Origin of the sequence: Novosphingobium sp., assembly GCF_039595395.1 — a bacterium.
Classification (GTDB): Bacteria; Pseudomonadota; Alphaproteobacteria; order Sphingomonadales; family Sphingomonadaceae; genus Novosphingobium.
Genome location: NZ_JBCNLP010000006.1, coordinates 1,388,766 through 1,446,436, shown reverse-complemented (window position 1 = coordinate 1,446,436; position 57,671 = coordinate 1,388,766). Strand labels below are relative to the sequence as shown.

General features: G+C 65.9%; 33 protein-coding genes and 2 pseudogenes (2 of these 35 cut by a window edge). 12 read left to right on the top strand and 23 right to left on the bottom strand.

The window, feature by feature from the left end:
• On the bottom strand, positions 1-1,174 hold the 5' portion of the coding sequence (locus tag ABDW49_RS25965; RefSeq protein WP_343616536.1) for a beta-N-acetylglucosaminidase domain-containing protein. 728 nt of this gene lie to the left of the window's left edge; 1,174 of the gene's 1,902 nt are visible here — the first part of the coding sequence; it begins with the start codon at positions 1,172-1,174; its stop codon lies beyond the left edge, outside the window.
• 267 nt (positions 1,175-1,441) lie between these two features.
• Between ABDW49_RS25965 and ABDW49_RS25960 the strand changes: the two genes are divergently transcribed.
• The 3 genes from ABDW49_RS25960 (at position 1,442) to ABDW49_RS25950 (ending at position 8,173) form a co-directional block, all read left to right on the top strand.
• Positions 1,442-2,332 (top strand): ROK family protein, encoded by an 891-nt coding sequence (locus ABDW49_RS25960; protein ID WP_343616535.1) that lies wholly within the window; start codon positions 1,442-1,444, stop codon positions 2,330-2,332.
• Positions 2,333-2,529: 197 nt separating this feature from the next.
• Positions 2,530-5,511 (top strand): TonB-dependent receptor, encoded by a 2,982-nt coding sequence (locus ABDW49_RS25955; RefSeq protein WP_343616533.1) that lies wholly within the window; start codon positions 2,530-2,532, stop codon positions 5,509-5,511.
• An 88-nt stretch (positions 5,512-5,599) separates the two neighbouring features.
• Positions 5,600-8,173 carry a glycoside hydrolase family 3 C-terminal domain-containing protein gene (locus tag ABDW49_RS25950; RefSeq protein WP_343616531.1) on the top strand — a complete coding sequence of 858 codons (2,574 nt, stop codon included), beginning with the start codon at positions 5,600-5,602 and terminating at the stop codon, positions 8,171-8,173.
• Positions 8,174-8,260: 87 nt separating this feature from the next.
• Here ABDW49_RS25950 and ABDW49_RS25945 read toward each other — a convergent pair whose 3' ends face one another.
• Positions 8,261-8,560 carry a hypothetical protein gene (locus tag ABDW49_RS25945; protein ID WP_343616530.1) on the bottom strand — a complete coding sequence of 100 codons (300 nt, stop codon included), beginning with the start codon at positions 8,558-8,560 and terminating at the stop codon, positions 8,261-8,263.
• Positions 8,561-8,861: 301 nt separating this feature from the next.
• Positions 8,862-11,318, bottom strand: a complete 2,457-nt coding sequence (locus ABDW49_RS25940; RefSeq protein WP_343616529.1) for a TIM-barrel domain-containing protein — start codon at positions 11,316-11,318, stop codon at positions 8,862-8,864.
• Between the two features lie 103 nt (positions 11,319-11,421).
• Here ABDW49_RS25940 and ABDW49_RS25935 point away from each other — a divergent pair, with 103 nt between their 5' ends.
• On the top strand, positions 11,422-14,862 hold the full coding sequence (locus ABDW49_RS25935) for a LamG-like jellyroll fold domain-containing protein (RefSeq protein WP_343616528.1): 3,441 nt from the start codon (positions 11,422-11,424) through the stop codon (positions 14,860-14,862).
• 131 nt (positions 14,863-14,993) lie between these two features.
• On the opposite strand, the pseudogene ABDW49_RS25930 reads toward ABDW49_RS25935, so the two are convergent.
• The 4 genes and pseudogenes from ABDW49_RS25930 to ABDW49_RS25915 all read right to left on the bottom strand — a co-directional run.
• Positions 14,994-16,076, bottom strand: a pseudogene (locus ABDW49_RS25930) (gluconate:H+ symporter); the annotation flags it as partial.
• A gap of 256 nt (positions 16,077-16,332) precedes the next feature.
• Positions 16,333-16,728, bottom strand: coding sequence for a RidA family protein (locus tag ABDW49_RS25925; protein ID WP_343616526.1), 396 nt, complete (start codon positions 16,726-16,728; stop codon positions 16,333-16,335).
• Positions 16,725-17,690, bottom strand: coding sequence for an amidohydrolase family protein (locus ABDW49_RS25920; RefSeq protein WP_343616524.1), 966 nt, complete (start codon positions 17,688-17,690; stop codon positions 16,725-16,727). Before ABDW49_RS25920 ends, ABDW49_RS25925 begins: the two co-directional genes overlap by 4 nt.
• Positions 17,591-18,187 (bottom strand): amidohydrolase family protein, encoded by a 597-nt coding sequence (locus ABDW49_RS25915; RefSeq protein ID WP_343616522.1) that lies wholly within the window; start codon positions 18,185-18,187, stop codon positions 17,591-17,593. The genes ABDW49_RS25920 and ABDW49_RS25915 overlap by 100 nt, the downstream gene beginning before the upstream one ends.
• Positions 18,188-18,276: 89 nt before the next feature.
• On the opposite strand from ABDW49_RS25915, the gene ABDW49_RS25910 reads away from it, so the two are divergent.
• On the top strand, positions 18,277-19,512 hold the full coding sequence (locus tag ABDW49_RS25910; RefSeq protein ID WP_343616520.1) for an amino acid deaminase: 1,236 nt from the start codon (positions 18,277-18,279) through the stop codon (positions 19,510-19,512).
• Between the two features lie 43 nt (positions 19,513-19,555).
• Here ABDW49_RS25910 and ABDW49_RS25905 read toward each other — a convergent pair.
• Positions 19,556-21,872: pseudogene (locus ABDW49_RS25905) on the bottom strand (GH92 family glycosyl hydrolase).
• On the bottom strand, positions 21,869-23,320 hold the full coding sequence (locus tag ABDW49_RS25900) for a glycoside hydrolase family 125 protein (protein WP_343617402.1): 1,452 nt from the start codon (positions 23,318-23,320) through the stop codon (positions 21,869-21,871). The pseudogene ABDW49_RS25905 and the gene ABDW49_RS25900 overlap by 4 nt, the downstream one beginning before the upstream one ends.
• Positions 23,321-23,562: 242 nt before the next feature.
• On the opposite strand from ABDW49_RS25900, the gene ABDW49_RS25895 reads away from it, so the two are divergent.
• Positions 23,563-24,768: an ROK family transcriptional regulator gene (locus ABDW49_RS25895; RefSeq protein WP_343616518.1), complete on the top strand. Its 1,206-nt coding sequence runs from the start codon at positions 23,563-23,565 to the stop codon at positions 24,766-24,768.
• Between the two features lie 100 nt (positions 24,769-24,868).
• Here ABDW49_RS25895 and ABDW49_RS25890 read toward each other — a convergent pair whose 3' ends face one another.
• The 3 genes from ABDW49_RS25890 to ABDW49_RS25880 all read right to left on the bottom strand — a co-directional run bounded on the left by ABDW49_RS25890 (position 24,869) and on the right by ABDW49_RS25880 (position 29,850).
• Positions 24,869-26,269, bottom strand: a complete 1,401-nt coding sequence (locus ABDW49_RS25890) for a carbohydrate porin (protein WP_343616516.1) — start codon at positions 26,267-26,269, stop codon at positions 24,869-24,871.
• A 109-nt stretch (positions 26,270-26,378) separates the two neighbouring features.
• Positions 26,379-28,808, bottom strand: a complete 2,430-nt coding sequence (locus tag ABDW49_RS25885; protein ID WP_343616514.1) for a glucose/quinate/shikimate family membrane-bound PQQ-dependent dehydrogenase — start codon at positions 28,806-28,808, stop codon at positions 26,379-26,381.
• A 784-nt stretch (positions 28,809-29,592) separates the two neighbouring features.
• Positions 29,593-29,850 (bottom strand): hypothetical protein, encoded by a 258-nt coding sequence (locus tag ABDW49_RS25880; RefSeq protein WP_343616512.1) that lies wholly within the window; start codon positions 29,848-29,850, stop codon positions 29,593-29,595.
• Positions 29,851-30,118: 268 nt separating this feature from the next.
• Between ABDW49_RS25880 and ABDW49_RS25875 the strand changes: the two genes are divergently transcribed.
• Positions 30,119-32,353 carry a tetratricopeptide repeat protein gene (locus tag ABDW49_RS25875; RefSeq protein WP_343616510.1) on the top strand — a complete coding sequence of 745 codons (2,235 nt, stop codon included), beginning with the start codon at positions 30,119-30,121 and terminating at the stop codon, positions 32,351-32,353.
• Positions 32,354-32,465: 112 nt separating this feature from the next.
• Here the strand turns inward: ABDW49_RS25875 and ABDW49_RS25870 are convergent, their stop codons facing one another.
• Positions 32,466-34,520, bottom strand: a complete 2,055-nt coding sequence (locus ABDW49_RS25870; RefSeq protein WP_343616508.1) for a response regulator — start codon at positions 34,518-34,520, stop codon at positions 32,466-32,468.
• A gap of 282 nt (positions 34,521-34,802) precedes the next feature.
• On the opposite strand from ABDW49_RS25870, the gene ABDW49_RS25865 reads away from it, so the two are divergent.
• The gene (locus tag ABDW49_RS25865; protein WP_343616507.1) at positions 34,803-35,900 is read left to right on the top strand and encodes an OmpA family protein; all 1,098 of its coding nucleotides are present in this window, start codon (positions 34,803-34,805) and stop codon (positions 35,898-35,900) included.
• A 149-nt stretch (positions 35,901-36,049) separates the two neighbouring features.
• Complete coding sequence (locus ABDW49_RS25860) at positions 36,050-38,563, top strand: EAL domain-containing protein (protein ID WP_343616505.1); 2,514 nt, start codon at positions 36,050-36,052, stop codon at positions 38,561-38,563.
• On the opposite strand, the gene madM is transcribed toward ABDW49_RS25860, so the two are convergent.
• Genes madM through ABDW49_RS25845 form a run of 3 tightly spaced genes read right to left on the bottom strand, consistent with a single transcriptional unit; the run spans position 38,517 to position 40,378 of the window.
• Entirely contained in the window at positions 38,517-39,293 is a 777-nt protein-coding gene (madM, locus tag ABDW49_RS25855; protein ID WP_343616503.1) for a malonate transporter subunit MadM, read from the bottom strand. The two genes, ABDW49_RS25860 and madM, sit on opposite strands and share 47 nt — an antisense overlap.
• Positions 39,286-39,645 carry a malonate transporter subunit MadL gene (madL, locus tag ABDW49_RS25850; protein WP_343616502.1) on the bottom strand — a complete coding sequence of 120 codons (360 nt, stop codon included), beginning with the start codon at positions 39,643-39,645 and terminating at the stop codon, positions 39,286-39,288. Before madL ends, madM begins: the two co-directional genes overlap by 8 nt.
• 46 nt (positions 39,646-39,691) lie before the next feature.
• Entirely contained in the window at positions 39,692-40,378 is a 687-nt protein-coding gene (locus ABDW49_RS25845; protein WP_343616500.1) for a GntR family transcriptional regulator, read from the bottom strand.
• 127 nt (positions 40,379-40,505) lie between these two features.
• Here ABDW49_RS25845 and ABDW49_RS25840 point away from each other — a divergent pair, with 127 nt between their 5' ends.
• Together ABDW49_RS25840 and ABDW49_RS25835 are read left to right on the top strand one after the other, a co-directional pair.
• Positions 40,506-42,032 (top strand): malonyl-CoA synthase, encoded by a 1,527-nt coding sequence (locus ABDW49_RS25840; protein ID WP_343616498.1) that lies wholly within the window; start codon positions 40,506-40,508, stop codon positions 42,030-42,032.
• Entirely contained in the window at positions 42,032-43,564 is a 1,533-nt protein-coding gene (locus ABDW49_RS25835) for a carboxylesterase family protein (protein ID WP_343616496.1), read from the top strand. The genes ABDW49_RS25840 and ABDW49_RS25835 overlap by 1 nt, the downstream gene beginning before the upstream one ends.
• 99 nt (positions 43,565-43,663) lie before the next feature.
• Here ABDW49_RS25835 and ABDW49_RS25830 read toward each other — a convergent pair whose 3' ends face one another.
• The gene (locus ABDW49_RS25830; protein WP_343616494.1) at positions 43,664-44,980 is read right to left on the bottom strand and encodes a malonyl-CoA decarboxylase; all 1,317 of its coding nucleotides are present in this window, start codon (positions 44,978-44,980) and stop codon (positions 43,664-43,666) included.
• A gap of 459 nt (positions 44,981-45,439) precedes the next feature.
• Between ABDW49_RS25830 and ABDW49_RS25825 the strand changes: the two genes are divergently transcribed.
• Positions 45,440-46,201 (top strand): GntR family transcriptional regulator, encoded by a 762-nt coding sequence (locus ABDW49_RS25825; RefSeq protein WP_343616493.1) that lies wholly within the window; start codon positions 45,440-45,442, stop codon positions 46,199-46,201.
• A 42-nt stretch (positions 46,202-46,243) separates the two neighbouring features.
• Here the strand turns inward: ABDW49_RS25825 and ABDW49_RS25820 are convergent, their stop codons facing one another.
• The 6 genes in view from ABDW49_RS25820 to ABDW49_RS25795 are tightly spaced (at most 17 nt apart) and all read right to left on the bottom strand, a layout consistent with a single transcriptional unit that may run on beyond the window.
• Complete coding sequence (locus ABDW49_RS25820) at positions 46,244-48,178, bottom strand: alpha-L-fucosidase (protein WP_343616492.1); 1,935 nt, start codon at positions 48,176-48,178, stop codon at positions 46,244-46,246.
• Positions 48,175-50,520 (bottom strand): hypothetical protein, encoded by a 2,346-nt coding sequence (locus ABDW49_RS25815; protein WP_343616491.1) that lies wholly within the window; start codon positions 50,518-50,520, stop codon positions 48,175-48,177. Before ABDW49_RS25815 ends, ABDW49_RS25820 begins: the two co-directional genes overlap by 4 nt.
• A 17-nt stretch (positions 50,521-50,537) precedes the next feature.
• On the bottom strand, positions 50,538-52,865 hold the full coding sequence (locus ABDW49_RS25810) for a GH92 family glycosyl hydrolase (protein ID WP_343616490.1): 2,328 nt from the start codon (positions 52,863-52,865) through the stop codon (positions 50,538-50,540).
• Positions 52,862-54,370 carry a glycoside hydrolase family 125 protein gene (locus tag ABDW49_RS25805; protein WP_343616488.1) on the bottom strand — a complete coding sequence of 503 codons (1,509 nt, stop codon included), beginning with the start codon at positions 54,368-54,370 and terminating at the stop codon, positions 52,862-52,864. The genes ABDW49_RS25810 and ABDW49_RS25805 overlap by 4 nt, the downstream gene beginning before the upstream one ends.
• The gene (locus ABDW49_RS25800) at positions 54,367-56,934 is read right to left on the bottom strand and encodes a glycoside hydrolase family 3 C-terminal domain-containing protein (protein ID WP_343616486.1); all 2,568 of its coding nucleotides are present in this window, start codon (positions 56,932-56,934) and stop codon (positions 54,367-54,369) included. Before ABDW49_RS25800 ends, ABDW49_RS25805 begins: the two co-directional genes overlap by 4 nt.
• On the bottom strand, positions 56,931-57,671 hold the final stretch of the coding sequence (locus tag ABDW49_RS25795) for a glycoside hydrolase family 2 protein (protein WP_343616485.1). Its footprint extends 1,872 nt past the window's final position; 741 of the gene's 2,613 nt are visible here — the last part of the coding sequence; its start codon lies off the right edge, out of view — the gene reads right to left on this strand; the stop codon is at positions 56,931-56,933. Before ABDW49_RS25795 ends, ABDW49_RS25800 begins: the two co-directional genes overlap by 4 nt.

Below are 57,671 nucleotides of genomic sequence, written 5' to 3'. Positions count from 1 at the left end.
GCAGCCGCCCGGTCGATTCCGGATAATCGTTGACCGGGTAATTGTCCCAAAGCAGCGTCTTGCGTCCGAAGGCCTTGGCGGCGGCCTTGGCATCGCGGATGGCGATGGCGGGAGGCACCACATCGGTACCGGTCCATTGCACGAAGACGCGCGGATCGACCGCGCGCAGCGCCGCCTTATAGGGCGATTCGGCGGCGTCGTAATATTCGGTCGGCACGATCATCAGCCCAGCCTGCGGATCGCGCGCGGTGAGCCAGCCCATCGTGTCATTGGTCAGGGCGGCCTGGGCGCGCCCTGCCGCCGCCTTGTCGGGCGCGCCGAAAGCGGCCTCGTCGCCGGGGCAGTTCCACTTGGTGTAGTTGATGTCGTCAAAGGCGATGTAGAAAGACCGCACGCCCAGCGCATGGAAAGCATCGATCTTGCGGCGCAGCGCCGCCACGTCTGCGGGCGCGCTGTAGCAGATCGAGGGTCCCGGCGAGATCGCATAGGTGAAGCGCACATGGCGCCGCCGCGCCTCTTCGATGAGCGTCTTCAGTTCCGCCAGCCGCTCTGCCGGATAGGGATCACGCCAGCGGTCGCGGGCATAGGGATCGTCCTTGGGGCTGTAGACATAGGTGTTGGCTTTGAGGCTGCCGAGAAAGTCGACATGCGCCAGCCGGTCGGCGCTGGACCAGGGGGCGCCATAGAAGCCCTCGATCGTGCCGCGCACCGCCATGCGCGGGTGGTCGGCGATGGTCAGCGCGGGCATGGTGCCGCGCGTGGCGATCTGCCGGAAGGTCTGAGCGCCGTAATAGAGGCCGTCCGCATCGGCGCCGGCCAGCACGATCAGCGCCGCGCCGCCCGAGGCCGCGCTCGCCAGCGCATAGCCCTCATGATCGGTGACCGGTGTGCCGCCCGCCTGCGCCAGAGCCTGCGCGACGGTGGTGTCGCTTGCCATGCCGAGGACGATCAGCGTTTCCCTGGCGGTAGAGGGTCGGCGATGCGCGATGCGGATATCCGTGACGCCGATCGCAGCCAGCCCCTCGCGCACCAAGCGGAGCATTTCGGGGTCGCTGTCGCGCTGCATCACGATCGTCGCCTTGGGCCCGATCGGCAGCAGCCCGGCGGTGAGGCGCATGGCGATGGGCTGCGGCATGACCTGGGGCAGAGTGGCGACCGGGAGGCTCTGCGCCATGGCCGATGCGCTTGAAACGGCGAGGGCGAGCGACGCGGCGTAAGGGAAAAGCTTGGGGTCAAGAAGCTTGGGGGGCACGCGTATGGAACTCCTGTGTCGGCACTGGGTGATGTGATGCAGGGATAATGTCGTGATGGCCATAAGCACCAGCGGCAATTAAAAAATAAAATTGATTGAATAAATCGCCCGGCAGCGTAGTTAGAGCTTACCGAGCTTGGCTGTTGTCCCGCGAAGATCGGTTTCATCTCAATGAAACAAAAGAGAAAAATGATGAGGCGTATCGCTGGCGTCGAATTGGGCGGCACCAAATGCATCGTGGTTATGGCCGATGAAACAGGCCAGATCACCGCGCGCGAGACGATCCCCACGCTCGATCCGGTCGGGACGGTGGCGGCCATCGAGGCTGTACTGGATGGCTGGTGGCAGGAGGGCGCTTTCGAGGCGCTGGGCATCGCCTCCTTCGGTCCGCTGGATCTGGATCGTGCCTCGCCCAGCTATGGCAACATCACCTCGACGGCCAAGGCGGGCTGGCGCGATACGCCGCTCGCAAGCAGGCTGGCCGCGCGTTACCCGGTGCCGGTTGCCTTCGACACCGATGTGAATGGCGCCGCCTTTGCCGAGCGTCGCTGGGGCGCGGGGCAGGGGCTGGACGATCTGGCCTATGTCACGGTCGGCACCGGCGTCGGCGTCGGGCTGATCGTCAATGGGCGCACCACGCGCGGCATCGGCCATTGCGAGGCCGGGCATATGCGTGTCGCACGTCTGCCCGGCGCGACATGGAAAGGCCATTGTCCCTTTCATGGCGATTGCGTCGAAGGTCTGGCCGCAGGTCCGGCGATTGCCGCCTGTGCCGGGCGTGATGGCGCAACGCTCTCCGACGAGGATCCGGTGTGGGAGCAGGTGGTCGATGCGCTGGCGCAGATGAGCCAGGCGCTGGTGTCGATTGCCGGGCCGCGCAAGATCCTGTTCGGCGGCGGGGTGATCGCGTCGCGGCCGGTTCTGATCGCGCGAATCGAGGCGCAGCTGCGCGCTCTGATCGGTGATTATCTGACTCTGCCGGCGGAAGATTTTGTGATGGCGCCGGGGCTTGGATCGCTTGCCGGGCCGCTGGGTCCCATCGCTCTGGCGCTCGATCTGCTCGGTGATACCGCTACCTAAGCATCAGTAAAATAGCGTAATTCTGGCAGCCCGGCGGAGCCGCTCCGCCGGGCTGTGGCGCGTTTGCGCATGGCAAAACTTAAATAAAGAAAATTACCGAATTTATCTTGTGAAGCGCGCCGCTTTCGACCTATGAAGCTGAAAATACGCAAAGCCGATGGTCGGGCGAATGACCCGAGACGGCCCAAAGGGGGATCATGATGAGGTTTGTCGCAACGAAAACGATCATGCGTGTGGCGCTGGCGGCGTCCACCATGTTGGCCACGCCCGTGCTGGCGCAGCAGGCCGCACCCGCTCCCGCGCCGGATGCCCCGGTTGCCGCACCGGAAACCGCCGCCGCGCCCGCTCCGGGCCGCGACATCATCGTCACCGGGTCACGCATCACCAGCGGCGGCTTCAGCGCGCCGACCCCGACCCAGGTGCTGGGCGCGGATGCGATCGCCAAGAACGCCCAGCCCAATATCTTCACCACCGTGGCCCAGCTTCCCTCGCTGACCGGCAGCACCGGCGCCACCGTCGGCGCGAACGGCACCTCGACCGGCGTGCAGGGCCTCAGCACCCTGTCGCTGCGCGGCCTTCAGCCGATCCGCACCCTGACGCTGATCGACGGCCAGCGCGTCGTGGGCGCGAATGTCACCGGTGTCGCCGACGTCAGCCTGTTCCCGCAATTGCTGATCCAGCGCGTCGATGTCGTCACCGGCGGCGCCTCGGCCTCCTATGGTTCGGACGCGGTGGGCGGCGTGGTCAACTTCGTGACCAACACCCGCTTCAAGGGCTTCAAGGCCAATGTGCAGGGCGGCATCAGCCAGTATGGCGATGACGGCAATTACACCGTGCAGATGGCGGTCGGCAAATCCTTCCTCGAAGACCGCCTGCATGTCATCGTGAGCGGCGAATACAGCCATGAGGGCGGCATTCCCTCGGCCGGTTTCGGCGTCGGAAACGATCCCAACGGCAGTGGTCCGAACGGCCGCAACTGGCTGGTCGCGCGCAACCTCATCAACCGCGGCATCACCAATGACGGCATGCCGCAGTATCTCGACCGCAACTTCACCCAGAGCTATCAGTCCGCGCTTTACGGCCTGATCACCGCCGGGCCGCTGCAGGGCACCGCCTTCGACAAGAACGGCAATCCCTATCAGTTCCAGTATGGTTCCAACGGCGTGCCCTCGCATGCCGCCAATGGCGCGGTCATCGGCTGCTACAACGGCCTGTGCCAGGGCGGCGACCGTTCGGGCAATGTCACCAACGGCAATGCGCTGATGTCCTCGCTGACGCGTGCCAACGGCTATGGGCGTATCGGTTTCGACATCGACAGCGACAATGAGATCTACACCACCGTCAATGTCGCGCGGGTGACGACGGGCAATGTGCCTAACCCCGGCTCGGCGCAGTTCGGCAATCTGACGCTGCAATGCTCGAACCCCTATGTGCCCGCCGCCATTCAGGCTGCCTGCGCGACCAACGGCATCACCAGCTTCAGCTATGGTGTCGACAATGCGATCTTCCCCAATTTCGTCACCGTCCACACCAAGCGCGACCAGTATCGCTTCGTGGTCGGCGCGAAGGGCAAGTTCTCGGCGCTGGGCACCGACTGGCGCTATGACGGCTATTACGAAAACGGCACCGAGATCACCGACATCAACGTCAGCAACATTCCGCTGATGCCGCGCTACAATGCGGCGATCCAGGCGGTGCGCGGCGCCAATGGCACGATCACCTGCGCCAACCCCGTCGCGGTGGCGAGCGGTTGCCAGCCGCTCAACATCATCGGCGGCGCGACACCCAGCACGGCGGCGCTCAACTATGTCGAGCCGATCAACGGGCCGTTCCAGCACACCCGCCAGCATCAGGATGTCGCCAGCGTCTCGTTCAACGGTGAGCCGCTGCGCCTGCCCGCCGGTCCCCTCTCGGTGGCCTTTGGCGGCGAGTTCCGCCATGAATATTACAAGGTCGATGCCGATCCTTACGGCAATGGCGTCAGCGACGGTTCGTCCTACACCGCTGACTATCCCTCGGACCCGCTGCTCAATCCGCAGGGCGGCAACTGGTATGCCGGCAACTATCACAACGGCCACGGCGGCTACAGCGTTTACGAGGGCTTCCTCGAGCTCAACGCGCCGCTGTTTGACTCGCATCAGATCGGCAAGGCGAACCTTAACCTTGCGGGCCGCATGACGCATTACACCACCTCGGGCACGGTCTATACGTGGAAGATCGGTGGTACCTGGCAGACGCCGCTCGACGGCATCCGTCTGCGCGCCGTTACCTCGCGCGATATCCGCGCGCCCAATCTGAGCGAGCTTTACGCCGCGCCGGTGACCAGCAACCGCACCGGCACGACCAATCCCTTCAACAACACCTCGCTCACCGTGCTGCAGACCACCACGGGCAACCCCAATCTGAAGCCTGAAGTGGCGAGCAACACCGAGGCGGGCATCGTGCTGTCGCATCCGTCGTGGGCGCCGCGCCTGAACCTGTCGTTCGATTACTATCGCATCAAGATCAACAATGCGATTTCCTCGCTCGACGCGCAGACGCAGATCAACCTGTGCTATTCGGGCGTGACCGCCACCTGCGGCACGTTCAATCTGAACGATCCGAACAACGCCTATGTCACGGTGCAGCCCTTCAACCTGTCCTCCATCTACACCGATGGTTTCGACATCGAGGGCAGCTATCAGTTCGACCTGTCGGGCCTGCATCTGCCGGGCAAGCTGGCGCTGCGCGGCCTGGCCACGCATGTCCGCAACTTCATCACCAACACCGGCCTGCCGGGCACCATTCCGATCCAGCTTGCCGGCGTCAATCTGGGCCAGAATGCGGTGCCCAAGTGGAAGCTGCTGCTGGTCGAGGATTACACCACCGACAAGTTCAGCCTCACCCTGCAGCAGCGCTGGTTCAGCGCGGGCGTGCTGGCCAATGAATACATCGTCTGCCAGAGCAATTGCCCGGTTTCGACCGTCAACCACCCGACGATCGACAGCAACTATCTGCCCGGCGCCATGTATGTCGACGTGAGCGCGGCCTATAATGTGACGAAGAATGTGCAGGCCTTCGTGAAGGTCGACAACCTCTTCAACAAGAATGCGGCCACCGTGCCGAGCGATATCACCAACCCCGGCCTGTATGACGTGATCGGCCGGATGTATCGCTTCGGTATTCGCGCCAACTTCTAACCCGCCTCCCCCCCGAGGGCCCTGGTTCCGTGCGAAAATGCCCTTCGCGCGGAGCCAGGGCTTTGTTTTGCCAGTCAAGGACAAGCCGATGCTGCCGCTGCTGCTGATGGTCGCCGATGCCCCCGCCGCCTCGAAAGCGATTGACGAGACGATCGCGACGATGACGCTGGAGGAGAAGGCGGCGCAGCTCGGCAATGCCGCCCCGGCGCTGCCCAAGGCCGATCTGCCCGCCTATGATTACTGGAGCGAGGGGCTGCACGGCTTCGCGCGTGACGGCATCGCCACCGTTTTCCCGCAAGCCATGGCGCTGGCGGCGACATGGGATGTGGATCTGCTGCATCGGGTGGGCGATGTGGTCTCGACCGAGGCGCGGGCGCATTATAACGCCAAAGCGCAAAAGGCCGATCGGCGACGTTTTGGCGGGCTGCATATCTGGTCGCCCAATGTGAACATCTTCCGCGATCCGCGCTGGGGGCGCGCGCAGGAGACCTATGGCGAGGATCCCTATCTGACCGGGCGGCTGGGCATCGCCTTTGTGCAGGGCATTCAGGGCCCCGACCCGGCCCATCCCAAGGCCATCGCCACACCCAAGCATTTCGCGGTCCATTCCGGGCCGGAGGCCGGGCGCAACAGCTTCGATGTCGATGTGTCGCCGCGCGATCTGGCCGAAACCTATTCGCCCGCCTTCCGCGCGACGCTGACCGAGGGCGAGGCGCTTTCGACGATGTGCGCCTACAATTCGCTGAACGGTACGCCTGCCTGCGCTTCCTCTTCCTTGCTGAATGACAAGGCGCGGGGCGATTGGGGCTTCAAGGGCATGATCGTGTCGGATTGCGACGCGGTGGGTTATATCGCCACCTTCCATCACTATCGCCTCGACGCGAAGGGCGCGGCGGCGGCGGCGCTGAAGGCGGGCACCGATCTCGATTGCGGGCCGACCTATGACGCGCTGCCCGAGGCCGTGCGGGAAGGGCTGGTGCCGGAAAGCGCGCTGGATCAGTCGCTGCGGCGGGTGTTCGCCTCGCGCGCGGCGCTGGGGATCGGTTTCGGGCAGCACAGCCCGTGGGACAGGATCAAGCCCTCGCAGAACGACACGCCGGCCAACCGCGCGCTGGCGCAGCAGGCCGCCGAAAAGGCGCTGGTGCTGCTGACCAACAGGAACCGTCTGCCGCTGAAAGCTGGAACGCGGATCGCCGTGATCGGCCCGAATGCGGATTCGCTTGATACTCTGGAGGCCAATTACCATGGCACCGCGGCGGCCCCCGTGACGCCGCTGGAAGGCATTCGCACGCGGTTTGGTGCGGCGCAGGTGCGCTATGCACAGGGCAGCGCTCTGGCTGAAGGTGTGCCGGTTGCCGTGCCGGAGACGGCCTTGTCCGCCAATGGCAAACCGGGCCTGCAAGGCGCCTATTTCGCCAACACCGCCATGAGCGGCTCGCCGCTGCTGACGCGGCAGGACCGCAAGATCGATTTCGACTGGGATCGCGCCCCGCCGGTCAAGGGCCTTGGCGAGCAGGGCTATGGCGTGCGCTGGACGGGGCAGATCACGCCCCCCGCCGCTGGTCGCTATACGCTGCGCATCGATGTGCCGCGCTGCTTCGATTGCGAGGGGCATGACCCCTTCACCCTGTGGATCGACGGCAAGCAGGTCATCACTGACGCGGGCAGTGACGATGGCGTGGAAACGGTTCTCGATTTCGCTGATGCCAGGCCGCGCGATATCCGCATCGACTACATCCACAAGAGCGAGGATGGCGGCATCGGTCTGCGCTGGGTCGCGCCGCTTGCTGCGCAGCAGGCAGAAGCCGTGGCTGCAGCAAAGGAGGCTGATGTCGTGGTCGTCTTCACCGGCCTGTCGCCCACGCTGGAGGGCGAGGCGCTGCGGCTGGAGGTGCCGGGTTTTGTCGGCGGCGACCGTACCGCGATCGAACTGCCCGCGCCGCAGAAGGCTCTGCTGGAAGCGCTGGCGGCGACCGGCAAGCCGCTGGTGGTGGTGCAGATGACCGGCGCCGCCATCGCCGATCCGTGGAGCAAGCAGCATGCCGATGCTGTGGTCGCGGCGTGGTATCCGGGCCAGTCGGGTGGCACGGCAATTGCGCGGATGCTGGCGGGCGATGTCAATCCGGGCGGGCGTCTGCCCGTCACCTTCTATGCCGCGACGCGCGATATGCCTGCCTATATCGACTACAGCATGAAGAACCGGACCTATCGTTTCTTCACGGGCAAGCCGCTGTACCCCTTCGGCCATGGGCTGAGCTACACCAGCTTCGCCTATGCGCAGGGCGATGCCACGGAACTGAGCGTCGCGGCGGGGCAGACGCTGACCGTGACAGTGGATGTGGCCAACAGCGGCCAGCGGGCCGGGGACGAGGTGGTGCAGGCCTATCTCGCGCCGACAGTGCCTCAGCCGGAGGGGCGCACGGTGCCGGTATTGCAGCGCCAGCTTGTGGGCTTTTCGCGCATCAGCCTGAAGCCGGGAGAGACGCGCAAGGTGAGCTTCTCCATCGACCCACGCAGCCTCTCGCTGGTGGAGCTGGATGGCACAAGAGCAGTGATGCCGGGGCGCTATCGCCTGTTTCTGGGCGGCGGCCAGCCCGGCGACGGGGCAGGTGTTTGGCGTGATATCACGATCACCGGCGTGCGGACTGTGCTGCCGAAGTAGGTGTGTGAGGCGCGGTCTTCATGACCTGTCATGAGACCGCGCTCGATTTGAGTGACCATTCTCAGCAGGCTGAGGGGCGAACCGGGATCAGAGCGGCTCGGCAAACTCCTGCAGCCAGCTTTGTTCCAGGTTCCTGTGGTATCGATAGAACGACAGGGCAGCGGCTGGAATGATCAGCAATGAGTACCAGCTGGGTGAGAACTTCACTTCACAAAGAACAGCAATGGCGAAGGAAAGACCGATCGTCCGGCTTGCCCGCTGAAGTGGCGGAAGCGATCGAAACGCGAATTTTTCGATGATCCATGCCAAGGCTCCGATGATGGCATAGTAGCCGGCAAAGGCGATAATCCAGAACACGATGCCGTGGTTCATAAAATTTTGCAGCATGATGTCCCTTCTTGTTCAGCGTGTCTGTCGATTGTCGGAGGTGGCCAAATAGGCAGGTATTTCTATAAGTCAATGTGGTGATATGATAATTAATTTCGGAATATAGTAAAAATTCGACAGATCGGCGTGTATTTCCAAATTACGGTTAACAACAGTTTTCTGCCGCCGCTATATCGCGTCCTGCATTCCAGCGCTGGATGGGCTGCACAAGGCAGGCAATAAGGGGATTGCAAAGGACGCCCCAGCTTGTCGCTTGCGATAAGCACCCGCTTGGCCTCCTTTGCCTCAAACCCTTTGAGACTTAACTCTTCGCCACGGTCACTTCTGTAACGCGCGCGGGATCGGCGATCTCAAAGCCGAGCGTTTCGGCAGCCAGGTCCGGCTTGGCTGCCAATGTGCGCGCCGCTTGCGTCACCTTCGCCCCGCCCCGCCAATCATGCACAATGACCGCGACATGCTGCCACCATGGACGGAAGCTGCCCTCCCGCTTGTCGAACAGGATGTGCAGCCCGGCGCCATCGCGCGTGCAGCGGATGGTCTGGCGCAGGAAGGCGCCGCGCGTGAAGGCGGTGGAATGGCCGTCGTCGAGATAGAGGTCGCCGCTGCAATCCTCGCCGGGATAGATATGCAGTTCCAGCGGACCCTTGGGCACCTCCGACAGGCTCTGCACCAGCGGCTGGCGTGGCAGGATGGTGCCCGCGCGCACATAGACGGGCAGACGATCAAGCCGGGGCGTCTCGGTCAGCAGCAGGGCATCGCCGTCGCGCTTGTCGGCGGAGGGGCGGCCGGTGACGGGCTTGCCGCTCCACAGGTCGAACCAGCCGCCCGCCGGCAGGCAGACGTCATAGGCCTGAGGTGATTCCATCCTGGGCGGCGGGGCGACGAGCAGGCTGCGGCCCACGGTAAAGGCCATGCCCTGATCGCAACTGCGCGCGGTGAGCAAAGCAGGGTAATCGTAGAAGGTCGGGCGCATCAGCGGATCGCCGCTGCGGGCGTTGCGGTCGGCCAGAGCGTAGAAATAGGGCATCAGCCGGTAGCGCTCCTCGACGAAGCGGCGGCGGATGGCGAGGTGGTCGGGCCCGTCGACCCATGGTTCGGCGCGGGGTTTGCCCTTGTCGCTGTGGTCGCGGAAGATGGGGGTGAAGGCGCCGATCTCGAACCAGCGGGTTAGCAGATCGGCGCTCGGGCCGCCGGTGAAGCCGCCGATATCGGCCCCCGCCCAGGCAAAGCCCGAGAGGCCCAGATTGATCAACTGATGCACCGACAGCCGCAGATGATCCCAGGTCGAGCTGTTGTCGCCCGTCCATGTCACGGCATAACGCTGGCCGCCCGCATAGGTGGCGCGGGTCATCACGAAGGCGCGCTCGTCGGGGCGCAGGGTGCGCAGGCCTTCGAAGGTGGCGCGGGTGTTCTGCATGCCGAAGACATTGTGGATCTCGGCATGGGTCGCGTCGCGCGGGGTGAAATCGTCGCTGGCGATATGGTGCACCGTGTCCAGAGGCATGGTCTTGGTCGGCGTGTCGAACACGGCGGGTTCGTTCATATCGTTCCAGAAACCGGCGATGCCATCTGCCGCGAAAGATTTGTAGAGCGTGCCCCACCAGTCGCGCGCGCTCTTGTCGGTGAAGTCGGGGAAGACCGCCGGGCCGGGCCAGACCGGGCCGACAAAACTCGATCCGTCGGGATTGCGGACGAAATGCCTGCCTGCCATGCCGCTGTCATAGGGGGCGTAACCTTCATTCGGCGCGGCGGCGATATGCAGGTCGGTGATGGCGACCAGGCTGATGCCGTCACGCTTGAGGTCACCCGCCAGCCCCGCCAGATCGGGGAAGGTTTTGGGGTTGGTGGTGAAGGGCCGGTTGCGGTCCTGAAAATCGATGTCGAGCCACATGGCATCGGTTGGCACCTTGTCGGTGCGCAGGCGGGTGGCGACCTCTCTCACCTCATCGGCGGTCATATAGCCGAAGCGCGATTGCTGATAGCCCAGCGCCCAGCGCGGCGGCAGCGGCGCGCGACCGGTGAGGTCGGTGTAGCGGCGCACCACCTCGGCGGTGCTGGGCCCGGCGATCAGGTAATAGTCGATCGGGCCGTCCGGCGCGCCCAGCGTGATGGCGTCGGCATCGACATGACCAAAATCGAAAGAGGCGCGATAGGTATTGTCTAGCAGCAGGCCATAGCTGCCGCCCGGCCCGCCCGCGCCGATAAAGAAGGGGATCGACTTGTAGATCGGGTCGCGCGCGCTGGAGAAGGGCACGTCGGTGTTCCAGTCGACATAGGTCTGGCCGCGCCGGTCGAGATCGGCGCCGGTCTTGTCGCCCAGCGCGAAGATGTGTTCGCTGGTCGGAAGTTGCTTGCGCAGGGTGAAACCGGTGCCATGGAGGGTGAGGGGATCGGCGGCGTCCTGCGAGATCACCTTGCCGCGGCGATCCTCGATGGTGAGGCGGCCACCGGTCAGGCGCACGCGCAGCGCGGCGGTGGTGAAGCCGTCAGCAGTGGGCTGAACGGTGACGCTGGCCTTGCGAACAGCGGCGGGCACGGCCCAGCTCGCATCCTCGGGAAAGCGGCCATTCGGCGCGATCCGCACGCGGACAATCTGATCGGTCAGGGCGGTTACGCGCATCAAAGCTGTGCCGATGCGAAACTCCGCGCCGTCCTTGCGCATGCTGGACGCTGTGGCAGGATCGGGCGCGGCCATGGCGGGAAAGGCGGGCAGCATGGCCAGTTGAACGGCCAGCACAAGCTTCAGATGGCGATGCATCGCGTCTCTCCCCGATTAAATAAATAAAATTATCTAAAGAAGTCTTGCGGGCCGATGTCAAGCTGCGGCAAGGTGGAGGCAAGAGCGAAAGAGGGGAAGCGGAATGAATGGGGTCAAGGCCTTTGCGGTATGGCTGATCGCCGGTGTGGCGGCAGGGCCGGTGATGGCACAGCAGATCGATTGGCCATCCTCACGCCTTGCTCATCCCAAGCGGGCCGAGATCGGGCCTTACAATGCTGTTTTCCTTCAGGGATCCGATGGGATCTGGCATCCCGCCCAGGGCTATGGCGCGGATGAGCATCTGCCCGAGGCCGGGCAATGGACGCTGCGGGTCTGGGTCAAGCCCTCGGCCTTGCCCAGGGGGCGGGTGATGGTCGCGGCGATCGGCAAGGATAATGATCTGCGTGGCTTCGCACTGGAGGATGGCAGGCCGGTCTTCACCGCTGCTGGCGTGACCATCCGCAGCGCACGCCCCCTTGCGGCGCAGGGCTGGCATCTGCTGGTGGTCACAGGCGATGGAGAGGCGCTGCGCTTTCTTGTCGATGGCGTGCCCGTTGGGACGGCCTCGGCAAAACTTGCGGCGCCGACCGAGCTGGTCACCCTTGGCGCGCGCCTGCCGGGCGCGCCGGGTTTTGCGGGCCATATCGCCGGTTTCGCTTTCACCCCGAGCCTGCCCGGTGCAGACGACCTTGCCCAGACGCCGCCTGATGAAACGCTGACCCGTTTCGAGGATGCCAGCCCCAGTTGGCCGCTTCAGGTCAAGACGAACTACGGTCTGGCCATCCCGCAGCCTGTGTGGGAGCTGCCGAAAAGCAAGGCGCCATTTCCCGGCGCTGTGGCCCGGCCGCTGCCCGATGCTGCACCGCTGGAAGCCAGGGGAGAGGGGCGCTACGCCGTCAACGGCTGGCGCCTGATCGAGGCGCCGCGTTTGCAGGCCGATGGCGCGACGATTTCGCGCGCGGGTTTCGATGCCGGGGCATGGCATGTTGCCACTGTGCCGGGCACGGTGCTGACCACGCTGGTCGATCGCGGTGTCTATCCCGACCCGACCATCGGCCTCAACAATATGGCGATCCCGGAAAGCCTGTCGCGGCAGGATTACTGGTATCGCAGCGAATTTACTCTGCCTGCGCTGCCCGACAAGCGGCTGACGCTGACTTTCGGCGGCGTGAATTATGCCGCTCAGGTCTGGGTGAATGGAGTGGCCGTGGGGGACGTGAAAGGGGCCTTCATTCGGGGCCGCTTCGATGTCACCTCATTGTTGAAGCCGGGGGCAAACAGCATTGCGGTTCTGGTCGCGCCGCCGCCGCATCCCGGCATCGCGCATGAGCAATCGCTGGCGGGTGGACGCGGCGACAATGGCGGCGCTTTGATGAGCGACGGCCCCACCTTCAGCGCCAGCGAGGGCTGGGACTGGATCCCCGGCGTCCGCGACCGCAACACGGGCCTGTGGCAGGGCGTCGAACTGGCAGCGACAGGCGCGGTGACGCTTGGCGATCCTGCTGTCTCGACCCGCCTGCCGCGTGCCGACAATTCCATCGCCGAAGTGTCGATTGAGGTGCCTGTGGTCAACCATGGCGCGGCTCCGGTCACCACCACGGTCCGCGCCGCCTTCGATGATGTTGCTGTCGCGCGGGTGGTGACAGTGCCCGCTGGCGGCACGGCGACCGTCATCTTCGATCCCAAGGACTGTCCGCAACTTGCCGTCGCGCATCCGCGCCTGTGGTGGCCCAATGGTTACGGCGATCCGGCGTTGCACAGCCTGCATCTGACGGCCTCGGTCGATCAGGCTGCCTCCGATACAAAATCGCTCGATTTCGGCATGCGCAGCGTGACCTATGAACTGGCGTCTCTGGATGGCGAGGGAACGCTGCGCCGCGTGCTGGTGGACAGCGATCTGGCGCGTCATCTGGGCACGCCGGTCATCGACGAGCGCCATGCCGCGCTGCGTAAGGTGCGCGGCGGCTGGGCCAATTCGCTGATGCCGGGGGCGGAGAACTCCCCTGCGGTGAAAACGCTGCCCGACGATCCGCTCGGCACGCAACTGGTGCTGCGCGTCAATGGCGTGCGCATCGCCGCGCGCGGCGGCAATTGGGGCATGGACGATATGATGAAGCGCGTCGCTCCCGAGCGGCTCGCGCCCTATTTCCGCCTGCACCGCGAGGCAGGGATGAACATCATCCGCAACTGGATGGGCCAGAGCACCGAAGAGGCCTTCTACGCCCTGGCCGACAAAAACGGCCTGATGGTGCTCAACGATTTCTGGGAATCGACGCAGGACGGCGACGCCGAGGCTCAGGATGTGCCGCTCTTCGTCGCCAATGCGCGCGATGTGGTGCGGCGCTATCGCACCCATCCTTCCATCGTGCTGTGGTTCGGGCGCAATGAGGGTGTCCCTCAGCCCGCCTTGCAGAATGCGCTGCAGGAGATGGTCTGGCAGGAGGATGGCACGCGGCTCTACAAGGGCAATTCGCGGATCATCAATCTGGCCGGTTCCGGGCCCTATGAGTGGCACAAGCCGGAGGATTATTTCACCTCCTATCCGCGCGGCTTTGCTGTCGAGGTCGGCACTTCCAGCTTCCCGACGCTGGAGGCATGGCAGCGCACGGTTCCCGCCGCTGCCGACCGCTGGCCGATCAGCGATGCCTGGGTCTATCACGACTGGCATCAGGAGCGCGGTGTTTCGATGGCCAGCTTCACGCATGCGCTGGAAGGCGAATTCGGCCCGGCCAAGGATCTGAAAGATTTCGAGCGCAAGGCGCAGATGCTGAACTATGAATCGCATCGCGCCATCTTCGAGGGCTTCAACGCGGGCCTCTGGACCCGCAACAGCGCGCGGATGCTGTGGATGACGCATCCGGCGTGGCCCTCGGCGGACTTCCAGATCTATTCCTCGGATTACGACACGCATGCCGCCTTCTACGGCACCAAAAAGGGCGCCGAGCCGGTCCATATCCAGATGAACCAGCCGGGCCATCAGGTGCTGATGGTCAACACCACGCTGGCCCCGGTGAAGGGCGTGCGGATGGTCGCGCGCGTGACCGATCTTACGGGCGCAACCCTGATGACGCGCGAAGCGAAGGTGAATGTCGGCGCCAACGCCACGGTCGAGGCCTTGACCTTGCCGCTTGAAGCCGCGCTGGCCAAGGGGCCGGTGCTGGTGCGGCTGGAGGCCTTCGGCAGCGATGGCAAGAAGCTCTCGGAGAACTTCTATTGGCAGGCGGCCAAGCCTGAAGACCTGCAGGCGTTGAGCGCGATGCCTCAGGCCATCCTCAAGACCAGCGCGCAAGTCGATGCGCCCTCTGCCGGCGAGCAGGTGGAGACCATCACTCTGGCCAACACCGGGCAGACGCCCGCGCTTCAGGCCAAGCTCACCCTGTTCGACGCCAAGGGCGAGCAGATCCTGCCTGCCTATTTCAGCGACAACTATCTCTCGCTGCTGCCGGGCGAAACGCGCCGGGTTACGGTGCGCTATCCCCAGCAGCGCGGCACGGCGACAGTGCGGCTGCGCGGCTGGAACATTCAGGATAGCGAGATCAAATAAGGGGACGTCCGCGCTGGGGCATGATGCGTGACATATCCGTCACGCATCATGCCCCAGATTTTTGTTGTCTCATCGTTGTTGCAAAAAACCGGTTCCCACTTTTTTGCACGATGCTCTGACCGGCGCGGGCCTCACACCACCAGCGAAAGCCCGAAGGTCAGCAGCAGGCCGACCACCGAGATCAGCGTCTCGCACACGGTCCAGCTCCGGATCGTGTCGGCCACGCTCATGCCGAAATACTCTTTCAACAGCCAGAAGCCGCCGTCGTTCACATGGCTGAGCACCACCGATCCCGCGCCGGTCGCCAGCACCAGCAGTTCGGGCCGCACGCCGGGATTGGCCGCGGCCAGAGGCGCGACAATGCCCGCCGCCGTCGCCATGGAAACCGTGGCCGAGCCGGTGGCAACCCGCATCAGCGCGGCGATCAACCATGCCAGCACCAGAATGGGCACATGCGCCCCGGCCACCGCCTGCACGATGGCGCCGGAAATGCCGCTCTCGGTCAAAATCTTGCCGAAGCCCGCGCCGACGCCAACGACCAGCGTGATCATCGCGGTGGGGGCAAGGCAGTCGTTGGTAAAGGCGCGCATCGCCTCAAGCGACATGCCGCGCGCCAGCCCCAAGGTCCAATAGCTGACCAGCACGGCGGCCAGCAGCGCCACAACCGGCGTGCCGACAAAGCGCAAAGCATTGTCCATTGTGGAACCCGGCACGGCCACCGTGGCGGCGATGCTGCCAGCCATCATCAGCACCACCGGCAGCAGCAAGGTTGCCAGCGTGATGCCGAAGCCGGGCGGCGTGGGCTTATCATGAAGCTCGACAGGATCGAGCGCCGCAGGTTGCAGGGGGGAGAGGCGCGGCACCACCCATTTGGCGTAAATCGGCCCGGCAATCGCGGCGGTCGGTACGCCCACGATCAGCGCGTAAAGCACCGTCAGGCCGACATCGGCATGATAGGCCTGCGTGGCCAACATGGCAGCGGGGTGTGGCGGAACCATCGCATGGACCACCGACAACCCCGCCGCCATGGGCAGGCCGACCCTCATCGGATGCGCGCCCAGCCGTCGCGCTACCGTAAAGACGATCGGCACCAGCAGGACAAAACCGACCTCGAAGAACACCGGCAGGCCGACGATCAGCGCGACGGTCATCATCGCCCAATCGGCGCGGCGCGGCCCGAAAAAGCCGATGACCGTATCGGCGATGCGCTCGGCCCCCCCCGGATTCGACCATCATCTTGCCCAGAATTGTGCCCAGCCCGACGACCAGCGCGATATGCCCGAGGGCTCCGCCGACGCCGGCCTCGAAGATTTTCACGATGCCGGTGGGCGGTATTCCGGCGGCCAGCGCCAGCGCGAGCGAGACCAGCACCAGCGCAATAAACGGGCTGAGCCGGACCCGCACGATCAGCAGGATCAGCGAAGCGATCGCGACAATCGCCTCGGCAAAGAGCAGGCCGCCGCTCTGCATTTACGCGGGCTTCTTATAGGCGACGCAATCGACCTCGACCTTGCAGTCGACGACCATCTGCGAAACCACGCAGGCGCGCGCCGGGGGATTGGCGCCGAAATATTCCTTGAAGACGCGGTTGAACGACATGAAATCGCGCGCATCGTCCAGCCACACACCGCAGCGCACGACATGCTCGGGCCCGTATCCGGCCTCTTCCAGAATGGCGAGCACGTTGCGGATCGCCTGATGCGACTGGGCAAGGATGCCGCCGTCGATCACCTCGCCGTTCACCATCGGCACCTGGCCCGAGACATAGAGCCAGCCATCGGCTTCCACCGCGCGGGCGAAGGGCAGGTGCTGGCCGCCCGTGCCGCTGCCGCCTTCGACGCCGTAGCGCTTGAGATCCTGAGTCATTGCGAAATCCTTTCGTGATGAGCCGGAGTGGTCCGGCGAAGCATATGGCCCGCGCGCGCGCCCGTCAGGCCCTGAGCGTCGAGTGTCGGCGTGCCGTTGACCCAGACGCCCAGAATGCCTGCGGCGGGCCGGGCCGGATCGTCATAGGTGGCGGTGTCGGCGATTTTGGCTGGGTCGAAGAGGACGAGATCTCCGGCGTAACCCTCGCGGATATAGCCGCGATCCGGGAGGCCGAAGCGGTCAGCCGGAAGCCCGGTCATCTTGCGGATGGCGACCTCCAGCGGGAACAGGCCACGCTCACGGGCGTAATGGCCCAGAACGCGTGGGAAGCTGCCCCACAGGCGCGGATGCGGGCGCGGATCGCAGGGCAGCCCGTCCGAGCCGACCATCGTCAGGCGATGGGCGAGGATGGCATCGACATCGCTCTCGGTCATGCAGTGATAGACCGCGCCTGCGGGTTGTAACCGCGTGGCCGCTTCGCGCAGGGGGAGGTTCCAGTCGGCGGCGATGTCGGCGAGCATGCGTCCGGCCTGCGCGGGATCGCCTTCCGACCATGTGATCTTGATCGGCGTTTCGGGCACGACCTGTTTCAAATCCAGCGTCGAGGAACTGGCGGTGTAGGGATAGCAATCGCAGCCGACCGGGTGATCTTCGGCGGCCTTTTCCATCATGGCGAGGATTTCGCCGCTGCGGCCATATTGCGGTGCCCCGGCGCATTTGAGATGCGAGACGATGACGGGGGCCTCCGCGTGCCGTCCGATGGCGAAGGCTTCCTCCAGTGCTTGTGTGATCTCGCCTGCTTCGCTGCGCAGATGGGTGCAGTAGAGGGCGCCGGTGTCGCGCAGGGCTTCGCTCAGCGCCATCACCTCCTGCGTGGAGGCGGCATTGGCATTGCCATAGGCCAGCCCCGTTGAGAGTCCGAAAGCCCCGGCGCCAAGCGCCTCGTCCAGATCGTGGCGCATTGCCGCGCATTCGGCCTGCGTGGCCTCACGGTCGAGGCTGTCGAGATGGCGCGCGCGCAGCACCGTGTGGCCGACCAGCGCGACGACATTGGTGGCAGGCTTTGCTGCATCGACCGCCGCAGCATAGGCCGCAAAATCAGCATGGCGGAACTGGGCGCGTCGCCCAGCAGCACCATCGGATCGGGCAGTTCGCTCGCCGTGCTGAAATCGGCATGGGCGCTGATACCGCAATTGCCAACGACCACGGTGGTGACGCCCTGTGTGATCTTGGCGGCCATCTGCGGCGCGGCGATCACGATCAGATCGTCATGGGTATGCGCGTCGATAAAACCGGGCGCGAGGGCGAGGCCGCCTCCGTCGATGGTGTCTGTTGCAGGATGCGGCGCTGGCGGGCGAATGGCATGGATACGGCCATCGCGCAGCGTGACATCGGCGAGGAAGGGCGACGTGCCGGTGCCATCGTAAACGGTGACGCCTGCGATGATTGTCTCTGTCATTGTTATCCTCACCGGGGCACATTCTTGCTGGCCTTGTCACCGCAGAACAGAATAATGTAAACAAATTTCTTTAAGAGGGAGTCTGTGCCGTGAGCGACCATCGTTTTGAACTCGACAAGGGCGTTGGCCGCGCCGGGCAGGCCCCGTGGAACCTGCTGGCAGGCGACGTGCCATTCCCCGCCGCCGTGCTGAGCGAGAGCCGCATCGCCCATAATCTGGGCTGGATGCGCGCCTTTATCGAGACCTATGGCCTGTCTCTGGCGCCGCATGGCAAGACGACGATGGCGCCCCGCCTGTTCCAGCGCCAGATCGAGAGCGGCGCATGGGGCATCACCGTGGCGACCAGCCAGCAGGCGCAGGTTGCCGCCGCGCATGGCATCCGCCGCATCCTGATCGCGAATCAGATGGTGGGGGATGCGAACATAGCCGCGATCCTCGACCTGTTGGCCAATCCGGAGCAGCGGGTGCTGTGCATCGTGGATTCGCGGGAGGGCGTCGCGATGCTGGGTGCGGCGTGTCGGTCGCGGGGCGTTATGCTCGATGTGCTGATCGAACTCGCGCCGGAACCAGATCAGCCCGGCTATCGCACCGGTGTGCGGGATGAGGCTGGACTGGCGGCGGTGCTCGAAGCGCTGGAAGACTGGCAAGGTGCCCTGCGCCTCGCCGGCGTGGAATTCTATGAAGGCGTGCTGCCCGACGAAACCGAAATTCGCCGTTTTGTGCGCCGCGCGGTTGCGGTGACGGAGCGTCTGCTTGGCGAAGGCCGGTTTGATGAGGCGCCGATCCTCTCCGGCGCGGGGTCGGCGTGGTATGATATCGTGGCGGAAGAAACCGCTGAACTGGCGAAGACGGGCAAGGCGCAGATCGTGCTGCGCCCCGGCTGCTATATCAGCCATGACGATGGCCTCTATCGCATCGCGCAGGAGCAGATCCTCAAGCGCAATCCTGTCGCGCCAACATTTGGTGAAGCGCTTCAGCCTGCGCTGCGGATCTGGGCGGTGGTGCAGTCATTGCCCGATCCCGCGCGCGCGGTGGTGGCCATGGGCAAGCGCGATGTGGCTTTCGATGCGGGCATGCCGCGTCCGGCGACCCTCTTCCGCAAGGCGCGCGATGAAAAGCCCGTCGCCGCGCCTGACCACTGGGAAGTGACCGGCATGATGGACCAGCATGCCTATCTTTCCATCGCGCCGGGCGATGACATTGCGGTGGGCGACATCATCGCCTTCGACATTTCACACCCCTGCCTGACCTTCGACAAATGGCGCAAGTTGCTGGTTGTCGACGATGACTATCGCTGCATCGAGGTGATCGACACCTTCTTCTGACAGGCTGGTCGGGAGCCGCTCCTCGGAACGGCTCCCGATCCCATCAGGCCTTGGGCGCTGAAGGCGGGCGATCCGCCTTGGCCGCGCCAAAGCGCGAGGGCTTGTCGCCCATGGTGAACTCCAGCGTGCCACCCTGCGCCAGATCCTTGTGGGCGATCCAGTTCTTCGTCCACGGCTTGCCGTTCCAGCGCACCGACTGCACGTAAACCCGGTCCGGGCCGTTGCTGATGGCTTTCACCGTCAGCATCTTGCCATCGCCAAGCCGCATCTGCGCGCTGTCGAACAGGGGCGAGCCCAGCACATAGATGCCCGTCGTCGGATCGACCGGATAGAAGCCGAGCGAGGAGAGGATGAACCACGCGCTCATCTGCCCGCAATCGTCATTGCCGATCACGCCATCCGGGTCGTCCTTGTACATCTCGGCACAGAGGCGGCGCACCATCGCCTGCGTCTTCCACGGCGCGCCCACGTAAGCATAGAGATAGGCCGCATGCTGGTCGGGCTCATTGCCATGGGCATATTGGCCGACCAGACCTGCGATGTCTGGCGGGGCATTGTCGGGCAGGGTCGAGGGCGCGTTGAAGAAGGAGTCGATCTTCGCCTCATAGGCCGCCTCGCCGCCGAAATGGGCGATCATACCATAGATGTCGTGCTGGTTGAGGAAGGTCGCCTGCCAGCCATTCGCCTCGGTGTAATCGCGCCAATGCGGCTCGGGCATATGGCCAAGCTGGATCGGATCATAGGGCGCCCACCAGCTGCCATCGGCAAAGCGGGGCCGGGCAAAGCCGATCTTGGGGTCGATCACATTGCGCCAGTTGCCGCTGCGCTTGCGCAGGGCGGCGGCATCGTCATGCGCCCCCGCCGCCTCGGCGATGATGGCCATGGCGTGGTCGTCATAGGCATATTCCTGCGTGCGGCTGACCGATTCCCTGACCTTGTCCGCCGGAATATAGCCCATATGCATGTAGGGCTCGCGGCCCCGCGTGGCGGCGGTGTCGGGCAGGGTCAGGTCGAAGGCATGGCGGCGGATGTTGGGCCAGGCGGCGGCGTAATCGGCCTCGATGCCCTTCACCCTGGCCTCGGCCAGCACCACCACGGCATGGGTGCCGTTCATGCAGCCGGTCTCGACACCCTGAAGCGGCCAGGTCGGCGGGCCAAAAGGGGCTCTGCTGGGTCTGGCGGATCAGGTCATGGACGAAGCGCTTGGCCATATCGGGGCGGATCAGCGTCATCAGCGGATGCAGCGCGCGATAGGTGTCCCACAGCGAATAGGCGCTGTAGGCGCGCTCGCCCGCAGGCAGGGTGTGGACCTGCTGGTCGAGGCCCATAAAGCGGCCATCGACATCGCTGAACAGCGTCGGCCCCATCAGCGTGTGATAGAGCGAACTGGCCAGAATGGTGCGCTGCGCCGCCGTGCCGCCCGAAACACGGACCGCATCGAGTTCCTGCGCCCAGACCCGGCGCGCGGCGGTGCAGGCCTGATCGAAGCCCCAGCCCGGCGCCTCGGCCAGAGCGGCACGGGCACCCGCGACATCGACCGCCGAAATGCCGGTCTTGACCAGGATCGGCGCGCTGCCCGCATCGTTGAAGAACAGCGCGACCTTCAGCCGATGACCCGACACGCCCTGCGCGCCCGCCGCAGCCGGAGCATCATTGTCGCCGAAGAACTCCACGCGGTCTGGCTTGCGGGAAAGCTGCAAGGCAAAATGGATGCGCCGCCCCTCGGCCCAGCGGAAGACCTGACGGCTGCCGGTCAGCGTGCCATCGGCATCGATGGCCAGCGAGGCATCCTCGATGCGGATCAGCTCCTCATGCGTCTCCTGCTTGCAATGGGCGAAGTCGATCAGGATGTGCGCGGGGCCGGCGGGGAAGGTGTAGCGGTGCTGGCCGGTGCGCTCGGTGGCGGTGAGTTCGGCGATCACGCCGCTTTCCAGCTTCACGCGGTAATAGCCCGGCTCGGCATGCTCGTCGCTGTAGCGCTGGCGATAGCCTGCGGACGGATCGGCGGTCGTGCCCGCCACCAGTTTCAGCGGTCCGCGCGTGGGGACCACCAGCACGTCGAGCATATCACCGATGCCCGTGCCCGAGAGATGGGTGTGCGAAAAGCCCATGATCGAGCGGTCGGACTGGTGATAGCCCGAACAGGCGTCCCAACCGGCATTGTTGGTGTCGGGCGAAAGCTGGACCATGCCGAAGGGCAGGGTCGCGCCGGGGAAGGTGTGGCCATGCCCGCCGGTGCCGACGAACAGGTCGGGCGCGGTGGCGGCGGGCGCCTGCGCCGAGGCGGCGAAGGGCAGGGCGGAACCGAGGGGGACGAGGGTGGAGCCGATAAGCAGCTCGCGGCGGGTGGCGCGGATCAAGCGTGGTTCTCCTGTGGGAAGGTTTCGGCAAGCAGAGCGGGGCGGCGGCGTTCAAGGTCGAGGATCAGGTCGCCGAACAGCCCGTTGGCCCAGGCGAACCAAGGCCGCGAGAAGGTGTCGGGATCGTCCTTGTTGAAGCTTTCGTGGATGAAGCCGGTGCCCGCATGGGTGGTTTTCAGCCAGCGCAGGCACTGGCGGATCTCATTGTCATTCTCGGTGGTCATGGCGCGCACGATGATCGACATCGGCCAAATCATGCCGAGGCCCTTGTGCGGCCCCCCGATCCCTTCTGCGGCGCTGCCTGAGAAGAAATAAGGGTTGCGCGGGCTCCATGCGAGCGCGCGGGTGCGCAGATAGAGCGGATCGTCACGCCGCGCCGCGCCCAGCAGGGGCAGGGCCGAGAGGCTCGGCACATTGGCATCGTCCATGAAGAGGCTGTTGCCGAAGCCATCGGTTTCGAAGGCCCAGACCTGATTGCCCGTGCCATCGTCCATCCGCCCATGGGCGGTGAGCGCCGCATCGACCTCATCGGCCAGGGCGGTGCAGGCGGCAGCAGCGGCGGCGTCGGAACGGGCCTCGGTATGGATCTGCGCCAGCATGCGCAGCGCCGCGACGGCAAAGAGGTTCGAGGGGATCAGGAAAGGCAGGGTGCAGGCGTCGTCCGAGGGGCGGAACATCGAGTGGATCAGCCCCACCTTGCGGCTCGGCGCGCCCACACCTTTGAGCATCAGCGTCTCGGTGGCATGGCGGTTGACGCGCTCGAAGCGATAGGGACCGTCGCTGTCCTTGCGCTGCTGCTCGCGCATGGTGGCTACGGCGCGGGCCATGGCCTGCGACCAGATATCGTCGAAGGGGGAGGCATCGCGCGTCGCGGTCCAATAGGCATGGGCCAGCCGCATCGGATAGCACAGCGAATCCAGCTCCCACTTCCGCTCGGCCACGCCCGGCTTCATCTCGGTAAGATCGGTGGCGGCGCCGAAATTGGACATGGCGGTGGGGTCCGCCGTGTAGGCATTGGCATAGGGGTCGATCAGGATGCAGCGCGCCTGACGCCGGATCGCACCCTGAAACAGCCGCCGCAGATCGGCATCATGCGGCGTGAGATGTACATAGGTCTGAAGCTGGGCCGAACTGTCGCGCAGCCACATCGCATCCAGATCGCCGGTGATGACGAAACTGTCGGGCTGGCCATCCACGGTGCCGGTGCGCACGGTGGTGTCGAGCGTGTTGGGATAGCAATTCTCGAACAGCCAGCGCAGTTCGGGATCGGCGATTTTCGCGCTGACCCGCAGGATCTCCTTCTCGACCGCGCGCGACACGAAAGAGCGCGCCGCAGGGGCCGGGCGGCGGGAAATCAGCGGCGCTGCGGCCAGCGCTTTGGGCATGCTCGCGAAAGGCGCAAGGGCGCTCGCCGTCAGCATGGCGCGGCGCGAAAGCGACAGGGTCATTGGGCGTGCGCCGAACGGGGGGGGAAGCGTCACGATCTCTCCATCAAGCTGTTTTTATCTCGTGTGGTGCACGCTACGGCGTGGGGATCGACGGATCAAGGGTAATTAAAAAATTTATTTTAATTAAATTTGCGATTGGCAAGTGCAGGTCGCCTTGGCAATGCTGGAACCGTGGGATATGTGATTGAAACAGAGCGAGCCTTAAGCGGGCATTCGGGCCTTATGCGTCGGGGGGCGGGGCAATGAGCACGGATATATCGCGCGGCGCACGCCTTGCCGTTTCGCTCTCGGGCACCAATCTGGCCCGCGCCAGCGATTACAACCAGCGCGTCGTGCTTCAGGCGATCCGCACCAGCGCCGAAACGACCCGCACCGAGCTGTCGCGCACCACGGGGCTGACGGCGCCGACCATCGCCAACATCACCCGCCGCCTGATCGACGAGGGGCTGGTCAAGGAAATCGGGCGCCTGCAGGGGCCGCGCGGTCAGCCCGCGATCCGGCTCAAGATCGATGCGCTGGGCTGCATCGCCATCGGCCTGAACATCGACCGCGATCATCTGACGCTGGTCGCGCTCGATCTGGCGGGCGAGGTGCGCAGCCGCATCACCCGCGATATGGCCTTCGCTCTGCCCGAGGATGTTGTGGGCTTTGTCCGCGACGGGCTGGAGCCGCTGCTGGCGGAAGCCGGCGTGAAGCGCGACCGGGTGATCGGCGTCGGTGTCGCGCTGCCTGACGATCTGGGCGCGATCACGCTGCCGGGCCGGCCGCATGATTATGACCGCTGGGCCGAACTGTCGCTTCCTGAGCTGCTGAGGCCGGTGCTGCCCTGGCCGGTGCTGATCGACAATGACGCCGCCGCCGCCGCGCTGGGCGAGGCGCAGTCGGGCATTGGCCTGACGCTGTCGAGCTTCTTCTACATCTTCATCAGCTCGGGTCTGGGCGGCGGCCTGCTGATCGACCGCCATTATGTCGAGGGCGCCAACCGCCGCAGCGCCGAGCTGGGCCTGCTGCCCGACCCGACCGGCGCGGGCCCCGATGCGGTGGTGCAGGACATCGTCTCGCTCTCCGCGCTGATGCAATATCTCGCGAAGGCGGGGTTGAGCGTGGCCAGCCCCTCGGCCATCGATGAAAGCGATCCGGCCGTGGCGGCGGTCCTCGACCATTGGGTGGAGGATGCCACCCGCGCGCTGACCGCGCCGCTGGTCAACATCAACTGCCTGATCGATCCGCATGCCATCATCATCGGTGGGCGCCTGCCGGAATCGCTGGCCGATGCTCTGGTCGAGCGGCTGACCGCAAGGCTGGCCGATGTGCGGCTGCCCGCGACGGCGCCCATTCTGCGCGCGACCATGGCTGGCGATGCGGCGGCGATCGGCGCGGCGATCCTGCCGTTTCTCGATCAGTTGCTGCCCTCCGATGCCACGCTGATGCAGGTCGGGCGCAGCTAGGCCGAGGCGCTACCCGATAGGATAGGCACCGCTTCGGTTCTTAGCGACCGCAAGCCTGCGGCCGATGGCCAGCCATGTGCCGCAGGATTACGTGGCAATATCAAAATTGCGAACGGATCTGCGTGCCGATGGCCAGCGCATTGCCGGTCTGGCGATAGCTGAACGCGCCCGGATGGATGACATACTGGATGTCGGGCCGGATGTTGAGCCAGGGGCGCGCCTGAAAGCCATAGCTCGCCTCGATCACCGCCTCGCCGAAGAACAGCCGGTCGCTGCCGTCCGGCGTGCTGGCCAGAGCGGCGGCATGGAGCGCGCGCAGATGCGGGTTGATCGTCGCCTCCACGAAACCGATGGCGATGGTGTCGGCATCGCGACCCGGAAAGGTGCCGGTCTTCAGCAGGCCGAAGGCGGACCAGCGGGTGATGGGCGCGGAATTGGCGGGCTGGGCGGTAAACTCTCCCAGCAGTGACAGGCCGCGCTTGCCGGTGCCCTCCCGCAGGATCATCTGGTCGAACAGCAGATAGACGCCGTAGCGGCCCTTTACCGTCCCGGTCTCGCCCTGCCGCGCGACGCGGGAGGTGTCGTAATAGGCGCCCAGCTTGTAATGGCCCGGCAGCACCTTGCTGCCCGCATGAGTGCCCGGATCATATTCGACCTCGAGCGGGATCAGCGCGCCGATCGTCCCGGCGGCAAAGGGCTTGAAGGCGTTCTGCTCGTCGTTCAGGGCCGGATTGACCTGATAGATTCCGGTGCGCAGGATCACGTCGCGGCGCAGCTTGTAGCGCACGGCGGCGCCCCAGCGGGCGTTGGGGTAATTGTACCAGCCACTGTCGCCCGAGAGCGTCAGCGCATGGGCGCAGAAGGCGGCGTTGACGAAGTTGCAGCCCGGCCCCAGCCCGCCCAGATCATTGCCCATCGCAAAGAAGCCGACACGCAGGTTGAGCCTGCCGCCATCGAAATTCTGCTCGACCGTGGCCTCGGAGAGGCGGGTGTAGAGGCCGCCGTAATTCTCCTGAATGGGCAGGCGGTTGCCGACGAAATCGGATGAGATGCCCGCCCCGCGCCGGTCGTTGAGGGTGACATGGATGATCGCCCCCTTCCAGCCGACCAGCCGGTCCATATCGGCATCGACACCGGCACGGATCTGCTGGGCATAGGCGGTACCGCGCCGCTCGCCGCCATCGACCGCGGCGAAGCTTTCCGAGACATAATCGGCGCGCAGGGTGAAACCGGCCTGCTTGATGCGGTTGCGCAGGCCGCCCCAATCACCGGTCATTTCCGCGCGCAGCGGTGCCGGGCGGGCCGGGGGCGCTGCCGTGACATAGGGCGCCAGCGAGGTGTCCTGATCGGAGGATTGCGCGGCCAGGATCACCGACTCGTCCTGCGTGGCGCTCGCCGGGCTGGCGGCATGCGTCGCATCCTGCGCCATGGCCGCGCCGCAGGGCAGCGTGAGAAAGAGGGAGGAGGCCAGCGCTCGCCGGGCATGGTTGGTCAGGGACATGGGTTCGCTCTTGGTCCGATGCCTGCGGTGCAGGCCCGGTCTGTGTTAAAAATTCAGACGCTGCCGGGGCCGGGGCGTGATCAGCCCCGGCAGCGGATCATCATTGCGGTCAGGGCAGGGCGTAGGCGATCACATAGTCGCCGCGATCGGGCGACTGGCGCGCGCCGCCTGCCGTGATGACCACATATTGCTTGCCGGTTTTGGGTGAGCGGTAGCTCATCGGCCCGCCCTGACTGCCCACGGGCAGGCGGCCCTTCCAGATCTCGCGCCCGGTGTGGGAATCGAAGGCGCGCAGATAGAAATCCTGCGTCCCCGCGATGAACACCAGCCCGCCCTGTGTCGCCAGCGTGCCGCCCAGCGTGGGCAGGCCGATGGGGATCGGCAGGCCCATGCGGATGCCTTTGGGACCGGTGTCCTGCACCGTGCCCACCGGCACCTGCCACTTGATCTTGCGGGTCTTGAGATCCACCGCCGTCAGCGTGCCGAAGGGCGGGGTCTGGCAGGGAATGCCGAAGACCGAGAGGAAGCGGTCCTTGGTCACCGAATAGGGCGTGCCCTTCATCGGCACGCTGCCCATGCCGGTGTTGGTGGCCTCGCCGGCGGCACCGGCCTTGCCCTGCTGCTCCTTGGTCTGGGGGACCATCTTTTCCCACAGGCCCAGGCGCATGTCGTTGATGAAGATCGTCCCGCTGGTGGGATCGGTGGAGAGACCGCCCCAGTTCATGCCGCCCAGCGAGCCGGGGAAGCTGAGCGCCGTATCGGTGCCCGGCGCGGTGTAGAGCCCCTGATAGCGCATGCTTTTGAAGGCGACGCGGCACAGCAACTGGTCGAAGGGGGTGGCGCCCCACATGCTCGCCTCGGTCAGCGGGCCGACTCCGATCTGCGGCATGCCCACCGACAGCGGCTGGGTGAGCGAATAGGGTTCACCCGGAATGTTGGCGGGATGGACCTTGATCTCTTCCACCTTGGTCAGCGGCTTGCCGGTGACGCGGTCGAGAACATAGATCTGCCCGGCCTTGGTGCCGAAGACCAGCGCGGGGATGGTCTTGCCATTCCCCATCGGGAAATCGACGAAGCTGGGCTGCATCGGCAGGTCGAAGTCCCACAGATCGTTGTGGACGGTCTGGAAGTGCCACTTCTCGCGGCCCGTGGTGGCGTCGAGCGCCAGCATCGAGGCGCCATAGGTGTGGTCGAGCTTGGTGCGCGGCACGCCATAGATATCGACCGAGGAGCTGCCCATCGGCATGAAGACGGTGTTCGACGCCGCATCATAGGACATGGCCGACCACACATTGGGCGTCGAGCGGGTGTAGCTCTTGCCCGGCGCGGGCGCGCCATGGTCCTGCGGATTGCCGGGGTCGAAGGCCCAGCGCATCTTGCCGGTGATGACATCGAAGCCACGGATCACGCCGCCGGGCATATCGACCTGCACATTGTCGGCCACGCGCCCGCCGACCACGACCGTCGTCCCCGCCAGCGTCGGCGCGGCGGTGAGCTGATACTGCGGATCGGGCGTGGCACCCATGCCCGCCTTCAGATCGACGCGGCCCTGATTGCCGAAATCACGGCAGAAGGCGCCGGTGTCGGCATCGAGCGCGACGAGCTGCGCGGTGATGGTGTTCATCAGGATGCGGCGCTGGCAGGGCGCATTGGCGGGAACCGAGGCGGGCAGCACCGGCACCGATCCGGGCACCTTGGGCTGCTGGATCGGCGCGTGTGAATCGAAATAGGCCAAACCACGGCAGCGCATCCACACCGAGGTATGAGCATCGATCACCGTCTTCCATTTCTGGCGGCCGGTGTCGGCATCGAGCGCGATGACATTGTTGTGCGGGGTGCAGATGAAGACGCTGTCACCCACCTGCAGCGGGGTGTCCTGATCCTCGGCGCCATTGCCGTCGCTCGGGTCCATGTCGCCGGTGTGATAGGTCCAGGCGACCTGCAGGTTCTTCACATTGTCGCGGGTGATCTGGTTGAGCGCGACGAAGCGGCTACCGCCGCTGGTGTTGCCATAGGCCTCCCAGTTCTTCTGCTGGGCGGCGGGGTCGAGCGGGGGCAGGGGCGAGTCCTCGCCGGTAAAGGCGACGGTCGGGTGCGGCACGAACATGCCCGCGAAACCGGCGGCGGAGGCCAGGCCAACCACGCCAGCGACGATCAGCGCCGGGCGCCATGCGGGCGCGCGGCCCGCGCTGGCGCGCAGCAGTGGCGTGGAGAGGGCGACGATGGTGGCGCCCACGCCCATGGCGAGCAGGCGCGAGATCAGCGGCCAGAAGGCAAAGCCGACCTCCCACAGGGCCCAGAGCACGGTTGCCGCGAAAGTCGCGCCGAACAGCAGGGCGCCGAGCGGGCGGCGGCGGGCGATCAGCGCGCCCGATGCGATCAGCGCAAGGCCTGCGAGCACGAAATAGGGACTGCCGCCGAGCAACAGGAGCTTGCCGCCTGCGACGAGGAAAAAGAGACCGGCAAGAAAAATGACCGCTCCGAGCAGGAGCAGCCAGAGCCTTGCGGCCAGATGATCGTGATTCTTCGCGCTGGACACGCGGCACCTCCTGGGGCTGGAAGGCAAGTGGGCAGGATGGAATTTCTGAACGTGTTTCGTGGCTTACAGCCGGTGCTCTGCCGTTTGGGGGCAGCAGAACCGGCGGGAAACCGCGATTTTATTACAAACTAACTATATCGTACATATTGGCGGCGCAATAGGGAGGCGGGGCCGTGATGTCCATGCTTCTTTCGTCATGCCGGGGCAGGAGGATAGGGGGCTATGGCCGCTGACGGGCGGTCTTCTGGTGCCGGAACGTTTTGATGCGCAGAGAAAAAATCCGGGCCATGACGAACAGTCGCTGACATGCGCCGGCTTTGTGTCGGGCAGTCTGGGACGAAGGTCTTATGCGGTGTCGTCTGATCGCGGGCGGCACGCCTGAGGCGATCGACGAGCCAGCCGATTCGGCCGTGATCGGTCAATCGCAACGAGCAGCCGGGCTTGTCGGGGCAAGCCAGACTCAATGCCGGTTGCCCTTTGCATATCATGAAAAGGCGCGCTGGGGGAAGGTAAACCCGCCTGTCTGCACGGGTTTGCGGTGCTGTTCAGCGTATGGGTGCGCCGAAAGCCTAGGTGGCCGTGTCCGCCGTGTGCCTGATCCGCATCGCCCGCAGGCGCGGCCATCACGCGCGCTGGCTATGGTGCCGCTGTCCGAGGCGCAGAGCTATGCTGCGCCCGGCAAGGTCGTCGCCAGGTCTTGCCGCGCTTGCGGGCGGAGGTTGGCGCTCTATTCCGTGAGGGGAGGCGGAGATCAGCAGGGCTGACCTCCGCCAGATCCCGCGTGTCAGACCTGACCGGCCTGCCAGTCGGCATATTGGCGCGTGCCGGCCAGAGCCTCGATTTCCGCGGCATAGAGCTGCGAGACGCCATCGGCGGCAATGGCATAACGCCAACGCTCGCCCGGTTCCGCCTCCATCACCTTGCCGACCAGGCGGCCAAGCGAGCCCCGGTCGACCGCTCCGGCATGATGCAAGGCTTGCTGAGCAATCTGGCTTTCGGACGCCAGAAGCCTGGCGGGTGCGCTGAAACTGATGTCTGTCATGATGAGCATCCCCTCGTTTTTCGCAAGATCAAGGTGCGTGATGCGAGGGGCAAGCGCAAGATGAAAAACTCTACTGTATCGATAGAAATGCACCGCACGGCTCATTTCCCTGATCGGGCTACCGCCGCCACGGTTGAAATAAGGGAAAATACTGCACCCGCCGTTTGCCAGACATCATTACCAAAATTTTACGATTGGCGTCACTCATCCAGGGCGCGCACTCGATTGAAGAGAGGCCTCTGCACAGCAAAGGGACGGACAGAGCAGAATGAGCCTTCAAGCGACGATGTCCAAGGCGCGCAAGGCCGCTCAGCGCGGCGACACCGCCGAAGCGGAACGGCTTTACGGTTCGGTGCTGGCTCGCTTTCCCGGCAATGTGCGGGCGCGCCAGGGTATCGACCAACTGCGTTCGGTGCCGCAGCAGCCTTCCTTGCCGCAATCCGACGTCGAACGCCTGGTCGCTCTTTACCGCAGCGGAGCGCTGGCCGAAACTGCGGCCCTGGCCAAGGCGCTGAGCGGGCGGCATCCCACATCGGCGCTGTGTCTCAACATGCTGGGCGCGGCGAATATCGGGCTCGGGCAGTTTGAAGAGGCTCGGGCCGCCTATGCCCGCGCGGCCGAACTCGATCCCGGCAATGCCGAGCTTCACAGCAATCACGCCATTGCGCTGGGCGGTCTGGACCGGCTCGACGAGGCTGTCGCTGCTTTTGCGCGCGCGCTCGTCCTTCGTCCGGACTATGTCGAGGCGCATTTCAACCTCGGCAATGCGCTGCGCAAGCAGCAGAAGATCGAGCCGGCGATCGCCAGCTATGAGCGCGCGGTGGCGGTCCGGCCCGATTTTGCCGGGGCCTGGAACAATCTGGGCTCCGCCTATCAGCAGCAGAACCGGGCCACGGATGCGCTAGACGCCTATCGCCGGGCGGTGGCGATCCAGCCCGATTTCGCCGGAGCCTGGAACAATCTGGGATATGCCTATCAACAGCAGCATCGGTCCGAGGATGCGCTGGACGCTTATGGCCGGGCGCTGGCGATCCAGCCGAGCTTTCCCGACGCGCTGCACAATCTCGGCAATCTGATGGTGGACTATCGCAACTGGCCGGGCGCCATCGATGCCTTCCGACTGGCGCTGGAGCTTGACCCGGAGCGCAACGCGGTGCGCGTGCAGCATCTTTTTGCCCGCGCCAACATCTGCGACTTTTCCGCCTATGACGATTACGCTGCCCTGCGCAGCGAGGGAGCCTTTGCCGGGGCCAGGGATGTGGAACCGTTTCCGCTGCTGGTGTTCGAGGACGACCCGGCTCGCCAGCTTGCCATGTCGCGCGCCTGGGTTGGCGATGCGGGGCAGGAGGCATCACCGGTCCATCGGGATGCGTCAGCTCCCGGTGCGCGCCTTCGCATCGGTTATTTTTCGGCCGACTTTCATGAGCATGCGACGCTGTATCTGATGTCGGGCCTCTTGCGCGAACATGACCGCGACCGTTTCGAGATTGTCGTCTACAGCTATGGCCCTGCCTCCGACGGCCCGCATCGCGCGCGGCTGATGCGCGAGGTCGAGCGCTTCGTCGATGTGAGCGGGCTGTCCGATCAGGCCATCGTCGACCTCGCGCGCGGCGATGCCCTGGACATCGCCGTGGATCTGAAGGGCCATACCCAGCATACGCGCTCGCGCATCTTTGCCCGGCGCATGGCGCCCTTGCAGATCAGCCATGTCGGCTATCCGGGGTCGCTGGGCGCCAGTTATATCGACTATCTCGTTGCGGATCCGGTGGTCATTCCTGTTGAAGAGCAGGAGCATTACAGCGAAAAGATCATCCGCCTTGCCGGCAGTTATCAGCCCAACGATCAACAGCGGGCCATTGCCGCGACAAGGACAACGCGCGCGGATTTCGGCCTGCCCGCGGATGATTTTGTGTTCTGCTGCTTCAACCACAACTACAAGATCGGGCCGCGCGAATTCGACGTCTGGATGCGACTGCTGACGGGAGTCCAGGGCAGCGTCCTGTGGCTGCTGCGCTCGAACGATTGGGCCGAGGCGAACCTGCGCCGCGAAGCCGAGGCGCGTGGCGTCGATCCCGCCCGGCTGATCTTCGCCGAAACGCTGCCGCATGCCGAGCATCTGGCAAGGTTGCGGCATGCCGATCTGTTTCTCGACACCTTCAACGTCAACGCCCACACCACGGCGAGCGACGCGCTGTGGGGCGGGCTGCCGGTGCTCACGCGGGCCGGGCGCCCGTTCGCCGCGCGTGTCGGCGCCAGCCTGGTCACCGCCGTCGGCCTGCCTGAACTGGTCACCGACAGCGACGCCGATTATGAGGCCCGCGCGTTGCAACTCGCGTCTCAGCCCGCGCTGCTGGCCGAACTGCGCGCGCGCCTGGCAGCAAACCGGCTGACCCATCCCCTGTTCGATACGAAGGGCTATACCCATCGTCTCGAGGCAGCCTATCAGGCGGCACACGCGCGGCGGCTGGCCGGGCATCCCCCGGAGCATCTCGATATCGCGTGATGCCCTCGCTTCGGGCACCGGCGCGAGGATGCGGCTCCAGTCTGTGTCGTTGCGGATGGTACGCTGCGCCACGGCTGATCAAGCCGTCCCGCAGCGCCGGGCTGGCCGGGCCTCAGCGCGGCGCGGACAGCATGGGCAGCAGGCTCTCCAGCCGCGCGGCCAGATCGGCATGACGGAAGGGCTTTTCCAGCCGGGGCAGCGCCGCGTCGAGCCCATGGTCATCGGAATAGCCCGAAACCAGCAGAACCGGCAGCCCCGGCCATTCCCGGCCAATCGCGCGGCCCAGCTCGACGCCGGTCATGTGCGGCATCAGATGATCGGTGATCACCACATCGACCGCCTCGCTTTGCCGCAGGAAGGCCAGCGCCTGCGATGCCGAGGACGCCTCGGTCACGGCAAAGCCCAGCTCGCCCAGCATGTCGGCGATGCTTTCGCGGACCAGCGCCTCATCGTCGACCAGCAGCGCGCGGCCGGTCATCACCGGCAGAGCGGGGGCGGGGGTGGAGGCTTGCGCTAGTATTTCCTCGCTGGTCGGCAGCCACAGGCTGACGGCGGTGCCCTTGCCGATCTCGCTCTCGATGGTCAGCGCGCCGCCCAGTTGCGAGGCCAGCCCATGCGCCATCGACAGGCCCAGCCCGGTGCCCTTGCCGATGCCCTTGGTGGAGTAGAAGGGCTCGATCGCGCGGGTTCTGGTTTCCGCATCCATGCCCGAGCCGGTGTCGGTCACGGTGATCACCACATAGCTGCCGGAGCTGATCGCCTGCTGCTGGCCGGCACCGATCACCCGAAGCTGCGCGGAAAGGATCAGCGAGCCGCCGTCGGGCATGGCATCGCGTGAGTTCACCGAAAGGTTCAGCAGCGCCATTTCGACCTGATGCAGATCGGCGCGGGCCAGCGGAAGGTTCTCGGCAATGTCGCGGCTGATCACCACCTGCGGCCCGAGTGTGGCCACCAGCAGCTCATCCATGCCGGCGATCAGCGCGGCGATATCAATCGGTTCCACCCTGAGCGGCTGGCGCCGCGCGAAAGCCAGCAGGCGCTGCACCAGCAGGCGGGCACGGTCCGCCGATTGCAGCGCCCCGGCGATGATGCGCTGCTCGCGCTCGCCGCCGACATTGCGGCGCTGGAGCAGATCCAGCCCGCCGATGATCGGCGCCAGAAGATTGTTGAAATCATGCGCCACGCCGCCGGTAAGCTGCCCCATGGCGTCCAGCTTTTGCGCCTGACGCAGGGCCTCCTGCGCGGTGACCAGCTCGCGCGTTCTTTCGATGACCAGATGTTCCAGCGTCGCGGCGGAGGTCTGCAGCGCCGCCTCCATCCTCTTGCGCGCGGTGACATCGATCGACAGCCCGCTGAGCACAAGCGGCGCCCCATTGGGGCCGTAGCTGGGCCGGGCCCGGATCTCGATCCAGCGGGTTTCGCCCGAGGGGGTGATCAGCCGGTACTCGATGTCGTAATCGCTGCCGGTGGCGATGCTTTTGGCGATTGCCTCCTGCACCCGTGCCTTGTCCTCGGCATGGATCGCGGCATGGAGGTCGGCATAGCTGAAGGGCAGATCGGGATCGCGGCCGAAGTTGCTGCGGCACATGGCCGAGGTGTCCAGCACGCCCGAGGCGATGTCGAAGGACCACAGGCCCATGCGCCCGGCGGCGACCATCATGCTGTGCTGGCGGGCACTGTCCTTCAGCTCGCCCAGCAGCCTCGCGTTCTCGACGGCGACGGTGGCGAGGCGGGCCAGGTTCTCCAGCCGCCGCACCGTTTCGGGGCTCTGACGACCGGTCTGCGACCAATAGGCGCCCAGCGCCGCCACCGCGCGCGGCTTGCCGATGGGCACCATCACCATGCTGCGCACGAAGGTCGGCGCATAGGCATCCTTGGGCACCCGGTCATCATCGAACACGTCGGGAATCTCGACCGTCTGCAGATGCTGCATCGCCCAGCCCGAGACGCAGCTCGCCTCGTCGAACCGGTTGCCGGCCCAGAGCGGCGTGATGGCATCCTCGGCGGCGTAGAAGCACCGGCCTTCCTCGCGGATGATGACGGCGATCCCCATGGCCCCGGCCACCGCTCTGGCGGTTTGTCTCAGGACATCGACCACATCGTCGAGCGATCGGGCGGCGGCAAGCCGTTCGCTTGCCTCTATGAGGTCAAGCTCAAACTGAGGCATTCCGCCCCCTCTTAAAATGGTTCGCCATGCGCAAGTCTTCCCCAATGCCGCGCTTATAGCATGCAAGCTGCCGAAGCCTTCTGATATTTCGGTTGGAGTGGAGAATTTATGACCATGGGTCACGGGGATGACTGTGGCCTGAAAGTCACAGATTTTAAAACGTTCCTTCGGCCCATCATCGCAGTGCAACAATCCGGCGCGGGGGCTCTTTCCCAGACTGCACGTCGCTGAGGCAGCCACCAACCGACCCAGCGACTGGCTCTGCGCAATGGAAAGAGACCTATGAAAAAACTCATTTTGGCCGCTGCCCTGGCGACCGCAGCATCAGGGACCATCGCTCACGCCGACGATCACGGCCCCTATGTCACCGTCGAGGGCGGTGCCGTGAAGAACGAGCGTGCCGACATCCGCAATCCGGGCGGCTATGCCCGGTCCGACCGGTTCAACTATGGCTGGGAAGCCGGTGGTGCCATCGGTTATGATTTCGGCAGGTTCCGTCTGGAAGCGGAAGGCTTCCACTACGAAGCCAGCATGAAGTCCTCGGCACGCCCCTCGGGCCTCTATACCAAGGATGGCGGCACTCTGGCGGGCCAGAGCAACGGCACGGCCTATATGTTCAACGTGCTGTTCGGTGTCGGCCATTGGGGCGGCGCGAAGTTCTATGCCGGTGGTGGCGCGGGCTATGCCTCGATCCGCCTGCATGAGAATGAGCCGGGTCTCACGCCGATCAATGATGGCGACAAGGGCTATGCCTGGCAGGCCATCGCGGGCGTGACCATGCCGCTGAGCCACAACATCGATCTTGGTGTGAAGTATCGCTACTTCCGCCCGGATGGCACCGATCTCTACACCAATGCCAATGGTGTGGTGCATCAGACCTCGCTGCGCACCCACTCGCTGCTGGCGACGCTGACCTACAACTTCGGCCGCTCCGCCGCCGAGCCGGCTCCCCCGCCGCCTCCGCCGCCCCCGCCGCCGCCTCCCCCGCCGCCGCCCCCTCCGCCCCCGCCGCCTCCCCCGGCTCCGGTGTGCAACAAGGGCCCCTACATCGTGTTCTTCGACTGGGATAAGTCGGACGTCACGGCGCAGGCCGCCACCATTCTGGACAGCGCGATCCAGGCCTATGGCAATTGCGGTACGGCTGCGATCACCCTGGCCGGTTACACCGACCGCTCGGGCACGCCCAAGTACAATCTGGGTCTGTCGGCCCGTCGTAACGCCTCGGTGCGTGCTTACCTCACCGCGCATGGCGTGGCTGACGGCACCATCTCGAGCACCGCTTACGGCGAAGCCAACCCCCGCGTTCCCACCGCCGACGGCGTGCGCGAACTGCAGAACCGTCGCGTGGAAATCACCTACGGTCCGGGTTCGGGCAACTAAGCCCCATCAGGCTGACAACAGGGAAGGGGCCGGAGCAATCCGGTCCCTTTTCTTATGCATCATAGTAAAAAATGCCTTTGTGCGCCGTCCTCATCTTTTCCCTAGGCACAGTCACCGATGCATTCAGGACTGTGTGCTAGCCCTGCCGCATGGATCTGTCGAATGCCCCCTCCCGCGCATCTCAGGAAGCGGCGCGACTGGCCGCCTTGCGCGATGTCGATATCCTCGACACGCCGGGCGAGAAGGCTTTCGACGACATCATCCGCCTTGCCGCCAATGCGCTGTCGGCCGCATGCGCTGCCATCAGCCTGATCGATGAGGATCGGCAATGGTTCAAGGCGCGCCATGGCTTCGATATGCTGGAAACGCCGCGCGACGTGTCCTTCTGCACCCATGCGGTGGCCGCGCGCCAGGTGTTGATCGTGCCCGATGCAAGCCTTGATGCTCGTTTCCGCGACAATCCCTTCGTCACCTGCGAGGGCGGGGTCCGCTTCTATGCCGGTTTCCCGCTGATGCTGCGGTCGGGCCATTGTCTGGGCACGCTTTGCGTGTCCGATCCGCAGCCGCGTAGCGGCCTGACCCCGACCCAGCATGAGACGCTGCGCGATCTGGCGCTGCTGACCAGCGATTTGATCGAGGCGCGGCAGTTGCGTCGCATGGGTGACGTCGCGGTCAGGCTGGTCGATCGGATGGCCGAGGCGGTCGTCGTGGTCGATGGCACGGGACATGTCAGCTATGCGAACCCCGGCGCCGAGGCGCTGTTCGGCCTGAGCGCAGGGGAGATCATCGGGCGCGACATGGGCGCCATCTTCGCATCGGGCAGCAGGCACGGCCCCCTTCTGCCTCAGGCCCTCGCGGCGATCGACAAAGGCGTGCCGCTGATGCTGGAGGGGCAGCATGCCGATGGCGGCACCTTGCCCATCGCGCTGACGCTGGTCGCCCATGAGGACGGGCAGGGCAGGCCGGGCTTTGCCGCCATTCTGCGCGACAATCGGTTGCGGCCCGAGGGGCAACAGGGGGAAGGGCATGCGCCATCCCATGCCTTTCTCAGTTCCATCGTCACCAATCTGCCCGCGATGCTCTATGTGAAGGATGCGCAGACCCGGCATTATGTGATGATCAATCGCGTGGGAGAGGCGCTGCTCGGTGACTTGCCCGAGCCCGAGAGGCGCAGTCTGCGCGATCAGGGCGCGAAGATTTTCGAGCGCGAAGTGGTCCGTCGCGATGGCGAGACACGCCATTTGCGCAGCATCCAGATGCTGATCGACGGCCCCGACCGTCCGGATCAGTTCATTCTGGGCGTGACCGAGGATGTCACCCAGAGCAAAAGGAACGAGGCCGAGGCCCTGCGTCTGGCCCACCACGATTCCCTGACCGGCCTCCACAACCGTGCCAGCTTCACCGGGCGGCTTCACGAAATGGTGCGTGACGCGCAGGCCTTCGCGCTGCTCAGCATCGACCTCGACCGCTTCAAGGCCATCAACGACCAGTTCGGCCATCCTGCCGGAGATGCCGTTCTGCAGCAGGTGGGCGCGGGCCTGCAATCGCTGATGAAGGAGACCGACTGGGCCGCCCGCATCGGCGGCGACGAATTCATCGTCATGCTCACCGGCGAGCATCTGCGCGAACGCGCCGAAGCCATGGCTTGCGGGATCATCCTGTGCATGGGGCAGCCCTTCGTCACCGAGCGCGGCGTGGCGCATACGGGCGCCTCGGTCGGCGTGGTGCTCTCGCCCGAGGACGGCATCACCACCAAGCAGTTGCGCGAGAATGTCGATCTGGCGCTCTACCGTTCCAAGCGGCACGGGGGCGTGTGCTTTTTCAACGCGGAGATGGATGCGGCGGCGCGTGACCGGCGGCGGCTGGAAAAGGATCTGCGCGCGGCGATCGATGCCGGCGAGCTGACCCTTGCCTATCAGCCGGTCTTTGCCGCCGACACTTTGCGCATCACCAGCGTGGAGGCGCTGGCCCGCTGGACCCATCCCGAACGGGGCCCGATCAGCGCCGACACCTTCATCCCGATCGCCGAGGAAAGCGGCATGATCGACCGGCTGGGGGAACAATTGCTGCATCAGGCCTGCCGACAGGCGCAGCAATGGCCCGAGCCTCTGCGCGTGGCGGTCAATCTCTCGCCGCTGCAGTTCATCTCGGGGCAATTGCCGCGCACCGTGGGCGAGGCGCTGGAGGTTTCGGGCCTCAACCCCGACCGGCTGCAACTGGAAGTGACCGAGGGGCTGGTCATCCGCGATGTCGAGCGCACCTTCCGCCAGTTGGAAGATCTGCGCGCGCTGGGCATTCAGGTGCTGATCGACGATTTCGGGGTGGGCTATTCCTCGCTCAGCTATTTCCAGCGCTTCCGCTTCGACAAGGTGAAGATCGACAAGAGCTTCATCAGCGATATCGCCACCTCGCCGGTGGCCCGCGGGATCATTCAGGCCGTTGTGGGCCTTGGCCAGCAATTGGGCATGGGGGTGGTGGCCGAAGGCGTCGAGACCGAAAAGCAGGCGGAGATCCTGAAGCTTTGCGGCTGTACCCATCTGCAGGGTTATCTGTTCAGCCGTCCTTTGCCCGAAGAAAGCCTGATGCTGATGCTGGAGAGCCGGGGATCACCCGCTGTCAGGCCAGCGCCCGCACCGCCAGAAACAGCAGCGACGGGCAGATAAGGCAGCCGATCCCGGTGTGAAAGGTCGCCGTCAGCGCGCCATAGGGCACCAGCCGCTCGTCCGTGGCGGCAAGGCCTCCGCTCACGCCGCTGACCGTGCCCATCAACCCGCCGAAGACCATGGCGCTGCGCGGATTGTCCAGCCCGATCAGCCGCGCCACGAAAGGCGTGGCGATCATCACCAGCACCGCCTTGAGCACGCCGGTCGCGATCGACAAAGCGATCACCGGAGAGGATGCGCCCAGGGCCGCCCCCGTCACCGGCCCGACGATATAGGTCACCGTCCCGGCGCCCAGCGTGGTGAGCGAGACGGCATCGCGATAGCCAAAGCCCCAGGCGATCCCCACGCCCAGCACGAAAGGCACCAGCGTGCCCAGCGCCAGAGCGATCACGCCCAGCCATCCGGCCTTGCGCGCCTCACCCACATCGACCTCGAAAGCGGTGGCGACGATGGTGAAATCGCGCAGCATCGCACCGCCCAGCAGCGCCAGCCCGCCAAGGCCGGACACATCGGCCAGCCCTTTCTTGCCGCCGGTCAGCTCCCCGCCGATCCATGCCAGCAGCAGCGCGCCCAGAATGGCGATGGCGCTGGCATGGATGCGCCCGCGCGTCAGCCCGCGCGAGAGGAGAACGGACACGCCCATGATCGCGCCCACCGCGACAAAGGCCAGGATCAGCGCCTGATCGCTGGCCAGCCGGTTCCAGATCTCGGCCCCCCGGACCTCAATCATGGCGCGCCAGCCTCCCCAGCAGGCCGACCAGCGCGAAGCAGATCGCCACCGCGCCCGCCCCGGCCAGCACCACCATCGGGCCGCCGCTCAGCGCCGCGCGCACATTCTGCTGCGCCGCCATGGCGACCACGATGGGAATGTAGAGGTACGCCCAGAACTCCACGCCCAGACGCAGGCCGGGCGACAGCCAGCCCCGCCGCGCCAGCATCTGCCGCGCCGCCAGCAACAGCAGCATCGCCAGACCCACCCCGCCGACATTAGCCTTCACATGCAGCAAGGCGCCCAGCACCTCCCCCAGCGCCACACCCAGCACCGTGCACAGCGCCAGCAGCGCCGTTCCGAACATCGGCATCGCTCATCCTCTCTTCTGGCCCCGCCTGTGGTCGGTGGCCGGTGTTTCAAGTGTTTGCGTCACGCTCCTCGCGCATGGTGGTCACCAGCCGCTCCATCGCGCTGGAAGCGTTGAACATATGGGCGCGCATCCGCTTGGCCGCTTCCTCGCCATCGCCGCGCATGATGGCGTCGAGCAGGGCGCCATGTTCCGCGCGGGAGCGTTCCGGGCGGCCCTCCTCGCGCAATTGGGTGCGGCGGAAGGCGGCCATGCGGTCGCGCAGGGCGGTGGCCTGCTCGGCGATGAAGCTGTTGTGCGTGCCCTCGTAAATGGCGCGGTGGAAGCGCCAGTTGAGCTGGTCATAGGCGTCGATATCGCCGGCCGCGACCATCGCCTCGGAGTCCTCATGCAGGCGTCGCAACCGGCTGCGCTCGATGGGGTTCATGCGATAGGTGGCGAGGCGCACGCACATCGCTTCCATCTCGGCACTCATCTCGAACATGTCGACGATGCGTTCGGGCGTCATGGCCGCCACGATGGCGCCGCGCCGGGGCCGCATCTCGATCAGCCCCGCCGAGGCCAGTTGCCGGAAAGCCTCACGCACCGGCGTGCGCGAGGCGCCGAAGCGGTCGCCGATCTGCTGCTCATCCAGCGAAAGGCCGGGGGCGAGCATGCCGGTGGTGATCTCGTCGGCCAGCGCCACGCGGATGCGTTCGGACAGGAGAAGGGCGCTGGACGCACCGGCATCGGTCATGGACAGGCTCTCGCATGCAATATTTTTCTCTGGACAGCTTCTTGCATACACCGGAAAACGGATCAACCGCGCAGTGATGGCCGTGAGTCCATGCTCTGCCAAGCAACAGGATGAGAGAGGACGCCCGATGCGGCAGGACATGTTTTTCCGTTTTCAGGCCCGCGCGGGCGATGCTCCCGACGCGCCTTTCCTGATCCTGCCCGATGGCGCTGTGCTGACCTATGCCGCCGCTCTGGCCCGCAGCGGGCAGATCGCGGGCCTGTTCCGCGCGCGCGGCGTGCAGCCGGGTGACCGCATCGCGGTGCAGGTGGAAAAGAGCGCCACGGCGCTGCTGACCTATCTGGCGGCGCTGCGCATCGGGGCGGTCTATCTGCCGCTCAACACGGGTTATACGGCGGGCGAATTGCGCTTTTTCCTGAGCGATGCCCAGCCCGCCCTGCTGATCCATCGGCCCGAGGACGAGGCTGCGATGGCTGCCCTCTGCGCCGAGATCGGTGTGCCTGCCCGGCTGATGCTCGATGCGCAGGGCGGCGGTGAGGTGTCCGATCTGGCCGATCAGCAAGCCGCCGACAGCCCGGTCCACAGCGTGCAGGATGACGATCTGGCCGCCATCCTGTATACATCGGGCACCACGGGGCGTTCGAAGGGGGCGATGCTCAGTCAGGGCAATCTGGCCTCCAATGCGGAGACCTTGCGCGAATACTGGCGCTATACCGCGGATGACCGGCTGCTGCATGCCTTGCCGATCTTCCACACGCACGGCCTGTTCGTAGCCACCAACATCACCATCGCGGCGGGGGCGGCGATCATCCTGCTGCCCAAATTCGACGTGAAGGAACTGGTGCGGCTGATGCCTCAGGCCAATGTGTTGATGGGCGTCCCCACCTTCTATTCGCGCCTGCTGGGCGAGCCCGGCTTCACCCGCGATCTGGCCGCCCATATGCGCCTGTTCGTCTCGGGCTCGGCACCGCTGTCGGCGGAGGTGCACAAGGAATTTTCCGCGCTCACCGGCCATGCCATCCTCGAACGTTATGGCATGACCGAGACCAATATGAACACATCCAACCCCTATGACGGTGACCGCGTGCCGGGCAGCGTGGGCTTCCCGCTGCCGGGTGTGGAGCTGCGCATCACCGATCCCGAAACGGGCAGGGTGCTGCCTCAGGGCGAGGTCGGCGGGATCGAGGTGCGCGGGCCCAATGTCTTCAAGGGCTATTGGCGCCTGCCCGAAAAAACGGCGGAGGAACTGCGCGCCGATGGCTTCTTCATCACCGGCGATCTGGGGGTGATTGATGCGCGCGGCTATGTCTCGATCGTGGGCCGGGCCAAGGATCTGATCATCTGCGGCGGCTTCAACGTCTATCCCGCCGAGGTCGAGGCGCTGATCGATGCCATCCCCGGCGTGGCGGAAAGCGCGGTGATCGGTATCCCTCACCCCGATATGGGCGAGGGCGTGGTGGCCGTGGTCCAATCGCGCAATCCCGATCTGGATGAGGCGCAAGTGATCGCGGCGCTGTCGGGAGAACTGGCGCGCTTCAAGCAGCCGCGCCGGGTGGTCTTTGTGCCCGAACTGCCGCGCAACACCATGGGCAAGATCCAGAAGAAGCAGTTGCGCGAGGTCTATGGCGACCTCTTTGCGAAAGCTGGCGCCTGATGCTCGATCGCCGTCATGCGCTGGCGCTGCTGGGCGCGGCGCCCGCTGCTGCGCTTGCATCATTTGGCGCTGCGCGGGCTGGGCCCGTCCGCGCCGATCCGCAGGCGCTGACCATCGCCACCACCCTCGGGCGGGTACAGGGCCAGGCGCAGGGCAAAATCCGGGTGTTTACGGGCATCCCCTTCGGGCGTGCAGCGCGCTTTGCCGCGCCTGAGCCCGCTCCACGCTGGCAGGGTGTGTTGGCCGCCACCAGCCCCGCCCATATCGCGCCACAGATGGCCGGTCAGCCGATGGCGAGCGAGATGTCGGAAGACTGCCTTCAGCTCAACGTCTGGGCGCCCTCCACACCGGGGCCGCATCCGGTGCTGGTCTATATCCACGGCGGTGGCAATGAAGGGGGCTGGAGCGGCGATGCCGGCACCGCAGGTGACCGTTTCGCGCGCGATGGCGTGGTGTGCGTTACGGTCAATTATCGCCTTGGGGCTCTGGGCTTTCTGGAAACCGGTGCCTTGCTGGGCCCGGCCTATCGGGGCAGCGGCAACAATGGTCTGCGCGATCAGCTTCTGGCCCTGCGCTGGGTGCGGGCCAACATCGCGGCGTTCGGCGGCGATCCGCGCCGTGTGACCATCGCGGGGGAGTCGGCGGGCGGCAAGAATGCCGGCTCGCTGATGGGCGTTCCGGCGGCGGACGGGCTCTATGCGCAGGCCGCGATGTTCAGCGGCGGTGCACAGACCGTCCATACCATGGCCGAGGCGGAGGCTTTCGCGCGCGTCTATGCCGAAAAGCTGGGCGGTGCCGACAGGCTGCTGACCGCCTCCGTGGCGGATAGTCTGGCCGCGCAGCAGGCGGCGCGGCAGGCATGGCCTCGCAACTTTCCGTTCCGTCCGGTGGTCGATGGGGCCTTTATGCCGATGGTGCCGCTCGAGCGCATCAGCAGTGGCGGGGCTCCGCATATGCCCTTGCTGATCGGCAGCAATGCCGATGAGGGGCGGATGTTCCTGCCCGCCGATCGCGCCGATCAACCGCTGACCTCGCGTGCCATTTCTAATGCCACGATGGAGCAGATCGCCGATCTCGACCGGAGCTATGCGCAGGCCTTCCCCGACCTCTCCCCCGCCCAGCGGCACTGGCGCCTGCTGACGGCGGAGGAATATGGCATGCCCTGCCTGCGCATCGCTCAGGCGCATGCGGCGCGCGGCGCCAGCGTGTTCCGCTATCGCCTGACCTATCCGGCACCGGGCGGAGCCTTCAAGGGGCACACGCCGCATGTGCTGGATGTGCCATTCACCTTCGACCATGTGGATGTGCCTGCCTTCACACGCTTTTTCGGCATGACCCCGGCCGATCAGCCCATGGCCGACCGCATGCATGGGGCGATGGTGTCCTTTGTCAGCGCCGGGCGTCCGGTGGCCGCGGGCCTGCCCGACTGGGCGCGGTTCGATAATGCCACGCGTGCGACCATGGTGCTCGACCACCAGAGCGCTCTGGTGGCCGATCCGGACCGGGTGGAGAGGCTGCTCTGGCCGGCTTAGAGCGTTTTCAAGCCGGGTGGGATCACCCGGCGACTCGGAAAACGCGGACAAACAAAAACTTAGAGCGGTTGATCCGATGCAATCGGATCGTAAACCGCTCTAGGCCGCCACGGCCTCGACCCCGCGCAGCAATGTGCGCAGCGCGGGGCTGGCGGCCACGGTGCCTTCGCGTGAGAAGGCTTCGTGATTGGCCTCCAGCGTGGCGGGGTCATAGAGGTAGTTGACCATCAGCCCGCCCGACTGCGCCATGCCCTTGGCCGATGTGTCGCCCATCCAGCAGAGGCGCTCGACCCGCGCGCCATTGCCCAGATGGAAGCGCGCCACCGGATCGACCGCACGCCCCCGCCGGTCCTTCGCGCAGAGCAGATAGTGGGCTCCCAGCGCCATGCGCCTTGCGGCGCGCGGGTCCTCCAGCGGCAGATCGGCGGGGAGGGTTTCCTCGCCCTGCGTGTCCAGCCAGCGCTGGAAACCGGGGAGGGGGGAGAGCGTGACGAAGGTGTCGAGCGCGGGAAACTCGCGCGACAGATCCTCCACCACCTGCTTGATGAGGAACTGGCCGAAGGAAATCCCGGCGAGGCCAGCCTGACAGTTCGAGATCGAATAGAACGCCGCTGCCCGCGCCTGATCGACAGGCAATTCGGGGCGGTCGGGTGCCAGCAAGGTCTGGATCGAGCCGGGGATCTGTGCGCAAAGCGCGACCTCGACGAAGATCAGCGGTTCATCGGGCATCGCCGGGTGAACGAAGGCATAGCAGCGCCGGTCCTGCGGCAGCAGGCGGTCGCGCAAGGCGGCCCATGTGGCGATCGAATGCACCGCCTCGTAACGGATGATCCGTTCGAGAAAATCGGCGGGGCTGGCCCAGTCGATCCGGCGCAGCACCAGAAAACCCCGGTTGAACCATGAGCGCAGCAGATGCACCAGATCGGCGTCGAGCGGCGCCAGATCGGGATGGGCGGGCAAGGCCTCCAGCAGGTCGGCGCGCAGGCGCACCAGATCGCCCGTGGCCGATGGCGCCTGATTGAGGCGCCTGAGCAGTTCCTGGCGCGGCGGTTCGGCGGCCTTGGTGACGGCGGCCAGGGTGATCGGGCCCGGCCTGGCCAGATAGGCGCTCCATGCCGTCGCGATGGGTTCGGGGGCGGGGGCGAAATCTTCGACCAGCCCTCGGAAAAATTCGAGTTTCTGGTTTGGGTCCAGCGCGGCGTAATCGGCCAGAATGCGTTTGGCAATGCCCACGCCCGATGACTGGCTGCGCTCACCCAGCAGATCCTGCGCCATGGCCAGCAGGCTGGCGGCGGTCACATCCTCCGATGGCGGGGCGGGGCGTGCGCGCCATGGCGGGCGGATCGAGCGGGCACGTTCGAACACGGTGTCGAGCATTGTGTCGAGCAGGGCACTCATGCGATGGGCGCGCAACATCGGAACTCTCCTGGGTGGTGAGTCTGTGGATGCAGGATACAGGAAAATTCCTGTTCTCGTATACTAAAAATCCATATTCATCGCGCTGGGCACTCTTTGCTTGGGTAAAGTGCCCGGCATGCCCGCCAAGGCGCAGCGCTTTGGCGGTGACGCCGGAACGAGATGGGGAGGGAGCGCCCGGTTATGAAGCCCCTCGCAGGCCGGAAGCTGAGAATGATGCAAGGGCGGATGGTGTGGGCGGCGTTGGCAAACCGGCCCCATCGAGGAACTGCTCGATCGGCCTCGCTATGAAGAGCCACAGTACCGCAACCGTGGCGACCAGCCTTTGCTTTTGGGGTATACGAAGCCACGCTTATCCGGGCGAAGTCCCATCCATACGATATGATGCCGCTTCAAGGCTGATATTCCCTGTTGCCCGCCCGCATGCGCTGACCTAGGCCTAGCAGGCAGAGGAGAGTTATGTCCGTCGTTCACAACATTGGCGCCCTGGATGAAACCATCGCGGGGCCGCGCTATATTCGGTTGCAGAACCTGATCCGCGACGCTGTGAAGGAGCAGCGCCTCGGCGTCGGTCAGGCCCTGCCCAGCGAGCGTGAGCTTTGCGACAGCTATGGCCTGTCCCGCGTGACCATCCGCAAGGCCATCGACGGGCTGGTCGAGGACGGTCTGCTCGAGAGGCGGCAGGGGGCGGGCACCTTTGTGATGGGCCGTCAGGCGGCCTCGGGCACCTCGCGCGTGGAAAAGAGCTTCGCGATGCTCTCCTCCTTTTCGGAGGATATGCTCTCGCGCGGGCGCAAGCCGGGCAATGCCTGGCTCGACCGGGCCGAGGGCGCGGTCAATCCCGAGGAAGCGCTGGCGCTGGGGCTGTCGCCGCGTTCGCTGGTCTATCGTTTCATGCGCATCCGCTATGCCGATGGGCTGCCCATGGCGCTGGAGCAGGCCACGCTGCCGGGCTGGGGGCTGCCCTCGATTGATGCGGTGGACAGCTCGCTCTATGACGCGCTGGACAAGTTCGGGCACCGGCCGGTGCGCGCCCTGCAGCGCGTGCGCGCCATCGGTTTCAGCGAGGAGCATGCCGAATTGCTGAAAATCGCGGTGGGCGACCCCTGCCTGTTTATCGAGCGCCGTGCCTTCCTTGCCGACGGCCGCGCGATCGAGGTCACTCATTCATGGTATCGCGGCGATGCCTATGATCTGGTTGCCGAACTGAGCGATACCTAAAAAGTCGGGGCTGGCATTCAGACCAGCCCCGATAGGCAGGGCTCAACCCCCATCGGGGGCAAAGGCCGAGATTTCCGCGATCGACAACACGCCCTCGCCCAAAGAGGATGCGGGGAAGGCAAAGCGCAGCCAGCGTGCGCTGACCGGCGTGCTGAAATGAATGCGCTGGGTGGCGCGCGCATAGGCGATGTTGGAAAACTCGCCCGAGCCGGCAGCCTGCCAGCTCTGGCCATCCGCGCTCCATTCAACGGTGTAGCGCGCCGGCGGGCTGCTGCCCTGTTCGGCATGGCGGGTGGGGGTCAGGGCAAAGCCTGCCAGCCTTTCGCTGCGGCCCATGTCCAGTGTCAGCGTGCCGGGGGCCGGAGCATGCCATGCCGTTGCGGCATTGCCATCCAGCACGACCTCCGCGCCGGGAGCGCTGGCCTGAGCCACGCGCCAGCCGCTGCGGTCGAGCGTGCGATTGCCCTTGGCGAGGCTCGGCGCCAGATGACGCGGCGCGACCGAGCGGAACAGCGCGACCTCGCTGATGGCGGGCGCGGCGGTGCCTTCCAGAATGCGCAGACGCAGGCGCCGGGCCTGCTGCGGCGCGGGCAGGCGGATGATGCGCTGCGCCCCGATGCTCTCGTGGCGGGCGACCTCGTGCCATGCGCCATCCTCTCCGGCCAGATCGACCGCAAAGCGCGTCACCCGCACGCCCAGCGGCAGATACTCTCGCAGGCGGATCGTGTCGAACGCGCCCGGCGCCAGATCCAGGGTCAGCTCGGGCGTGGTCACGCCATCTTGCGTGCTCCAATAGGTGTCGCGCTGGCCATCCAGCACCTTGGCCGGGGCGAAGGCCGGGCCCCGGCTTGTGCTGGCATGGGCCACCGCCTTGCGCGCCAGATCGACCGCAAAGCTGCCGCGCAGCGCATCGCCAAAGGCGGTGAGGGCCGCGACATCGGGCTCGGCGATCTGGCCGCGCCGGTCGGGCGGAATGTTGAGCAGCAGATTGGTGCCGCGCCCCACCGACTGGTCATAGATCTCCATCAGCCGGGCCGGGGATTTGACCTGCGTATCCTCATCCTCGTGATAGAACCAGCCGGGGCGGATCGAGACATCGGTCTCGGCGGGCCACCAGATCGCCCCGCCGCGCAGGCCCGAATTGCCCACGGCCTGCTCATAGGGTTCGTTGGGCATGGTCGGCCAGCAGGGATCGCCCGCCTTGCCATCCTCATTGCCAACCCAGCGGATGTCCGCGCCCAGCGGATCGAAGGTGCAGGCCATCGGCTGCAGCTTGTGAACCAGTGCGATGATCGAGGGCCAGTTGTAGTAGCGCGGGGCGTCGATCTTGCGGGTTTCGCGCGATCCCCCGTAATAGCCGTCGCCGCCATTGGCGCCATCGAACCACACTTCGAACAGTGAGCCATAGTTGGTGCAAAGATCGGTCAGTTGGGCGCGGTAATAGTCGATATAGGCCGGGCGGCCATACTCGGCATGGTTGCGATCCCAGGGCGAGAGATAGAGGCCGAAAGGCATCCCCGCGCGGTGGCAGGCATCGGCCATCTCGCGCACGATATCGCCCTTGCCGCCCTTGTAGGGCGTGTTGCGGATGCAGTGCTCGGTCAGCGGCGTGGGCCAGAGGCAGAAGCCGTCGTGGTGCTTGGCCGTCAGGATCAGGCCGTGCATGCCGCCCGCTTTCGCCGCCGCCACGATCTGGTCGGGGTTGAAGTCGGTGGGGTTGAACAGCTTGATGTCCTCGTCGCCATAACCCCATTCCTTGTCGGTGAAGGTGTTCATCGAGAAATGGACGAAGCCGTAATACTCGCGGCCATGCCAGGCCCACTGGCGCGCCGAGGGCGTGGCGCCATCGGGTGCGGGTGCGGGCGCGGCGGCGGCGGGGCCATGGGCCAGACGGGCCAGCGCTGGATGCGCGGCGGCGGCGCCAGCAGCGGTAAGGCCCGAGGCCAGAATGCGGCGACGGGTCAGATGGGCTTTCATGGGGTATCTCCGTGGGAGAGGGGAAGCGGGATTAGCCAGGTCCGGGCGATCTGATGGCCCCGGCCCGATCCGCCCAGACCTTCAGGGCGGGTCCAGGCCAGATCGAGCACGCCATGGCGTGTGGCGGCGGGGGGGATGTCGATGGTGACGGTCATCGGGTTGCGCGCGCGAGAGAGGGGAGCGTGCAGTTCCCATCGGCCGTTGGCGACGAGGCGCATGGGAAGCTGGTAATCCTCCCCGGCATAGCGGGCGATCAGGCGGTAGCGCTTGCGGGGGCTCAGGTGGCTGTAATGCAGGCGGATGGGCCGGTCGTAGAGCGTTTCGGCATAGGTGATATCGGCCAGCAGCCAGCCATCCTCGGGCGTGTGATCGGCGATGCCGTCGATGGCGGTGTCGCGCAGGTCCGGGGCGGCGTTTTTGTCCGTGGCGCGGACGAGATGGAGCTCGGCCTGAGGGTTGCCCAGATCGTCGTAGAGCGCATGATCGGCCTTGCGCTGCGGGTCGGCAAGGGCGTGCAGTGCGGCGATCCGGGCCTGTTCGCCGGGCAGATGGAGGGCGTCGGCCATGCCCTGTTCGAGCGCGACCCGGTCGTTGAGGTCGACATGCGCGCGATCCAGATTGGCGCCCCGCTCGATGTTTGAGGCGCCATAGCGTTTGACGCTGAGCTGCAGGCCTGCCTTGTGCCACAGATCTTCGGCCAAAGAGGACAGGCGGGTCTGGAGCGCGGCGATTTCCGGGCCGTCTGCCTGTTCCAGTATGGCGTGGGCGCGGGTGGTGGCTTGTACGGCCCCGCCGGGGCGGGATTGAGCCAGCAGGCGGAGGGCAGCGCTCTGGCGCTGGCGGGCGGCGATCAGGCGTTTGCGGACCAGCGCATCATAGACAGCGCGATAGCGCAGCGCATCGAGCCGCCAGTCGGCATAGGCGGCGGGGCTGATGGTATCGGCAAGGCGCAAGGTCGCGGGGATGGAGCGATTGGTTGCCGGATCGCCGCGCCAGTTACCTTCAAGCGCAAAGGGCAGGCGCGCGGCGCGAGGATCGCCGATAAACATCCGCGCATAGTCCCGCGCCACGGTTTTGGGGTGGGTCTTCGGGTTCCAGCCCAGTGCAAACCACAGGAACTGGTTGAAGTCGTCATTCACGCCTTCCGAATAGGTGATGAAACCTTCGGAAAGCGGCGCCTGCGCCTTGAAGATGCGGGTGAAATCCAGCGGGCGCGGGTCGATGGGTTCGCGCCCCTCGGTCAGCGCGAAGGCGGGGGACCAACGCGCAACCGGGAACTGCGCATGCATCGCATGGCCGATGTCGGGATAGAGCAGCAGCGGCAGGTCGCGGGGCAAGCTGGCGCGCTGAACGGCCAGCGGATCGCGCGTCTGGGGGCCGTAAAAGACGCCGGTCAGGCCCGAAGGGTGCTGGGCGATGGCCTGATAGAAGGCGGCGCTGTCCCTGGCATCGAAACCCTGCGCGGAAAGCCAGACCCTGGCGGCCGGGTTGATGGCATGGAGCGCTGCCGCTTCGCGTTCGACCAGCGGGATCAGGTGATCGGGCGGGGTATGGCCTGGGTCTCCTCCGGGGATGTAGAGGGCATCGACCTTGGGCAGTTGGCTCAGCAGCGCACTCAGCCTGTCCGCCTCGGCTTGCCGCACGGGCGGAGCGGCATAATCGCCCAGATTGGGGTAATAGAGCGCGAAGTCGATCCCCAGCTCATGGGCGATGGTGCCGATCCCCGCCAGCGTTTCGAGCGGAGGCGCCGGAAACAGCGGGCTGCTGGGCGCATCGTCGGAGAGGGGGGAGATCACCTGAACCCCGCTGCTGCCCCAGAGCGCGAAATCCTCGATCCTGCGGCGGAAGCGCTTGAGATCCCAGGCATCGTAAGTGTTGTTCTTTGCGCGATAGCCGATCTGCGTCATCCGCACGCTGTAACGGGGTGTCGTGCTGAAGGAGGGCCGGGCAGAGAGCCGACCATGCGCATCCGCGGAGCGCAGCAGCCACCCGGCGGCATAGACCAGCCCCCGCTTTTGCGCCGCGCTGAGCACCAGAACGGGATGGGCGCGCGAGCCGAGCGTGCGGACGGAAAAGCCTTCGCCTTGCGAGGCAGGCGGGTGCGGCATGGTCACGCCAGCAGGCAGCAGCCCCTGCACGTGCCCATCCAGCGCTACGATCATCCGGCTGTCGCAATGCTGCGTCGGCAGGGCATGGCCAACCCGCTCGGCCAGCCGTTCGCCAAGGACACGCGCGGCAACGGTGCCAGCCTCATCGCTGCTCAGGCAGGCCCGGCCCAGATCATGGGCGACAGCAGGCACCGCGCTCAGCCCGAAGGCCAGCGCTGCACCTGTCATCATCATGGCCTGCCGCGTGATGCTCACGCCGGGCTGCGACCGAAGGATGGGGGGCGGTCTTGGGCAGCGCTGGCGAAACCCTTGTTCGGCGTGGTGCTCATGCGGAACACCAGACGCCCGCCCTTGCGCAGTTCCTCATGGCTGATCCAGCCCTTGCTCCAGTTCTGGCCGCGCCATTCGACCGACTGGATATAGGGCGCGTCCGGCGCGTTCCCCTGCGCCTCGACCACCAGCCGCGCGGCATTGTCGCCCAGCTTCACCTCCACCCGGTCGAACAAGGGCGAGCCGAAGACATAGACCCCGCTGACCGGATCGACCGGATAGAAGCCCAAGGCGCTCAGCACGAACCAGGCGCTCATCTGCCCGCAATCGTCATTGCCGATCACGCCATCCGGGTCGGCCTTGTACATCTCGTGGCACAGGCGGCGGACCATCGCCTGCGTCTTCCACGGCTGTCCCGCATAGGCATAGAGATAGGCGACGTGATGGCTCGGCTCATTGCCATGGGCGTATTGGCCGACCAGACCGCTGATGTCGGGCGGGGCATTGGCGGGCAGCACCGAGGGCGCGCTGAACAGCCCGTCGAGCTGCGCGGCAAAGCGCTCCGCCCCGCCGAACAGGGCGATCAGGCCGTAGATATCGTGCTGGTTGAGGAAGGTTGCCTGCCAGCCGTTGCTCTCGGTAAAATCGCGCCATTGCGAGGAATGGCCCAGTGCGACCGGATCGTAAGGTTCGGCAAACAGCCCGTTGTCGAGCCGGGGTCGCATAAAGCCGCGCTGCGCATCGAAGAGATGCGCGTAATTCAGCGCACGCTTGCGCAGGGCCGACGCATCTTCATGCGCGCCGACCTTGTCCGCGATGACGGCCATGGCGTGGTCGTCATAGGCATATTCCAGCGTGCGGCTGACCGATTCAAAGATCTTGTCCGCCGGAATCCAGCCTCGGCTGTCGTAATAGTCGCGCCCAAGGCTGTTGTCCTGATCGGGGGCGGCGGGATCGAAGGCGCGCTTGCGGATGGCGGGCCAGGCTTGGGCATAGTCGCCGGGGATGCCCTTGATGATCGCCTCAGCCATCACCACCACCGCGTGCCAGCCGATCATGCAGCCGGTTTCCACCCCCTGCAGCGGCCAGACCGAGGGGCCAAAGCGGCTCTGCGTGGCCTGCCGGATCAGATCCTGCGTGAACTGGCGGGCCTTGTCGGGCGCGATCAGTGTGATCAGCGGGTGCAGCGCGCGATAGGTGTCCCATAGCGAATAGGAGCTGAAGGCGCTCTGGCCCTCGGGCGCCGTGTGGATCGCGCCATCCATGCCCATGTAGCGGCCATCGCTGTCGGTGAACTGGGTGGGCGCCAACAGGCTGTGATAGAGCGCGCTGGCCATGATCGCGCGCTGGTCGGGGCTGCCCCCTTCCACCCGCAGCATGCCCAGATGATCGTGCCAGCGCGCGGCGGCGGCGCGGCGATAGCGGTCGAAGTCCCAGCCATGGACTTCATCGGCCAGATTGGTCCGCGCGCCCTTGACGTCCACGCCCGAAATCCCGGTGCGCAGCACAATCGGCTGGCCCCCGGCATCGTCGAAGAACAGAGCCACTTTCAGGCGGTGACCGCTGACCTGGCTTTCACCCGCCGGGCGGTTGTCATCCCCGAAGAAGGCGATCCGGTCCGGCCTGCGCGAGAGTTGCAGCGCGAAATGGATCAGCCGCCCCTTGGCCCAGCGGAACACCTGCCGACTGCCGGTCAGCGTCTCGCCATCCCAGTTTAGAGAGGCCTTGTCGATCAGCACCGGCTCGCCGGGGGCTTCCTGCTTGCAATGGGCAAAGTCGATCAGGATATGCGCGGGGCCGGCAGGGAAGGTGTAGCGATGCAGGCCGGTACGCTCGGTGGTGGTCAGCTCGGCCAGCACGCCGCTTTCAAGCTGGACGCGGTAATAGCCGGGCTCGGCATGCTCGCCGGAAAAGCGCTGGCGATAGCCCGCATCGGGGTTGTCGAGCGGGCCGGGCTCCAGCTCCAGCTTGCCGCGCGTCGGCACCACCAGCACATCGAGCATGTCGCCAATGCCGGTGCCCGACAGATGCGTGTGCGAAAAGCCCATGATCGACGTGTCGTCACGGTGATAGCCCGAGCAGGCATCCCAGCGCTCATTGTCGGTGTCGGGGCTCAATTGCACCATGCCGAAAGGCAGCGTCGCGCCCGGATAGGTATGGCCATGGCCGCCCGTGCCGATGAACAGGTCGGGCTGCAGCGGGCCGCCCCCGCCGGGCAGAGCCGGCGTAGCGGCGCGCAAGGTGGAAGCCATGGTGGCGCCTGCCGCGGCGGCGCCCAGCAGATCGCGACGGCGCAGGGAGATCGTCATGCCTGTCCTTCAAGCTTTTGGGAAAGGAGCGTGGGGAAGCGCCGCGCCACATCGAGGATCAGCTCGCCAAACATGCTGTTGGCCCAGGCGAACCATGACCTTGTGAAGGTGCCCGGATTGTCCTGCTGGAAAGCCTCATGGATAAAGCCGGTGCCCGCGTGGGTGGCTTTCAGGGCGCGCAGCATCAGGCGGATTTCGGCGGGGCTGTCGCTGGTCAGCGCGCGGGTGATCATCGACATCGGCCAGATCATGCCAAGCCCGGCATGCGGGCCGCCGATCCCCTCATAGGCGCCCTTGAAGAAATAGGGATTGCGCGTGGACCAGCACAGGGCCTCCGTGCGGCGGAAGATCGCGTCGTTGCGCGGCACGGCGCCCAGATAGGCCAGAGAGGAAAGCCCCGGCACATTGGCATCGTCCATAAAGAAGCCATTGCCGAAACCATCGACCTCAAAGGCCCAGACCGGGCGTCCATCGGGCCCCGCCATGCGCCCGTAACGCAGCAGCGCCTTGTCGAGTTCGAGGGCAAGGTCCGAAGCCTCGCGCGCCAAGGCCGTGTCGCCGCGCGTCTCGGCGGCCACTTTGGCCAGCCCTTTCAGGGCGCTGGCGGCGAACAGGTTGGAGGGGATCAGAAAGGGGAAGGTGCAGGCATCGTCCGAAGGGCGGAACATCGAATGGATGAGCCCGACCTTGCGGCTGGCCGCGCCATAGCCGAACAGCATCAGCGTTTCGGTGGCATTCCCATCCGGACGGCGGAAGCTGTAGGGGCCATTGTCGTGCAGGCGCTGCTGTTCGCGCATGGTCCGCAATGTGGCGCGCGCGCCATCGGCCCAGAGCGCGTCGAAGGGGCGCTTGTCCCCCGTCGCCTGCCAATAGCCTGCCGCCAGACGCAGCGGCCAGCATAGCGAATCCAGCTCCCATTTGCGCTCGGCCACGCCGGGTTTCATGTCGGTCTGGTCGTGTAGCGACCATGAGAGATTGGTGCGCGCCTGCGGGTCCTGCATAAAGGCATTGGCGTAAGGGTCGATCAGCAGACAGCGTGCCTGCCGCGCGATCAGCCCGGTGAAAAGCGCCTGAAGCTGCGGATCACCTTTCGCCAGCGGCAGATAGGGCCAGACCTGGGCGCTGCTGTCACGCAGCCACAGGCAGGGGATATCGCCGGTGATGACGAAGGCATCGGGCTTGCCCTCTTCCGTCCCCATCCGCACGGTCGTGTCGAGCGTGTTCGGATAGCAATTGGCGAACATCCACGCCAGCTCGGGGTCGGCGATCTGCTTCGTCACCTCAAGAATGCGCGCCTCGACGGCAGGGCTGGTGAACTTGCGATCCCCCGGCGCCGGGCGGCGCGAATTGAGATCGGTCGTGCGCCCCGGCGCGGGCGTCGTGGGGATCGGTGTCGCCTGAGGCGTCGGAGGCGGTGCGGCAAAGGCCTGCGTCGCGCCTGACGCCATGGCACCCGCCATCAGCGTGGCGCCAGTTTTCAGCAGGGAGCGGCGATGAGTGATCATGGGGCAATCTCCGCCTCGGTCTGGACGGTGTAGTCGGCTTGCGCGCCCGGCCCGTCACCCGGCTGGCCCGCGCCGATCCACAGATGATACGCCCCGTGGCGCAGCTTGCGAAGGCCCGCGCGATCCACGGTGCTTTGCCCGCGTGCGTCGATGTCGAAGCGGACCTGCTGCGTCTCGCCGGGTTTCAGATGCACCCGCTGGAAGCCGACCAGACTGCGCTGCAGCACCGGATCGTTGAAAGAGCCGTCGCCAACCTGGGGCGCGGCCAGATAGGCCTGAACCACCTCATCGCCCTCACGCGTCCCGCTGTTGGTCACGGCAATGGTGGCGCTGACCGAGCGGTCGGCGGCGGGGGCGGAGAGCGCGGGCTGGCCATAGGTGAAGCTGGTGTAGCTCAGCCCATGGCCGAAGCCCCAGACCGGCTTGCCGGTGTAATAGCGATAGGTCCGCTCGCGCATGTTGTAATCAGCGAAGGCGGGCAGATCGCGGGTGCCAGCGTAAAAGGTGAGCGGCAGGCGCCCCGAGGGATTGGCCGCGCCCGACAGAACATCGGCCAGAGCGGTGCCGCCTGCCTCGCCGGGATACCACGCGGCCAGCACGGCATCGGCATGATCGCGTGCCCATGGCATGGCCACCGCGCCGCCTGACATCAGCACCAGCACCAGCGGCTTGCCGGTGGCGGCCACGGCTTCGAGCAATTTACGCTGGGGTTCGGGCAGTTCGATGGCGGTGCGGTCGCCGCCCGCAAAGCCGGGCACCTCGATTTGCAGCGCCTCGCCCTCGACGCTGGGGGAGAGGCCGATAAAGGCCACCACCGCATCGGCGTTCTGCGCGACGGCCACGGCCTGGTCGCGCTGGCTCTGGGCCGGGGCGATCCAGCGCAGGCCGATGCCGCCATCCTCGCCGGTGTGGCGGTATTCGATGCGCAACTGGTGCGGTTTTGTGTCGGCAAAGGTCAGATCGGTGGCGATGTTTTTGCCGTCGCCGCTGTCGGCGATGCGTTCCTCGCCATCGATCCAGAGGCGGACCGGATCATGGCCGCCGCAATCGAAGCAGCGCGGGATTTCGAGATGCAGACGGTAGTCCCCGGCGGCGGGCGGGGTGATCTGCCCCGTCCAGCGCACCGCGTAACCTTTCGCAGGCAGGCCCGGCGCGGGCGAGGCGCGATCCCAGTCGAAATCGACATGGCGATCCTGCCGCGTCAGGCGCGGCGTTCCGGAAAAGTCAGGCGTGGCGAAATACTCGCCCTTCAGGCCGGGCTTGCCATCGGCGGAGAGCGCATCCTCGGGGATGGTGACGGGCACGCCCTCGGCCACCGCAGAGCCCTGCGCATAGAGCACCTTGTCGGCGCCGAAGCGGGCGCGCAGGCCCTCCAGCGGGGTGACCGGGTGCGAGGCGGTGCCGTGGTAATTGGCCTCCAGCACATCGAGCGCATCGGCATTGGGGCCGATCACCGCGATCTTCGCGCCCACCGCCAGCGGCAGGCGGTTGCCCTTGTTCTGGAGCAGCACGATGCTCTTGCGCGCCGCCTCCAGCGCCAGGGCGCGATGCTCGGCCGTATCGACTTGCGACGGGGCGATGCGGCTCCAGGGGCTGGTCTGGCCGAAGGCGTCACCCAGCAAGGCGCGCGCGGCAAAGACGCGGGAAAGGGCGCTGTCCAGCACATCCTCACCCACAAGGCCGCGCTTCACGGCATCGGGCAGGGCGGCATAGGTGCGCCCGCAGTCCAGATCCGTCCCGGCCTTCAGCGCGGCGGCAGAACCAGCGGCATCGTCGGGCGTGTAGAAATGATAATGGGTGATGTTGCCGATGGCGTCGCAATCCGACACCGTCAGCCCGCCGAAGTTCCAGTACTGCCTCAGGCGCCTACCCATCAGATCGGGCGAGGCGCAGACCGGCACGCCATGCAGTGCATTGTAGGCGCACATCACCGAGAGCGCCTTGCCCTCGACCAGCGCGGTGCGGAAGGCGGCGGAATATGTTTCCTCCATATCACGCGGCGAGACCTCGACGGAGAAACTGTCGCGCCCGGCCTCGGGCCCGGAATGGACGGCCAGATGCTTGGGCGTGGCGATGACCTTGGGATGGGCCAGATCGGGGCCCTGCAGTCCTGTGACGAACCCTTTGGCCATATGGCCGGTAAGATAGGGGTCCTCGCCATAGGTTTCCTGCCCGCGCCCCCAGCGGGGATCGCGATAGATGTTGATGTTGGGCGACCAGATCGTCAGCCCCTGATAGCGCAGGCGGTCTCCGCCCTTGGGCAGGCCATTGTAGCGCGCCCGCGCCTCGGTCGAGATGACATCGCCGACCCTTTGCATCAGCGGCTGGTCCCATGTCGCGGCAAGGCCAATCGCTTGCGGGAAGACCGTGGCCACGCCATTGCGCGCCAGACCGTGGAGGCCCTCGTTCCAATAGTCATAGGCGGGCAGCTTGGCCTTGGGCAGCGCGGTGGCGCCGCTTTGAAGCTGGGCGGCTTTTTCCTCGACCGTCATATGGGCGATGGTCTGTTCGATGGCGGTCTGGGCTTGCGGGCTGAGCAGGGCCAGAAGCAGGCTGGGGGTCACAGGTGGGCCTCTCCGGCAAGGGTACGGATATGGAGATTGCGCTTGAGCAGCGCAGGCTTGGCGGCGGAGGTCACGGTGATTTCGCGCGTTTCGCCCGGCATCAGGTCGAAGGCATTGTCCGAAAGCGTCGCATCGATCATGCCGAAATCCACCCAGACGGCGCGGGCAAGGCGCGTGGCGTGGAGGATCAGGCTGCGGCCATCCTTGCTCCATGTGGCGCTCAGGCCGGGATCGGGCAGGGGCGTGTCCTTGGGCAGGGCCGGCTCGATCAGCGCGCGCGAGACGGTTTTGCCGCCCACCACCAGTTCGGCCAGAGCGATCTGAGCCTTGGCATCGCCCACGCCGAACAGGGCGGCATCACCGGGCTGAGCCACCAGCGTGCTGGACAGCGGCGGCAGGGTGACCTCATGCTCTTCGCGCTTGGGATTGCTGCCATCCGTGCCCATCACCGTCAGACGCCATGTTGCCTTGGTCGGCGTGGTGGCATCCGAAATCAGGCTGAGGCTGGTCTTGCCCCCGGCATGGGCGGCGGCCACGGCCAGCGGCGCATAGAAGCGTTTGGCGTGATATTGCAAAGCCTTGGGGCGGCCAGCGGAATCGATGCTGGACCATGAGATCGAGGGCCACACATCATTGAGCTGCCAATAGAGGCTGCCCATCGTGACCGGGCGGCAGGCGCGGTGATGCAGCGCGGCCAGTTCGATCCCCTCGGCCTGCATCACCTGGCTGAGATAGAC

Coding starts and splice junctions, on each gene's coding strand:
- ABDW49_RS25815 (WP_343616491.1), bottom strand. CDS start 50,520: ATGATGATGACAGGTGCAGCGCTGGCCTTCGGGCTGAGCGCGGTGCCT.
- madL (WP_343616502.1), bottom strand. CDS start 39,645: ATGCCGATGTTCGGAACGGCGCTGCTGGCGCTGTGCACGGTGCTGGGT.
- ABDW49_RS25925 (WP_343616526.1), bottom strand. CDS start 16,728: ATGACTCAGGATCTCAAGCGCTACGGCGTCGAAGGCGGCAGCGGCACG.
- ABDW49_RS25945 (WP_343616530.1), bottom strand. CDS start 8,560: ATGCTGCAAAATTTTATGAACCACGGCATCGTGTTCTGGATTATCGCC.
- ABDW49_RS25865 (WP_343616507.1), top strand. CDS start 34,803: ATGAAAAAACTCATTTTGGCCGCTGCCCTGGCGACCGCAGCATCAGGG.
- ABDW49_RS25810 (WP_343616490.1), bottom strand. CDS start 52,865: ATGACGATCTCCCTGCGCCGTCGCGATCTGCTGGGCGCCGCCGCGGCA.
- ABDW49_RS25840 (WP_343616498.1), top strand. CDS start 40,506: ATGCGGCAGGACATGTTTTTCCGTTTTCAGGCCCGCGCGGGCGATGCT.
- ABDW49_RS25875 (WP_343616510.1), top strand. CDS start 30,119: ATGAGCCTTCAAGCGACGATGTCCAAGGCGCGCAAGGCCGCTCAGCGC.
- ABDW49_RS25845 (WP_343616500.1), bottom strand. CDS start 40,378: ATGACCGATGCCGGTGCGTCCAGCGCCCTTCTCCTGTCCGAACGCATC.
- ABDW49_RS25895 (WP_343616518.1), top strand. CDS start 23,563: ATGAGCACGGATATATCGCGCGGCGCACGCCTTGCCGTTTCGCTCTCG.
- ABDW49_RS25955 (WP_343616533.1), top strand. CDS start 2,530: ATGATGAGGTTTGTCGCAACGAAAACGATCATGCGTGTGGCGCTGGCG.
- ABDW49_RS25915 (WP_343616522.1), bottom strand. CDS start 18,187: ATGACAGAGACAATCATCGCAGGCGTCACCGTTTACGATGGCACCGGC.
- ABDW49_RS25830 (WP_343616494.1), bottom strand. CDS start 44,980: ATGTTGCGCGCCCATCGCATGAGTGCCCTGCTCGACACAATGCTCGAC.
- ABDW49_RS25960 (WP_343616535.1), top strand. CDS start 1,442: ATGATGAGGCGTATCGCTGGCGTCGAATTGGGCGGCACCAAATGCATC.
- ABDW49_RS25825 (WP_343616493.1), top strand. CDS start 45,440: ATGTCCGTCGTTCACAACATTGGCGCCCTGGATGAAACCATCGCGGGG.
- ABDW49_RS25890 (WP_343616516.1), bottom strand. CDS start 26,269: ATGTCCCTGACCAACCATGCCCGGCGAGCGCTGGCCTCCTCCCTCTTT.
- madM (WP_343616503.1), bottom strand. CDS start 39,293: ATGATTGAGGTCCGGGGGGCCGAGATCTGGAACCGGCTGGCCAGCGAT.
- ABDW49_RS25950 (WP_343616531.1), top strand. CDS start 5,600: ATGCTGCCGCTGCTGCTGATGGTCGCCGATGCCCCCGCCGCCTCGAAA.
- ABDW49_RS25920 (WP_343616524.1), bottom strand. CDS start 17,690: ATGCGCCACGATCTGGACGAGGCGCTTGGCGCCGGGGCTTTCGGACTC.
- ABDW49_RS25880 (WP_343616512.1), bottom strand. CDS start 29,850: ATGACAGACATCAGTTTCAGCGCACCCGCCAGGCTTCTGGCGTCCGAA.
- ABDW49_RS25805 (WP_343616488.1), bottom strand. CDS start 54,370: ATGATCACTCATCGCCGCTCCCTGCTGAAAACTGGCGCCACGCTGATG.
- ABDW49_RS25820 (WP_343616492.1), bottom strand. CDS start 48,178: ATGAAAGCCCATCTGACCCGTCGCCGCATTCTGGCCTCGGGCCTTACC.
- ABDW49_RS25835 (WP_343616496.1), top strand. CDS start 42,032: ATGCTCGATCGCCGTCATGCGCTGGCGCTGCTGGGCGCGGCGCCCGCT.
- ABDW49_RS25870 (WP_343616508.1), bottom strand. CDS start 34,520: ATGCCTCAGTTTGAGCTTGACCTCATAGAGGCAAGCGAACGGCTTGCC.
- ABDW49_RS25935 (WP_343616528.1), top strand. CDS start 11,422: ATGAATGGGGTCAAGGCCTTTGCGGTATGGCTGATCGCCGGTGTGGCG.
- ABDW49_RS25900 (WP_343617402.1), bottom strand. CDS start 23,320: ATGACCCTGTCGCTTTCGCGCCGCGCCATGCTGACGGCGAGCGCCCTT.
- ABDW49_RS25940 (WP_343616529.1), bottom strand. CDS start 11,318: ATGCATCGCCATCTGAAGCTTGTGCTGGCCGTTCAACTGGCCATGCTG.
- ABDW49_RS25860 (WP_343616505.1), top strand. CDS start 36,050: ATGGATCTGTCGAATGCCCCCTCCCGCGCATCTCAGGAAGCGGCGCGA.